Source organism: Nocardia sp. NPDC041819 (assembly GCF_055590505.1).
Genome location: NZ_JBVJAP010000014.1, coordinates 111744 through 168108 on the forward strand (window position 1 = coordinate 111744; position 56365 = coordinate 168108).

The following is a 56365-nucleotide window of genomic DNA, read 5'->3' on the forward strand; positions in this document are numbered from 1 at the left end:
GGCGCCGGCACCGACGCGGACGAGGCGCAGACCCGCGCGGGTTATCGGCCGGACACCTACGCCCGGCTGGCCGCGCTCAAGGTCCGGCACGATCCGCGCAACCTGTTCCGCTTCAACCGCAACATCCGGCCGCACGCCGGGTGATATCCCGCCGCCGCGCCTGGTGTGGCGCGGCGGGCCATGCTATCTTCGTGATATCACTTTGATATTCGGAGGATGTCATGCAGTTTCGACCCGCGTTCCACGTCAACGGTTTCCTGGTGCTGCTGGGGTGGTTCCTGCTCACCCTCTTGTTCGGCGGCGCCGCGGTGCTCGGCTTCGTCGTGGGCGCCCGGCACGACAACGCCGTCGCCGTGGCCGGCGCGGTGGCGGCGATCGTCGTGGTCGTCGTCTTGCTGCTGGCGGCGACCGGCTTGACCGTGGTGAACCCGAACGAGGCCAAAGTGGTGCAATTCTTCGGCCGCTACATCGGCTCGGTGAGCGAGCCGGGTTTCTTCTCGGTGCTCCCGCTGACCGATCGCAAGAGCATCTCGCTGCGCGTGCGGAACTTCGAGACCCAGAAGCTCAAGGTCAACGACGCCGACGGCAACCCGGTGGAGATCGCCGCGGTGGTCGTCTACCGGGTGGTGGACAGCTTCAAGGCCGCCTTCGCCGTCGACGACTACGAGGAGTACGTCGAGACGCAGTCCGAGGCCGCCGTCCGGCACCTCGCCACGACGCACCCCTACGACGCGCACGAAGCGGACCGCACCAGCCTGCGCGACGGCGCCGAAGTGGCCGAGGAGCTGACCGTCGAACTGCGTGACCGCACCGAGATGGCGGGTATCGAAGTCCTGGAGGCGCGGATCACCCACCTCGCCTACGCGCCCGAGATCGCCCAGGCCATGCTGGTCCGCCAGCAGGCCGCCCAGGTGGTCGCCGCGCGGACCCGGATCGTCGAGGGCGCCGTCGGTATGGTCGGCTTGGCGCTGGAGCGGCTCGCCCAGCAGGGCGTGGTGGAACTGGACGAGGAACGCAAGGCGGCGATGGTGTCGAACCTGCTCGTCGTGCTGTGCGGTGATCGCGCCACCCAGCCCGTCGTCAACGCCGGTTCGCTGTACTCGTGAGGCGGGCGGCCCATGGCTGAGCGCAAGAAGCTGCTGCTACGCCTGGACCCGGCCGTCCACGACGCCATCGCGAAGTGGGCGGCCGACGACCTGCGCAGTATCAACGCCCAGATCGAGTACGCGCTGCGTCTGGCGCTGGAACAGGCCGGGCGCAAACCGAAGTCGCAGTGACACGACCTCGATACCGATCAGAGATGGTGCCCCGGCCCCATGGCGCGAAGACTGGCTAGGTGTCAGCGACTGTCCTGCTGTCCGCACCGAAAGGGGCAATCACCGAAAGGGGCGGCAATCACCGAAAGGGGCAATGATGACCACGATTGTGCACATCGACGACACCGTGCGCGACTACGACACGTGGAAGCCTGCGTTCGACGGTCTCGAGCAGTACTTCGCGGAGGCGGGAGCCCGCAACTGCCGCGTGGCGCGATTCACGCACAACCCCAACCGGGTGATCGTCGAACTCGACTTCGACACCGCGGCGGAGGCCGAGGCCTTCCGGGACGGTTTGCGCCAGCTCATCGATCTGCCGCGGACGCAGATGCTGCTGGTCAGCCACGAGGTCTCCATTCTCGAGCTGGTCGACGACCGCCGCCTCACCGTCCGGGCTTCCTCGTGACGAAGATCGCCGTGCCGGGGAACAGCTCGCCGCGCAGCGGGCTCCACTGTCCCCATTCCCGGTCGAGCCATTCCGGCCATTCCGGCTCGACGATGTCCTCCACCACCAGTCCCGCCGCGACGATCTCCCGGACCCGGTCGCCGATCGTCCGGTGGTGCTCGACGTAGGTGGGCACGTCGTCGCCGTCGACCTCCACGTAAGGGGTGCGGTCGAAGTACGGGATGGTGGCGGTCAGACCCGCCGGACCGGGATCGTCCGGGAAGATCCAGCGCATCGGGTGGTTCACCGAGAAGACCCAGCGCCCGCCCGGTCGCAGCACCCGCCCGACCTCCCGCATCACCAGCCCGGAGTCGGCGACGAACGGCACGGCGCCGAACGCCGAGCAGGCCAGATCGAACGACGCGTCCGCGAACGGAAGAGCCTCGGCGTCCGCCTGCACCAGCGGCACCCGAGGGCCGCCGCGCGCCATCACCGCCAGGCCCCGCTCCAGCATGCCGCGCGACAGGTCGAGCCCGACCGGCCGCGCGCCCTGCCCGGCCAGCCAGCGAGCGCACGGGGCCGAGCCGCAGCCGATCTCCAGCACCAGCTTGCCGGTGACGTCGCCGAGGAATCGCATATCGCCCTCGTGCAGGCCCTCCGGGCACCACACGAACTCGCCGCCGGGGGAGTCCACGCCGAGGAACTCCGCGTGCGTCTCGTGGTATTGGGCGGCGTCGGCGTCCCACCACCGCCGGCTGGCCAGCTTGCTGGCCGCCGATCCGATCCGGGTCCGCGCGATGCCCGTCGTTCCGAGCAGTGCGTTTGCTTGCGCATGGCGATCTTCCGACACGCCGATCAGACTATCGGCGTGGCGACCCGACGGTTTGCCCGCCCGGACCGAGGTCGCGTACGCTGAACGCGCGAGTGTCTTCCGTACAACCGTACCGAAGTTCAACCCGTGCTGAGTTTCACGCGCGTCGCGTGCGGTACGTTCCTAAGTGTCCGTCTTCACACCTCGCGGTGAGATCGCAGCGTACCGAAAGTTCCAATGTCCGCAACCGACCACAATCCGTCCGGAGCAAACCGACATATGCCCACCACCGTCACCTCGCCGCAGGTAGCCGTCAACGACATCGGCTCCGCCGAGGATTTCCTCGCCGCCATCGACGCCACGATCAAGTACTTCAACGACGGCGACATCGTCGAAGGAACCATCGTCAAGGTCGATCGCGACGAGGTCCTGCTCGACATCGGTTACAAGACCGAAGGCGTCATCCCCTCTCGCGAACTCTCCATCAAGCACGACGTCGACCCCAATGAGGTCGTTTCCGTGGGTGATGAGGTCGAGGCCCTTGTTCTCACGAAGGAGGACAAGGAAGGCCGCCTGATCCTGTCGAAGAAGCGGGCGCAGTACGAGCGTGCGTGGGGCACCATCGAGGAGCTCAAGGAGAAGGACGAGGCCGTCAAGGGCACCGTCATCGAGGTCGTCAAGGGCGGCCTGATCCTCGACATCGGCCTGCGCGGCTTCCTGCCCGCGTCGCTGGTCGAGATGCGCCGGGTCCGCGATCTCCAGCCGTACGTCGGCAAGGAGATCGAGGCCAAGATCATCGAGCTGGACAAGAACCGCAACAACGTCGTGCTGTCCCGCCGCGCCTGGCTGGAGCAGACCCAGTCCGAGGTTCGCAGCGAGTTCCTGCACCAGCTGCAGAAGGGCCAGGTCCGCAAGGGTGTGGTCTCCTCGATCGTCAACTTCGGCGCCTTCGTCGACTTGGGCGGCGTGGACGGTCTGGTGCACGTCTCCGAGCTGTCCTGGAAGCACATCGACCACCCGTCCGAGGTCGTCGAGGTCGGCAACGAGGTCACCGTCGAGGTGCTCGACGTCGATCTGGACCGCGAGCGCGTCTCGCTGTCGCTCAAGGCGACCCAGGAAGACCCGTGGCGTCAGTTCGCCCGCACCCACGCGATCGGCCAGATCGTGCCGGGCAAGGTCACCAAGCTCGTTCCGTTCGGCGCGTTCGTCCGCGTCGAGGAGGGCATCGAGGGCCTGGTGCACATCTCCGAGCTGGCCGAGCGCCACGTCGAGGTGCCGGACCAGGTCGTGGCCGTCGGCGACGACGCGATGGTCAAGGTCATCGACATCGACCTGGAGCGTCGCCGGATCTCGCTGAGCCTCAAGCAGGCCAACGAGGACTACCACGCCGAATTCGACCCGTCGAAGTACGGCATGGCCGACAGCTACGACGAGCAGGGCAACTACATCTTCCCCGAGGGCTTCGACCCCGACACCAACGAGTGGCTCGAGGGCTTCGACAAGCAGCGCGAAGAGTGGGAAGGCCGCTACGCCGAGGCGGAGCGTCGCCACAAGATGCACACCGCGCAGATGGAGAAGATGGCGGCCGACGCCGCGGCCGAGGCCGCGAACGGCAGCGGCGCGTCGAACTACTCCTCCGAGAGCGGTTCGCAGTCTTCCGCCAACCAGGCCGAGTCCGCCGGCGGTTCGCTGGCGAGCGACGCCCAGCTGGCGGCTCTGCGTGAGAAGCTGTCCGGCAACGCCTGATAGGCAATAGTCCGAACGACTGTGCCCCAACCGGATCCGGTTGGGGCACAGTCGTTTTCTGTGGGGTGTCAATGCCCCGCAGGGCGCTTACGCCGATGCGGCCTGCGAATCCCCCGCGAAGGGTTCGTCGTCCCGCGCTGCACTTCGGGAAGCTTCTCAGGTGGCTCGGCCGCCTCATGTGGTGCGACCATCTGCGCGGTGGTGAGCGCGACGACCTGAATTTGCTCCAGCCGCAGACCGAGCGCGGCCAGCCGGGCGATGATGCCCAGCCGATGCTCCGGCAATCCGGGGCGGATCACCAGCGGATCCCGCTCCGGACGACGCAATACGTAGGCCCGGCGTTCGGCGTCGAATCGCACGGGTACGCCGTCGCGGATGGCTCGGTAGGCATCCAGATCCAGCGTGCTGTGCCGGATCGGGTCGATCATCAGCGACTCGACGAATTGCTCCGCCTGCCGCAGGAACGGCTCTTGGTCCGACGGGTCCAAGTGCTCGATCCGCTGGGCCACGCGCCACCGATAATCCTCCGCGGCGTGGCGCAGCAGAGACCGGTGCCGCTCGACCTCGGCCGCGAAGGCCACGAGTTCCTCGTGGTCCACGGCGCGGGGGTCGGGCGTCGAAGCTTGGACGTCGGGCATGGGGGCCCCTATCTCTCGGGTTGCGGATTACATTGCGTGGCAACCAGATCGACGTCCGACACTGTCTATTGTGCCGTAGGGGTCCGACAGAAACGGGTACGGTCCGTCCGCTCAGTAGCCGACGGTGAAGCGGCGCTGCACGAAACGCGGCAGCTCGGCCTCGTCGAGGATCGCGACGGCCACGTCTTCGGCGGAGATGTCCGGGCCTCCGACCAAGAGCTGATCACCGCCGATCCGGAAGCGGCCGGTGCGCTCGCCGGGATTGATCCGCCCCGAGGAGGGGCTCAGGTAGGTCCATTTGCGGTTGGACAGCCGGTAGATGTTCAAGGCGTCGCGTAGCGCGCGTACCACCTGGGCGTACTCCACGGGCACGTCGAGGACTTCGGTGAGGGTGCGAGTGAATTGCGCACCGGTGTCGAGCAATTGCGTGCCCGGCGTGACTTCCAAGCTGCCCGCGCCGCCCACGGCGATCAACCGGACGCGTGGCTGCCGGTCCAGCGCGGCGACCATCGCCCGCGCGCCCACCACGAAGTTGTCGGCCGAGGCAATGGTGTCGGCGATGCCGCGCCCGGCGTTCACCGCGCTCACAACTACGTCGAGGCCGGCGATGGCGTCCGCGATGCTACCCGCGTCCAGCCAATCGGCCACTGCCCACGTCTCCTCCCCGCGGCGGGCAGGGAAGCGCGCCGCATCGCGCGTGAAGGCGGTGACCCGATGCCCCCGCCGCACTGCTTCGGTGACGACGCGGGAGCCGATGACGCCGGTAGCCCCGAAAACCCCGATATCCACGAGCACTCCTCAACATTGTTCATTTACTACACGCCGTTCAGTTTAGATACGGCAGATAGTAGCCGAACGCTGTAGGGTGTCAACCGTGGCCGAGATCGTGAGAAGTCGCCGGGAGCGCCTGCGCGCCCAGACGCTGGAGGACATCCAGACGATCGCCATGCGGCTGCTCGCCGAGGGCGGACCGGACGCGATCTCGTTGCGCGCCATCGCCCGGGAGATGGGCATGACGGCGGGCGCGATCTACGGCTACTTCGCCACCCGCGACGACCTGATCTCCACGCTCATCTCGGACGTGTACACCGCCCTGGTCGACCGGCTCGAAGCGGCGCGCGATGCCGTGGCGGTGGAGGATCCGGCCGGGCGCATCATGGCTTGGGCCGAGGCTGTGCGCGCGTGGGCGGTGCAGCGGCCCGCCGAATTCCGGCTCATCTACGGGGATCCGGTCGCCGGCTATCGGCCGCCGCCCGGCGGACCCGCCGCCGCGGCGGAATCGCGGGCCTGCACCGGCCTGGTCGGTCTCGCGGCCGCCGCGTGGCCTCGCGCCGCGGTGACACAGGCCGCCGACGACTGCGCGTGGTCGGACTTCGACCCGGATCTGGTCGCGCATGTTCGCTCCGGCTTTCCGGAGTTGCCTCCCGATGCACTCGCCCTCGCGCTGCGTATGTGGGGCCGGATGCACGGACCGATCGCGCTCGAGGTGTACGGCCATCTGCGCCCGCAATCCCAAGACCCGGCAAAGCTTTTCCGCGCCGAAATGCGCGACCTGGTCCGCTCGCTCGGGCTTTGAGTGAGCCCGAGGGTGCAGGCGGGTCGGCGGAGCCTCCGAAGCGGTTCTCCAAGTGGGCCGGTGGCCTAGCGGGCCTGCGGCGTCGTCGCGAGCGACTCCGGCTCGGTGGGGCCATGTGCGATGTCGTGAAAAGCGTTCCGCAGCAAAGCGATGATCCGTTGCGGCGGCGCGTCGCGCAGCCCGTCGAGTTCGAGCAGGTGCCGGCCGATCACCACACCGATGGTCAGGGCTCCGAGCAACCCGGCGCGCAGGTCCGCCTCGTCGTCGGCGAGCTGGCCCGCCGCTTCGCGCTGGCGCGCGGTCATGGCCGCGCGCACCTCGTCGGCGGCCTCCGGGACGGTGAGCATCGAGCGGATCGCCGCCAGGGTGTTGACCGGCCGGTCGGCGAGTTTGATGGCGAGCGCGTCGAGCAGGAGCTCGGCCACCTGCTCCGGCGTACCGGTGATCGGGTGGTCGTCGGCGAAGACCGCGACGCGCGCGAACAGATTCTCCTTGGACCCGAAATAGCGCATCACCAGGCTGGGATCGGTGTCCGCCTCCGTCGCGACGGCGCGGATGGTCGTCCGGTCGTATCCGATCTCCGCGAACAACCGGCCCGCCGCCGCCAGGATCCGGTTCTCGGTGTTCCGGCGTTGCTGAGCGCGCGTGGGGGTCGAATCCATGAATTCAGTCTACGTCTGTTGACTCAATAGTCGCGCGGCGGTAGGTTTCGGTCTACAACTGTTGACTGAATTGGAAAGTGAGGTGGTTCCGATGTGGTCCACCGCGGCGCTGTCGCTGGTCGTCGGGATCCTCGGGGTGAACGCCGTTCCGCACTTCGTGAAAGGCATGATGGGAGAGGAGTTCCCGAACGTGACGGGTAACGCGCCGGTCCGCAACGCCGTGGCCGGATTCCTCGGACTGCTGCTGACGGCGATGATCGCGTCCTGGGCCGATCTGCCGAGGCATCCCTGGGCAGGCGCGGTGGGGATCGGCCTGGGCGGTCTGAGCATGGCGATCTTCCACGGCCTGGGCGGGGCCTACCGGCTCAACACCGCTTTGGGTCTGCCGAATCCTCCTCGTCAGCTGCACTCGACGGTGGCGTGATCCGAGATTCGCACCGGTGGCGCACCTTCGACGAGGCTTCCCGTGGATGCCTCGTCGTCGGTCTTTCCGCCCTCCGGCGATCATTCGGCGCCTCGAGGGCGCGGAGTCACCGAGTCGGCGCCGGGGCGGTACCGGCTCCGGCTGTGATGCCGACTCCGACGAGCAGCGCAGCCAGAGCGAGAATCGCCGAGCCGGCTTCGAACGCGAGCCGGAAACCCTGAGTGAGGGCGGCCTCGACGGGCGTCCCCGACGCCAGCGACGCGGTGCTCCGGTGGATCGCGAGGGTGCTGAGCGACCCCAGTCCGAAAGCGCCGCCGAGTTGTTGGGTGGTGGTCACCAGTCCGGAGGCCAAACCGGTGATGTCCTCGTGGGTTTCGCCGACAGCGGCGATGGTGATCGATACGAACGCCAAGCCCATGCCGAATCCGGCGGCCAGCATGCCCGGCAGTAGCTCCAGGTATCCATCGGTCGGTGACAGGCGCGACAGCGCGAGCATGCCCAGGCCGCAGGCGACCATGGCGGTGGTCAGTACCGTGCGGACGCCCAGGCGTGGGGTCAGGGTCGCCGAGGTCGCGAAGCCCGCGATCACCGACGCGCAGAACGGCAGCCACGCCGCGCCGGTGCGAGCCGGGGTGTAGTGCATGACCTGCTGCAGATGGAGGGTGAGGAAGAACAGCATCGACAGGATCGCCGAGCAGAACATGACATTGGCCGTATTGGCGACGGCGCGATCGCGATCACGGAAGAACGACAGGGGTACCAGCGGTGATTCGTGGCGCCGTTCGCGCACGACGAACGCGATCAACAGCAGCAGGCCGGCACTCAGGCGCAACGCCGTCGTCGGCCAGGCGGCCCGGCCGCTGTCGATCAGCCCGAGGTCGAAGGCCGCGACAGCACCGGTGATCAGGGCAGCGCCGAGCCCGTCGACGCGCGGCCTGCCTCCGGTCATGCGGGCCTCCGAGGTGACCAGCCGGGGGATCGCGATCAGCGCGACCAGCGCGATCGGCACATTGATCAAGAAGCACCAGCGCCAGCTCGCGTACTGGGTGATGACTCCGGAGAGCACCACGCCGAGCGTGGCGGCCAGGCCGCCGAGGCCGGCCCAGATACCCAAGGCGCGACTGCGTGCCCGCGGATCGGTGAACAACCCCGCGACGATGCTGAGCGCCGCCGGACTGGCGAGCGCGCCGCCGATTCCCTGCCCCGCACGGCTCGCGACGAGCATGACCTCGTTCTGGGCGAGACCTGTGGTCAGCGACGAGGCCGCGAAGACGGTGACGCCCACCAGGAAGACGCGTCTGCCGCCGAACAGATCGGCGCACCGGCCGCCGAGGATCAAGAAACCTCCGAACAGCAGGAGGTAGGCGTTGACGACCCAGGTCAGCGCGCTCTCGGACATGCCGAGCGAGCGCTGGATCGTGGGAAGCGCGACGTTCACCACGGTGTCGTCGAGATTCAGCATCATCTGGACCGTGCACAGCAGGGTCAACGCCGAATAGGCCGTCGGCCTCGTGCGCGGCGCGATAGTCGGAGCGGTCATACTGTCCTCTTATTGGTGGTGCACCACTAATGTCTGCGCTATCATGGCATCGGCACATACTGGTGGTCAACCACCAATTGTTTCGGCTCTGGGTAGGCTGGGCGGGTGAGCGAACCCCGGGAGACGCCGAGCACGGCGGAGTTGGTCGACGTGCTGCAGCGTGCGGTCGGCTTGGTGCGCACGCATTTCGCCGCCGCCACAGCACGTTTGGGCGTGACGCCGGCACAGGCGAAAGCCCTGGGGCGATTGGCGACGCCGCTGACACCGAAAGATCTGTCCCTCCAGCTGGGTGCCGACCTGTCGAACACCGCGAGCGTGGTGGATCGCCTGGAGGCACTGGGCTTGGTGCGTAAGGAGATTCACCCGTCCGATCGCCGTGCGCGTCTGTTGACGCTCACCGACCGGGGGGAGGAGCTGCGGAAAACGCTCGACCGGGAGGTGTTCGGCGACGTACCCGCGCTGGCCGTGCTCGACGAGGCGGAGCGCAAGCAGCTGTACGGGCTGCTGCGACGGGTGACGACCGGCTGAGCCCGTCGGTCTGGTCGCCGCTGGGCGGTCACTGCAGGAGCGTCCGGTGTCCGGCCGCCGAGTGGTGCGGAAATGAGCTCGGATCGGTGGCCGTGTCCGGAAATTTGCCGTCATCGGTGTATGCCGGGCTCCCTGACGACCCGGCAGCTCGTGCTCGTACGCGGTATGCGAAACACGGCACATCGAAATGGCGACCAAGGATGCCGCTGTTTCGCGGTCTTTCGCGCGGTGCCGCGATTAGCGAGAAAATCGTCCTGGGGGTGCGGGAACTATCTCGCCCGCGGCGATTGTCGTCCGAAATGGAATCGAGCGCCCGCGTAGTCCGGCCTCCGTGGCGGTGCCCCGCGTGCTCGTCGCTCGGTCATGGGAATTCTTCGGTGAAATTTTGCCGGCCGACGAACGGTGATGTCGGACGGTGCTCTACTTCATTCCCGACCGTGCTCCGGGCACGCAAAACAGTGGCCCAGCCTTGGCGAGAGGCTGGGCCACTTCGAACTCGGGTTCAGCTTGCGGTAGCAGGTACCCACCGGACCGCGGGTGCGGCCGGACGGTTCCGCATGGCAGCGAAACTGTGCCGCGCGGGACTGATGAACGCGGTGAACCAAGAGCGGCGGTGCTCGGCGAGCGCCGCCGCGACAGCAGGGATGTGAATGCAGTGCACTCGCCCCGCCATGCCCAGGCGGTGGCGACCCGTCTGGTTGATTCTGGTGCCCAATGGTGTTCCTTTGCTTCGCTGGTGTCGGCCTGGATCGCCACGGCGAAGATTAGCGGAACGAAACTGCGGGGCAGAGTATTTTGCCCGAGTAATTGCCTCGGCGTGTCGGAAAGTCGCCGCGGTCGAACCGTAAACTTCCGGAATTGTTGCGAATCGGTCTCGGCGCAGTCACGGATCGGGCAAAGGGCGCCACCGGTGGTGGAATGCGCGGGCCCATCGGGTAATCGGCCGGATCCTCCGTTCCCGCGGGTCGGGACCCGATCGGGGCGGCGGATGCCCGCGCGCGGGCCGGATGCGAGACTGGTCGAATGTTACGAATCGGCCTCACCGGAGGCATGGGCGCGGGGAAGTCTACGGTGGCTCGGGCACTCGCCGACCTGGGCGCGGTGGTCATCGACTCCGACCTGATCGCCCGGGAGGTGGTCGAACCGGGCACCGAGGGGCTGGCCGCTCTGGTCGAGGCGTTCGGCGCCGACATTCTCGCCGCGGACGGCAGCCTCGACCGGCCTGCCCTGGCGGCCAAAGCCTTCGGTGACGACGCGGCGCGCGCGAAACTGAATTCGATCACCCACCCGCTCGTGGGAAAGCGCACCGCGGAATTGATCGGGGCCGCGCCCGCGGACGCCATTGTGGTGCAGGATATTCCGCTTCTGGTGGAAAACGGCCTCGCGCCGCTGATGAATCTCGTGCTGATCGTCGACGTCGACGCCGAAACACGTATTCGCCGCCTGGTGGAATTTCGTGGTGTGGCCGAAGCCGATGCGCGGGCGCGTATCTCGGCGCAGGCCACCGATGAACAACGCCGAGCCGTCGCCGATGTGTTGCTGGACAACAGTGGCGCACCCGGTGTCGTCGAGGCCGAGGTGCGCAGGCTGTGGGCCGAGCGTTTGGTGCCGTTCGAGCGCAACCTGCGTGCCGGGACACCCGCCCGCCGCGACGGCATCCGGCTCGTGCCCGCCGATCCGGCCTGGCCCGCGCAGGCGCAGCGGCTGATCGCCCGGCTGTGGGTCGCCTGCGGCAGCGCCGCGTCGCGCATCGACCACGTCGGGTCCACCTCGATACCGGGGTTGCCCGCCAAGGACGTGATCGATCTGCAGATCACGGTCGCCGATCTGGCCGCCGCCGACGGTTTGCGCGCCGCCCTCGGCGCGGCCGGATTCCCGGTGCGGCCGGAGGCCACCCAGGACAATCCCAAGCCGACACCGCAGGACCCGGCGGGCGTCGATACCGCGCTGTGGACCAAGCGTTTCCACCAGAACGCCGACCCGGGCCGGTTGGCCAACGTGCACGTGCGCGCCGAGGGATCACCCGGGCAGCAGTACGCGCTGCTGCTGGGGGATTGGCTGCGCGCGGACGACGAGGCGCGCGCGGAGTACCTCGCCGTCAAGCGCGCGGGCGAAGCCGAGGCGGCGGGGCTGACGGGCGCGGAGGCGACCGCCGCCTACCTCGGCGTCAAGGAACCGTGGTTCGACGCAGCCTATGCCAGGGCTCTCGCTTGGCGGGACACGTCGGCGCCGTAGGCCCCGACGAGCGTCCGAACCGATGCGGGCAGCGTCCCGTAGGGGCTACAGCCAGGTCAAGGTGATGTCCATGGTCTCCAGCCAGCCCTCGAAGGTGTGGCCGTTGGCGGCGATGCCGTCGATGGCGGCGGTCGCGTGCTGCACGGCGGCCTCGGCGTCGGCGAGGGTGATCAGCCCGGCCGCGTGCGCGGCGATCAGCTCGTCGACGTCGAGCAGCTGGGTGTCGCGCGAGGAACGCACGATGATGTCGAGATAGTGATCGACGGCCTTCCACTTCTTCGGGGCGACCGCTGTGAAATCACCGACGTCGAGGTAGTAGTCCTGGTCGCGCCGATGCGCCGAGAGGTAGTGGAAGACCGTCGCGCGCAAATGCAGCTTCGGCAGCAGCCAGGACTCGATGTAGTGGAACTGCGGATGGTCCGACGTGCGCGCCATGTACAGGCCCCACGGCTCGACGCGGTACTTCTCGACCGGGCGCACGAAGCCTTTCGGATCCGTGTTCGTCAGATCCGCGATGTTGAAGTACTCGACCTTCGGGCGGTGCACGTCGACGATAGGTGCCTGCGTCATGCATCAAGAATCTACCGTCGCTCTCGACCCGTCGAGTCGATGGAGTGATCGGCGGGCTACATCCAGGTGAGCGTGATGCCGCGGGTGGCCAGCCACTCCTCCACGCAGTGATCGTGCGTGGCCAGCCCGTCCAGCACCGCCGTGGCCCGCTCGAACGCTCGGTGCGCCTGTGCCGTGTCGACCAGCCCGGCGGCATGCGCGGCCAGCAGCTCGTCGACCCCGAGGAGTTCCGCGGTGTGGCGCGGGCGCACGGCGATGTCGAGGTAGTGGTCGACGGCCTTCCAGCGCTTCGGGCCGACTCGGGTGAACTCCCCGATGTCGAGGCGGTAGACGCGTTCGCGATGGTGTGCCGGGTTGGTCCGCGTCAGCGTCGCGCGCAACGAGAGGCCCGGCAGCAACCAGGATTCGAGGTAGTGCGAATCCGGTCCCGCGACCGGACGCGCCATGTACAGGCCCCACGGCTCGACGTGGAAACGCTCGACCGGGCGGACGAAGCCCTTGGCGTCGGTGTTGGTGAGTTCGGCCAGATTGAAGAATTCCACCCTGGGCCGGTGCGGTGGCGGAGTGGCCGAGGCGAGTGGCCCCGGTGGGGCGGCCGCGGCGGCGCCGCCGACGGAGGGAACCACCGCGCGGATGTCTCTGGCGACGTACCCGGCGAGGCCGGTCACGGCCGGCACGGCGACGAGCAATGGAATCAGACCGCTCATGGCTCTTGTCCTCACGTCCGAACAACCAGATCAGGTTACACCTGGCGCGGGGCCACCGCGCGGTTCGAGATAAGCTGTTCTCGAACACGAAACCTATTGCGGCAACGGACATTTCGGACATGTAACCGAACGCGCCGAGCGGGCTCGGCGCGGCTGTGAGGCCGCCGGCGCGCCGGCGGCCACGCGTCTGCTTCCGGTAACCCTCTGCCACCGCGAGTGATCGGGAGTATCCCCGCAGCGTTTCGTCGAAAATGGTTGATAAGACTCGAAATCGGTGTACCCGCGCCGCGCGGTCGCGTATCGCTTTGTTTCGGGGTGGCGCCGCGGTTTCCAGGTAGGCGCGGACTCATCCCCGGCCCTCGCGCCTGGCGGGCGGTAGATCGCCGTCCACTCCGAGTGTGACCGACTTCACACGATGGGTTCGGTCCCGTGACATCGCCGGAATCGGGCCCGTCCGCGACCCCGGGAAAGCTGTCGGTGGGTGGGCCTACGCTGGTGAGCATGGCATTCGCAACCGAGATTCCGGCGGAGGGCTTCGAGGACAGGGCGGCCGAGCAGCCGCTCGCGCACTCGGAGTTCCGCCCCGTCGGCGAGATCGAGCGCGTCGGCGGCCGGTTCGAGGTGGTCAGCGAGCACCAGCCCGCGGGAGACCAGCCCGCCGCGATCGCCGAATTGGAGCGCAGGATCAAGGCGGGGGAGCGCGACGTGGTGCTGCTCGGCGCCACCGGTACCGGAAAGTCGGCCACCACGGCCTGGCTGATCGAGCGGTTGCAGCGGCCCGCGCTGGTGATGGCGCCGAACAAGACGCTCGCCGCCCAGCTGGCCAACGAACTGCGCGAGATGCTGCCGCACAACGCCGTCGAGTACTTCGTCTCCTACTACGACTACTACCAACCCGAGGCGTACATCGCGCAGACCGACACCTACATCGAGAAGGACAGCTCGATCAACGACGACGTCGAGCGGCTGCGCCATTCGGCGACCTCCAGCCTGCTGTCCCGTCGCGATGTGGTGGTGGTCGCCTCGGTGTCGTGCATCTACGGGCTCGGCACGCCGCAGTCGTATCTCGATCGCTCGGTGCAGCTGCAGGTCGGCACCGAGATCGACCGGGACGCGCTGCTGCGGCTGCTGGTCGACGTGCAGTACACCCGCAACGACATGGCGTTCACCCGCGGCTCGTTCCGGGTGCGCGGCGACACCGTGGAGATCATCCCGTCCTACGAGGAGCTGGCCGTCCGCATCGAGTTCTTCGGTGACGAGATAGAAGCGCTGTACTACTTGCACCCGCTCACCGGTGACGTGGTCCGCCAGGTGGACATGCTGCGGATCTTCCCCGCCACCCACTACGTAGCCGGGCCGGATCGGATGGAGCGCGCGGTGCGCGACATCGAGGCCGAACTCGAGGATCGGCTCGCCGAGCTGGAACGCCAGGGCAAATTGCTCGAGGCGCAGCGGCTGCGCATGCGCACCCAGTACGACCTGGAGATGATCCGTCAGGTCGGGTTCTGCTCCGGCATCGAGAACTATTCGCGTCACATCGACGGCCGCCCGGCCGGCTCGGCGCCCGCGACGCTGCTGGACTACTTCCCGGAGGACTTCCTGCTCGTCATCGACGAGTCGCACAACACCGTTCCGCAGATCGGCGGTATGTACGAAGGCGACATGTCGCGCAAGCGCAATCTGGTGGAATACGGCTTCCGGCTGCCGTCCGCGGTGGACAACCGGCCGCTGACCTGGGAGGAGTTCGCCGATCGGATCGGGCAGACGGTCTACCTGTCGGCCACCCCCGGCCCCTACGAGCTCGGGCAGACCGGCGGTGAGGTGGTCGAGCAGGTCATCCGGCCGACCGGCTTGGTCGACCCCAAGGTCGTGGTGAAGCCGACGAAGGGCCAGATCGACGATCTGATCCACGAGATCAGGCAACGCACCGAGCGCGACGAGCGCGTCCTGGTCACCACGCTCACGAAGAAGATGGCCGAGGATCTCACCGACTACCTGCTCGGTCTGGGGGTCCGGGTGCGCTACCTGCACTCCGAGATCGACACCTTGCGCCGGGTCGAGCTGCTGCGGCAGCTGCGACTCGGCGAATACGACGTGCTCGTGGGCATCAACCTGCTGCGCGAGGGCCTGGACCTGCCCGAGGTGTCGCTGGTGGCGATTCTCGACGCCGACAAGGAAGGATTCCTGCGCAGCACCACCGCGCTGATCCAGACGATCGGCCGCGCGGCGCGCAATGTCTCCGGCGAAGTGCACATGTACGCGGACAAGATCACCGACTCCATGCAGTTCGCCATCGACGAGACCGAGCGCCGCCGCGCGAAGCAGATCGCCTACAACGAGGAGATGGGCATCGATCCGCAGCCGCTGCGCAAGAAGATCGCCGACATCCTCGACCAGGTGTACCGCGAGGCCGACGAGACCGAGGTGGAGGTCGGCGGCTCCGGCCGCAATGCCAGCCGCGGCAGGCGTGCGCAAGGCGAGCCCGGACGAGCGGTGAGCGCGGGCGTGTACGAGGGCCGCGACGTCAAGTCGATGCCGCGCGCCGAACTCGCCGATCTCGTCAAAGAACTGACGGCACAGATGATGAATGCCGCGCGAGAGTTGCAGTTCGAGCTCGCCGGACGTCTGCGCGACGAGATCGCGGATCTGAAGAAGGAACTGCGCGGCATGGACGCCGCCGGATTGAGTTGACCCGGATCGCAGCGGCGCTGCCTCCGCGGGCCGTTCGCCGGACAACCGCGGAGGCAGCCGAGCCGTCAGGACTGGGTGGCCATCCATTCGTTCACCCGGCGCTCGGCCTCTTCGCGCGAGACGTCCTCGACCTTGGTGAGCACCGCCCAGCGGTGGCCGAAGGGATCGATGACCACGGCGAACCGGTCGCCGGTGACAAAGGTCTGCGGCTCCTCGACGCTGCGGGCGCCGTGTTCGACGGCGCGCCGCACGACCGCGTCGACGTCCGGGCAGTAGTGCACGATCGAGGTGTGCACCCACTCGCCGTTCGGTGCCAGGACGCCGTTGTCGGGAATGGGCATCCCCATCTGCAGGGTCGAATCGCCGATCTTCAGTTCCGCGTGCGCCGGCTGACCATCGGGCAGGTCGTTGCGAGTGATCACCTCGGCCTCGAAGACGGCGGTGTAGAAATCGATCGCTTTGTTGCCATCGCCGACCGCGAGAAAACAGGTGATCGAGTGGTAGCCGTCGGGGATGGGATTCACTGTGTTCGTCATGCCCACCACTTTCGCCGGTCGCGGCCGGTGGGTCTTGTAAGAAAGCGACATCGTGGCGCCTAGTCCCGAATTCGCCGCCGAGCCGCCGCAGGCCCGCAACCCCGCCGCGCCCACCGACACCAAGGGAATCCTGCACCCGGACGAGCAGGCGAAGCATCGCTCCCTGCTCCGCTTGCCGCCGAGCCCGGCGGTGGACCGCTTCATCGAGTGGTACTGGGCGGTGCGGTGGGATCTGCGCGGCAGGCCGCCGTACCGAGCCGAGGTGCTGTCCTACCCGAGCGTGAACCTCACCTTCGAGCGATCCGAGGCGCGCACCGGCGGATTCGTCAACGGTGTGGTCACCACGAAATTCATTCGTGAACTCAGCGGGCAGGGGGAGACGTTCGGGATCCGTTTCCGCGCGGGCGGGTTCGGCGCGTTCACCGGCCTCGATGTCGGCTCGTTCCGCGACCGCGCCGTGCCCATCGGCGACGTGCTGCCCGACGCCGCGAGCCTGACCGAGCGGGTGTTCGACGCGCCGACCGCCGAGCGGCGCCGCCTCGTCGTCGAGAACTACCTCGCGGACCATCCCGTCGTGGCGGACCCTACGTATCACTTGGTGCTGCGCATCGTCGACGCCATGGCCACCGACCGGGAGCTGACCAGGGTCGATCAGATCGCCGAGCGATTCGATGTGCCCGCGCGTACATTGCAGCGCATGTTCCGCCGGTACGTCGGTGCGGGTCCGAAATGGGTGCTGCGGCGCTACCGGTTGCAGGACGGCGCCGATCTGCTGGCGAAGGGCCGTATCGAAGATCTCGCGGCGTTGGCCGCGGAACTCGGTTATTTCGACCAGGCGCACTTCTCGCGTGAGTTCACCACGGAAGTGGGTATGGCCCCCCTCGAATACGCCAAGAATTCGCTACGCTTCCGCAACGAGGTCACCGCGAAGGTCGTACGGACGCGGGATTAGTTGCCGGACTGCCGACGAGGAGCCGGACATGGACGTCGTGGTGTTGATCGGACGAGTGTTGTTCGCGGTGCTGTTCCTGACTTCCGCGCTCGGGCACTTCACGCAGACCGAGGCGATGGCCGGGTACGCCCAGAGCAAGGGAGTCCCGATGGCGAAGGCCGCCGTGCTCGGCTCGGGCCTGCTGTTCGCCCTCGGCGGCCTGAGCGTGCTGCTGGGTGTCTGGGCCGACCTCGGCGCGCTGCTGCTCGTTCTCGCGCTGCTGCCCACCGCCGTCGTGATGCACCGGTTCTGGCAGGAGATCGACGAGGAGACCAAGCAGACCGAGCTGATCCAGTTCAGCAAGGACGTGGCTCTGGCGGGCGCCGCCCTGATGTTGTTCGCGTTCTTCGCACACGTCGACGAACTCGGATTGACCATCACCGGCCCCCTTTTCGACCTCTAGTCCCGCCCCTGCGCGCTAATATTGCGCATCGTTTTCAGCGCAGGAAGAGGAAGCCATGGACCGCATAGGAGCGATTCTTGGCATATTCTGGGCAAACTATCCGTAGTGGCCCTGGCGGCACGGTAGTCCGGTTCCCATCGGCCTGTTCCCGGCGCGTGATTCACGTGCCGGACAGCCCGGTCTTCATGTGACGGACCTGGCTCTGTGATGAATATCCCAGGGCCGCAAAACGGTTCGAAGCGGTTGTGGCACCTCACAGGTTTAGTTCCCCTGAATTGAGTCTGCCCTGGTTGCTCAGGCCCTTCCGGCATTCCCTGGCGAATCCGCGGCGGGAATGGCCGAACACCCCGAGTGTGATGTCTTGCGATTTCTGATATTTCCGCCCGGTTTGCCGCTATGGTCGAGCCCAGTCGCCGCGCCGGCGTCCCGGTCGTACCGAGACGAGCCCGTGCGCGGCACCTGACCCACCGCATAGTTGGAGGAGAGAATGACCGCCTACCGGACCATTGTCGTCGGTACCGATGGCTCGGACTCGTCGTATGTCGCCGTCGAGAAGGCAGGGGCCCTGGCCGGTGTGTCCGGCGCGACCCTGGTCATCGCCTGCGCGTACTACCCGACCGACGACCGCGATGTCGCGGCCGCGGCCGACGTGCTGAAGGAAGAGGCCTACCAGGTACGCGGTTCCGCGCCGACCAACGAGATCCTGCGCGTCGCCCGCGACAAGGCGATCGCGGCGGGTGCGGCCGACATCGTCGAGCGCGCGATCGTCGGCGAGCCGGTGGAATCGCTGCTGGCGCTGATGAAGGAGGTCGACGCCGACCTGTTGGTCGTCGGTAACCGGGGCCTGAACACCCTGGCCGGGCGGCTGCTCGGCTCGGTGCCCTCCGACGTGGCGCGCAAGTCCCGCTCCGACGTGCTGATCGTGCACACCGTGCGCTGAGTCTCGCGACGATCGAAAGGCTCCGTGTCCATCGCGAATCGCGATGTGGCGCGGAGCCTTTCTCGTTCCGAGGTCCGGGCGCCGATCAGCGCAGCCGGGCGAGCACGCCGGGCAGGTCCGCACCGTGCACCACGCCGAGCCGCTGAGTGGCGCGCGTCAGCGCGACGTACAGATCGTTGAGCCCGCGGGGCGATTCGTCGAGGATGTCCTGCGGTTCCACCAGGTAGACCGCGTCGAACTCCAAGCCCTTCACCTCGTGCACGGTCAGCACCCGCACCGACTCGCCCGCGAGATCGGCCAACTCCGCCACCAGCGCCTGCGGCGCGATCACCGCCGTGGTGCCCGGCCCCGTCTCGGTGGCGACCAGCCGGGCCACCTCCGCGTGCACCTCGTCGCGCGCGACCCGGTACGCACGCGGCGCGACGCCGGTCTCGCGGACCGAACGCGGCGCGGTCGCGGCCGGATCGATGGCGGCAAGGACGTCGGCCGCGACGTCCATGATCTCCGCGGGTGTGCGGTAGTTGACGGTGAGCTCGGTCAACTTCCACCGGGACGCGACGTAGGGCTCCAGCATCCGCTGCCACGAGGACGCGCCCGCCGGGTCGCCGGTCTGGGCGACGTCCCCGACCACGGTGACCCACCGGTTCGGGATGCGCCGCATCACCATGCGCCACGCCATCTCCGACAGCTCCTGCGCCTCGTCCACGATCACGTGACCGTAGGTCCAGGTGCGATCGCCCGCGGCGCGCTCCGCGGTCGTCTGGCGGGAGCGGGTGTCCTGTCGTTCGGCCAACTGACTCGCGTCGATCAGGTCGTAGGCCATGAGGATCTCGGGATCGAGATCGTCCTCGAGATCCTGCGGGGCGGAGCCGGTGAGGATGTCGAGGGCGTCCTGCGCCTCGGCGATCCGGGCCCGCCAGCGGCGACGGGCGCGCTCGCGCTCCTCGGTGTCGTCCACGCCCAGCAGCTCGGCCAGCTCGTCCAGCAGCGGCGCGTCGGCGGCGCTGAACCGCCCGTCGTCCGGCCGCAACAGCTCGGCGCGGTCGGCCGGGTCCAGCGAACTCGCGGCCCGGTCCAGCCGCTTCGGGTCGGCGAGCAGGTCGGCCAGCACGTCCTGCGGGGACAGGATCGGCCAGAGTCTCGCGATGGCGGCCTGGATCTGCGGATCGGCCCGCATCTCGTCGCGGATCTCGGTGAGGTCGGCCGAGCTGAGCAGGCTGGGGCCGCCGGAGAGATCGGAGCCCATGGTCTCGGCCAGCTGAGCGGTCAGCGCGTCGATCACCGAGGCGGCGAAGATCGGCCGGGCCAGGTTGTGCGGGCGGCGAGAGGACCGGGCGCGGCCGCGGGCCTTGGTGGCGATCTTGCGATCCAGCGTGACCGGATAGCCGTCGAAGCTGAGCCGGACGGGTTCGGCGGGCACTTCCTGGCGGTCGCGGACCGCCTGCTTGAGCACCTCCAGGATCGTCAGCGAGCCCTTGATCTCGCCGGCGCGCAGCGAGTCCTCGCGGGCCGCGCGCACGCCCGGGTACAGATCGCCGATGGTGGACAGCAGCACGCCGGTCTCGCCGAGCGACGGCAGCACCTGGCCGATGTAGTCCAGGAAGGTGGCGTTCGGTCCGATGATCAGCACGCCGCTCTTGGCCAGCTGCTGACGGTAGGTGTAGAGCAGATACGCCGCGCGATGCAGCGCGACGGCGGTCTTGCCGGTGCCCGGCCCGCCCTGCACGACGAGCACGCTCTTGTGCTCGGAGCGGATGATCGCGTCCTGCTCGTGCTGGATGGTCTCGACGATGTCGTTCATGTGACCGGTGCGCGCGGCGTTGAGCGCGGACAGCAGCGCGCTCTCGCTGCCGACACCGCCGTCGGCGTCGGTGACGCCGGCCCGGCGCGCGGCCTCCAGATCGAGGTACTCGTCGTTGATCGCGGTGACCTTGCGATTGCGCGAGCGGATGTGCCTGCGCCGGGTCACACCGTCCGGCGCCGCGGTGGTGGCCAGGTAGAACGGACGCGCCAGCGGAGCGCGCCAGTCCAGTAGCAGGCTCTCGTAGTCGTCCTTCTCGTCGAGGATGCCGAGCCTGCCGATGTAGCGGTACTCCTCCTGCTCTCCGTCGAGGTCGATGCGGCCGAAACACAGGCCGTGCTCGGCGGCATCGTATTTCGCCAGGTCCTCGGTGTAGAGCTGGCTGAAGGACTCTCGTTCGCTGCGCGCCTGCGGGGTGCCCCCGGTCTCCAGCAGCACCGTGCGCAACCGGTTGCGCGCGTAGTCGCGCATCTCGTCCAGCCGCTCGTACAGCACCGACAGGTACGCCTGTTCCCGGTCGGTCTCGCGGGTCCGCTCGGGGGTGCCGTCGTGGGCGGCACGGTCCTGAGTGAGGTCGGGCAAACTGAACTCCTTGTCACCGCGAACAGGCGCGCGCCCGCTACCCCGGCCGGGCAGGTGAACGCGCGGAAAGCAGAGTTGTCGAGTCTACCGGTGCGGCTGCGGGCTCGCCGTAACCGCAGGTGAGTGCCCTGGCCGCGACGCGGGGCCCTGGTCGTCGTCCGGAGTGAGCGGTACCGGCGTGAAGTGCTCGACCACCGGGAACGGGTCGTAGAAGTGGTGTAGCAGGTCCTTCCAGCGCTGATATTCCGGCGAGCCGCGGAATCCGACGACGTGATCATCGAGCCGGTCCCATTCCACCCGGAGCAGGTAGCTGCCCGGCGACTCCACACCGCGCGACAGCGACAGCGACCGGAAGCCGGGCATGCTCGCGATGATCGGCCGCGCTGCGGCGAAAGCGGCCTCGAAATCGGCCGCACGCTCGGGGCGAACCGGCAGCAGGGCGTGTTCGATGATCATGCGTGTCAGGAGGCGTGGGTGCTGTTCGGCCTGCGGCCCTTGGTGACGGTGCCTTCGCGTCGCCCCGGCGGCTTCGCGCGGTACATCGCCAGATCCGCGTCGTGCAGCACGGCTTCCGGGCTGCGCCGATCGCCCACCTCGAGTTCGGTGACGCCGATCGAGGCATTCACCTCGATCCGGTGCCCGCGCGCGATGATCGGCTCGGCCATGGTGGAACGCAATCTGCTCACGAGTGCTTCGATGTCGACGCGGCGGGTGCGGCCGGACAGCAGCACCAGGAACTCGTCACCGCCGAGCCTGCCGACGATGTCGTCGCCGCGCAGCGCGCGCTGCAACCGCTGGGCGACGATCTGCAGCACCGTGTCGCCGATGGCGTGCCCGAGGGTGTCGTTGATCGCCTTGAACCCGTCCAGGTCGATGAACAGCACCGTGGACACCGGCAGCAGTTCGTCGGTGCTGGCCAGCGCGGCGGCCAGCTGGGAAAGGATCAGCGAGCGGTTGGCCAGCCCGGTGAGCGAGTCGTGCGTGGCCTGATACTCCAATTGCCGCCTGCTGGCACGGAATTCGGTGATGTCGGCGAAGGAGGACACGGCCGAGGAGCGCGGGTCGCCGGGGTTGAGCAGGCGGCTGCTGCCCGACAGCCAGCGGCGCTGACCGTCCACCCGGTCGACGCCGAAGACGTAGCCGGTGATGGTCTCGCCAGTGGCGAGCGTGCGCGCCACGGGATGGCGGCTCGGCGGCAGCAGCTGGGCGTTCGCGTCCAGCAGCACCAGCGGCAGCGACTGGATGGTGCGCCCGATCACCTGGCGGTCGGGTCCCTCGGTGCCGAAGATGCGTTTGGCCGCCGGGTTCATCGATTCGATGCGGCCCTCCGGATCGATCACCACGACGCCCTCCTCCAACTGGGAGACGACCGTGGTGAAGTAGTGCTCGGCTCTGCGCTGCGCGGCCTCGGCGTGGCGCTGGGCGGTGAGGTCGTGGATCACCACCTGGTAGGCGAGGCGGTCGTGCCAGGCGGTCAGCACCGACACCGTCTCCACGGGGACGGTGCCGCCGTCCACTCGCATCAGCGTCATCTCGGTGGGGATCGAGGCCGCGCCCGCGGTGGTGAGGGTGCTGATGCGGTCGAGCATCGAGGGGACGGACGCGGGGTGGACGAAGTCGGTCAGCGGGCGGCCGACGATCTCCTCGGCGTTCTCCGCGGCGAGCAGGCGGACGGTCGCAGGGTTGACGTAGACGACCCGGCCGCGCTCGTGCACACAGATTCCGTCCGGGGTGTGTTCGACCAGGGAGCGGTAGCGCGCGGCCAGCTGTTCGGCGGCGTCGACCGCGGCGGCCAGCTTGTCGTCACCCACTCGAACCCCCGATCATCGACCCGATTATGGCCATTGGAACACGGGATCATTCTGGTATCGACGTGTACAAGATCACATCGTCCACGGTATTGCTTCGATCACAGTACTGGCACGTTCTCGGCCGGAGTCCGGCGATCATGGCAGATACCGGTTGCCGAGTCGAGAAGGGGCGAACCGCTCGAGCGTCCCGGGCAGCCGGCGAAGGAGCGAGACATGCCGGGTGCCGACCCGAACACCGCCGCGCGGTTCCGAACTCCGCCGAGGCATCGAGATCCTATGACCATCGCCGGGATCGGCGCGATCACCGGCTACGGGTGGGGCCGTGAACGACTGTGGAACGGGTTGCTCAGCGGCAAGTCGGCCGCCGCCCTGCTGCCCGGCTACGGGCCCGGCCGGGACGAGGACGCCTGGGTATCGCTGGTGCCAGACGGCGGCGATCCCGAGCTGAGCACGAGCCGTTACGGCCGGGCCGTGCACGAGGCGGCGCGGGAGGCCGTCGCCGACGCCCGCGAGCGGGGCTGGCGGCCCGGCCGCACGGTCGGTCTGCTGCACGCCATCGTGCTCGGCGACGTGGCGGACTGGCGCGAGTTCTACCTCGTCGACGGGGGCAACCGCCGGTCGAGGGACTACCTGCGGCTGTTGCCGTCCACCCCGGTCTCGATGCTGATGCAGGAGTTCGGCTTCCACGGTCCGGCCATGAACGTGTCCGCCGCGTGCAGTTCCGCCAACGTCGCGCTGATCACCGCGAAGCTCTGGCTGGACGCGGGCATGGCCGACGACGTGATCTTCGTGGCGACCGACCTGTCCGCCACCCCGGACATGGTGGAGAGCTTCGTCCGGCTCGGCGCCGCGGTCACCGACGCCGAACCGCTGGACGCGTGCCGCCCCTTCCAGCAGGGCAGCCGCGGGTTCAGCATGGGCGAGGCCTCGGTGGCGTTCGTGCTGACCCGTTCGGCGGACCGGCCCTACGCCGCGGTCCTCGGCGGCGCGATGTCCAACGACGCCTATCACGTTGTCTCGGTCGACCCGACACACGAGCAGATCCTCGACTGCGCTCACCGCGCGCTCGCCGATGCGGAGGTCGCGGCCACGGACGTGCGTTATTTCAATGCGCACGGCACCGGAACCAGGCAGTGCGATGTGGCCGAGCATCATCTGATCGAGCACCTGTTCGCAGGCCCTCCGCACATCTACGCGCTGAAGCCGCTGGTGGGCCACTGCCAGAGCGCGGCGGCCGCCGTCGAGGTGGCGGCGGCCGCGCTGGGCTACGAGCGCGGCATCGTGCCCGCGGCCCCGATCGTCGCGCCCGCGCATCCACGGTTGCTGGACGGCCCGGCGCCGTTCGAGGGCGGCGTCACCCTGAAGCTCTCCCTCGGCATGGGCGGCAACAACTCCGTCGTAGTGCTCGGCGCCGCCTGACCGTGGTCGGCGCGTCGCCGACCGCGATCCGCCGCGCGGGCGCTCGCCCCGCCCGGCCCGGCGAGCGTGATTCGGGCGTGTGCCAGCACTTTTCGCCGATGGGGACTTTCGGCCCTGTTCGCGGCACCGCACGCGGTGCTGGCATAGGGGCGGGACGGATCGATCTGGAGAGCGGGGCAATGCAGATGGTCTCATCAGGGCTGCGGTGCGTATCGGAACAGTGGACGACGGCCGCGGGGCCGGAGGTCGCGGTGACGACGCGAGGGGAGGTGGCCGCCTTGGACGTCACGCGGGCGGTGCGAGCCGTCTCCCGGGTGCTGCGCAGACACCATCTCGACGCTCCCGCCCGGGTGCGCCTCGGCGCGCTGCCCGGCCCGGAGGCCATGACGGTGGTGCAAATCGACGTCCGCCACCGGGACGTCGTGACCCGGGTCCAGGTCACCGGGCCGCGCGGGTTCGCGGTGACCTTCGCCGCCGAGCGGCTCGACCGCCGGTTGGCCCGGCTGGCCGCGCGGGAAACGCGGACCTGGCCCGATCCAGCACGGCCGCCGCTGTCCCGCGCCGGGGAGCCGCGTCCGATCGTTCGGCGCAAACGGTGTGCCCTGTCCACCTGCACGCCCGCCGAAGCGGTCGAGGTGCTGGACGCCATGGATTACGAGGCCCACCTGTTCACCGACGCCGAGACCGGCGAGGACGCGGTGGTGCACTGGGCAGCGCCGGGCGTGCGGCTCATCCGCCAGCGGGCGACGTATCCGCCGATCCGGTCGCCGGAGCTGGTCCGGAGCGCCCCGCCGATCGTCGTGGACGCGGAGCCCGCCGCATGCCTGCCGCCGGCCGAGGCTGCGACGGCGTTGTGCCGCAGCGGACTGCCGTTCCTGTTCTGTACCGACCCGGACAGCGGCCGGGGCGGGCTGCTGTACCGGCGCCACGACGGCGATCTGGCACTCGTCGCGCCCGTCTGATCGCTAGACCAGCGGCGCGGACCAGTGCACCCTGGTGCCGCCGCTCTCGGCCCGCCCGACCGTGCAGCGACCGTCGGACATGCTCGCCCGCTGCGCGAGGTTGGCCAGCCCGCTCGGTGTGACCTCCGCCGGCATGCCCGCGCCGTTGTCCTCGACGAGCACGGTCAGCTCGTCGCCGACGGTGATCTCGACGGCGAGCCGGTTGCCGCCGGAATGGCGCACCGCGTTGCTGACCGATTCGCGCACCACGGCTTCCGCGTGGTCGGCCAGTGCGTCGCCCACCACCGACAGCGGCCCGGCGAATCGCACACTGGTCCGGAAGGCGCCGTCGGCGGTCTGCTGGCGGATCGCGTCCTCCAGTCGCCGCCGCAGCGGGTCGCCACCGTGCAGGTCGAAGATCGACGTGCGGATCTCCTGCACAACCTCCTGCAAACCGTCCATCTCGGCCGAAAGCCGTTGCCGGACTTCGGGATCCTGCGTGCGTGCCGCGGTCGCCCGCAACCCGAGCCCGACCGCGAACAATCGTTGGACGACGTGGTCGTGCAGGTCGCGCGCGATGCGGTCGCGGTCGGCGAGCACGTCGAGTTCGCGCATCCTGCGCTGGGTCTCGGCCAGTTGCATGGCCAGGGCCGCCTGGTCGGTGAACGCGGCGGTCAGTTCGATCAATTCGCCGGGGTAGGGGGGAGCCCCGGGCGGCCGCGCGATGATCAGCACGCCGAGCGCGAGATCCGCGGTCTGCAACGGCAGCACCAGCGCGGGCCCCGCCGGGCCCACCGCGGCGCCGAGATCCGCCGCGGCGGCCTCCGGCACCTGTACCGGCGCGCGCTGTGTGAATGCCGTGCCGGTGACGGTGCCCGCGATGCGCACCCGCTCCGGGCCCGGTCCGGGGCCGAACCATTGCACCACCACGAGTTCGGTGGCTTCGTCGGGCGGCGTCGCGGGCGCCACCACGGCCAGCAGCGCCTGCTGCGAACCGGTCAGCGCGCGGGCGCGGGCGACCACCTGCGCGAGCACCAGATCCGGCGCCGTGCCCGCGAGGAATTCGGTCGCGATGTCGCGGGTCGCCTCGATCCACGCCTGCCTGGTCCGCGCGGATTCGTAGAGCCTGGCGTTCTCGATCGCGATGCCCGCCGCGGCGGCCAGCGCAAGCACGACGGCCTCGTCGTCGTCGGTGAAGGGTTGCCCGCCCGCCTTCTCGGTGAGGTACAGATTGCCGAAGATCTCCTCGCCGACCCGCACCGGGACGCCGAGGAAGCTGCCCATCGGCGGATGGCCGGGCGGAAAGCCCACGGAGGCAGAGTGTTCCGACAGGTCGTCCAGCCGGATCGGTCGCGGGTGCGCCAGCAGCAGGCCGAGTACGCCCTGCCCTCGCGGAGCGCGGCCGATGTGGTCCGGCGTCAGGTCGTCGACGCCCTGGAAGATGAACTCGACCAGCCGGTCGCCGTGTCCGCGTACGCCGAGCGCCCCGTAGCGGGCGTCGACCAGACGGGTGGCGGTCCGCACGAGGGCGCGCAAAGTGTCGAGCACCGTTGACGAGAGATGAGGGGTGAGTTCCGTCATGAAGGAGTCGGGGGAGGCCGGTGGGGGGCGCACAGCGCGCTCAGTCTAATCGGCGGTCCGTGCGTGCGCTGCGGAGTTGCGCCGAGCGATGACCCGGACGAGCCGGCGCGGCCGGAGCCATCGGCGCGGTCTCGACCAGCGTGAGTTCCAGGGTCGCGATGTGGGTAGTCACACACACGCGGGGTGACGTCGGGCACCGGGCGGCCGCGCGCCACTCCCGCAGTCGATCACTCGCCTCCCAGGTCCCGGCTGCCCCGGGTGCGGGCGGCGGCAGCGTGACGGCTGCGTCGAGGGGAATGACGAGTGCGGCCGCGCTGTTGACCAGTGGTGCCGGGAGGGCGATGCTACGGAGGCGTCCTGGCCTGTTTCCCCGGCCCGATCCGTACTGTCCGGTCGCCGGGTTCCCGCTATTCGTCGAGGTGACGGGCGGTCCGCGAAACTTGTCGGTGCCCATGCCTAGCATGGCGGCCGGGGGTATGTCTGGACGCCGAACACGAAGGAGAAGGGACGACCTGTGGCGGAACGCCTCACTGTGCGCGGAGCTCGGGAGCACAACCTGAAGGGTGTCGATCTCGACCTGCCCCGCGACAGCCTCATCGTGTTCACCGGTCTGTCCGGCTCCGGCAAGTCCAGCCTGGCCTTCGACACGATCTTCGCCGAAGGGCAGCGCCGCTACGTCGAGTCGCTGTCGGCGTACGCGCGGCAGTTCCTGGGGCAGATGGACAAACCCGACGTCGACTTCATCGAAGGCCTGTCACCCGCGGTGTCCATCGACCAGAAGTCGACCAACCGCAACCCGCGCTCCACCGTGGGCACCATCACCGAGGTCTACGACTATCTGCGGCTGCTCTACGCGCGGGCGGGCACGCCGCACTGCCCCGTGTGCGGCGAGCTGATCGCCAAGCAGACGCCGCAGCAGATCGTCGACCAGGTGCTGGCCATGGAGGAGGGCATCCGCTTCCAGGTGCTCGCCCCGGTGGTGCGCACCCGCAAGGGCGAGTTCGTCGACCTGTTCGACCAGCTGAACTCCCAGGGCTACTCCCGCGTGCGGGTCGACGGCGTGGTGTATCCGCTCACCGACCCGCCGAAGCTGAAGAAGCAGGAGAAGCACGACGTCGAGGTCGTGGTCGACCGGCTGGCGGTGAAGCCGGGTTCCAAGCAGCGCTTGACCGATTCGATCGAGACCGCGCTGCGGCTCGCCGACGGCATCGTGGTGCTCGACTTCGTCGATCGCGACGAGCACGCGCACGACCGGGAGCGCCGCTTCTCCGAGCGTCTCGCCTGCCCGAACGGTCACCCGCTCGACATCGAGGACCTGGAGCCGCGCTCGTTCTCGTTCAACTCGCCCTACGGCGCCTGCCCGGACTGCACCGGTCTCGGCATCCGCAAGGAGGTCGACCCGGAACTGGTGGTGCCCGACCCGGCGCTGAGCCTCAACGACGGCGCCATCGCGCCGTGGTCGCGCGGCCAGACCGCCGAGTACTTCACCAGGCTGCTGTCCGGTCTCGCCGACGCCATCGGCTTCTCCATGGACACCCCGTGGCAGGATCTGCCGCCCAAGGCACGCAAAGCGGTGCTGGAGGGCAGCGCCGACCAGGTGCACGTGTCCTACACCAACCGCTACGGCCGCAAGCGCTCGTACTACGCGGACTTCGAGGGCGTGATGCCGTTCCTGCAGCGGCGCCTGGAGAGTACCGAGTCCGAGCAGATGAAAGAGCACTACGACGGGTACATGCGCGACATCCCGTGCCCGGTGTGCAACGGCGCCCGGCTGCGCCCGGAGATCCTCGCCGTCACCATCGCCGCGAACGGCGACAAGAAGTCCATCGCCGACGTCAGCGACCTGTCCATCGGCGAGTGCTCGGCGTTCCTGAATTCGCTCACCCTGGGGGAGCGCGAGGCGGCCATCGCCGGGCAGGTGCTCAAGGAGGTGCAGGCGCGGCTGGGCTTCCTGCTCGATGTGGGCCTGGAGTACCTCTCGCTGTCCCGCGCGGCCGCCACGCTCTCCGGCGGTGAGGCGCAGCGCATCCGGCTCGCCACCCAGATCGGCTCCGGTCTGGTCGGCGTGCTGTACGTGCTCGACGAGCCGTCCATCGGCCTGCACCAGCGGGACAATCGCAGGCTCATCGAAACCCTCACGCGCCTGCGCAATCTCGGCAACACGCTGATCGTGGTCGAGCACGACGAGGACACCATCCGCGCCTCGGACTGGGTGGTCGACATCGGCCCGTTCGCCGGCGAGCACGGCGGCACGGTGGTGCACAGCGGGCCCTACGAAGAACTGCTCACCGACCCGAACTCGCTGACCGGGGCATATCTGTCGGGCCGGGAGCGGATCGAGGTGCCGCTGGTGCGCCGTCCGGTCGGCAAGAAGCGCCAGCTGACCGTCGTCGGGGCGAGCGAGCACAATCTCCAGGGCATCGACGTCGCCTTCCCGCTCGGTGTGCTCACCTCGGTGACGGGCGTCTCCGGATCGGGCAAGTCGACCTTGGTGAACGACATCCTGGCGACGGTGCTCGCGAACCGGCTCAACGGCGCGCGGCAGGTGCCCGGCAGGCACACCCGGGTCAACGGCCTCGACCACCTCGACAAACTGGTGCAGGTGGACCAGTCGCCGATCGGCCGCACGCCGCGGTCCAATCCGGCCACCTACACCGGCGTCTTCGACAAGATCCGCACGTTGTTCGCGGCCACCACCGAGGCGAAGGTGCGGGGATACCAGCCGGGCCGGTTCTCGTTCAACGTCAAGGGAGGTCGCTGCGAGGCCTGCTCCGGCGACGGCACGCTGAAGATCGAGATGAACTTCCTGCCGGACGTCTACGTTCCCTGCGAGGTCTGCCACGGGGCCCGGTACAACCGGGAAACCCTCGAGGTGCACTACAAGGGCAAGACCATCGCCGAGGTGCTGGACATGTCCATCGAGGAGGCCGCCGAGTTCTTCGAACCGGTGACCTCGATCCACCGCTACCTCAAGACCCTGGTGGACGTCGGGCTCGGCTATGTGCGCCTCGGGCAGAGCGCTCCCACCCTCTCCGGTGGCGAGGCCCAGCGGGTGAAGCTCGCCGCCGAGTTGCAGAAGCGGTCCACCGGCCGCACCGTGTACATCCTCGACGAGCCGACCACGGGCCTGCACTTCGAGGACATCCGCAAGCTGCTCAACGTCATCAACGGCTTGGTGGACAAGGGCAACACGGTGATCGTCATCGAACACAACCTGGACGTCATCAAGACCTCCGACTGGGTGATCGACATGGGCCCCGAGGGCGGCTCCGGCGGCGGCACCGTGGTGGCGCAAGGCACGCCGGAAGAGGTCGCGGCCGTCGCGCACAGCTATACCGGCCAGTTCCTCAAAGAGGTGCTGGACCAGCCGCCCGCGCCGCAGACCGCCGCGAAGAAGGCTCCGGCGAAGAAGGCCGCGGCGAAGGCCACCAAGCGCGCGGTGAAGAAGACCGCGGCGGTCGGCTGACCCCTCGTCCGATGCGGCGCGGCCCGGATGCTCCGGGGCCGCGCCGCTTTTCGCCTCAGCGGTTGGCGATGGTGTGGATCAGTGCGGCGAGTTCCTTCGGCTTCGACCACATGGGCCAGTGTCCGGTGGGCAGGTCGACGTACTCGGCATCGATGCGCGCCAGCTCCGCGAAGAGGGGGGCTTCCCCGTTGTCCCGCAGCTTCTCGACCAGATCGGCGGTCATGCTGCTGCAGATCACGGTGGTCGCCACCGCCAGCCGCGCGGCCGAATCGCTCAATCGCAGCGGCGCGGCAGCGACGGACGTGGGCTCCGGCACGGCGCGTTCGCGGAAGCGCGCCAGGGCGGCTTCGTCCAGGCCCGCCAAGCTGCTGCCTCCCGCCTCCAGTTCGGGCCATTCCGGCAGCGCCCACTCGCGCGCGGCGATGTCCAGTGCGGAGTTGATGACGAAGCCGTTGGGCAGCGGCGCGCTGTCGACGTAGATCGCCCGGCGGAACAGGGCGGGCGCCCGGTCGATGGCGAGATAGGCGGGCGCCGCGCCGCCGGAGTGCGCGACGAGCACGACGGTCTCGTCCGCGGGCACCGCGTCGATGATGGCTTGCGCTTGGGATTCCAGGGTGGCCGACAACCGATCGGGATCAGCCGCGTCCAGGCCGGGGAGCGTGAGCGCCGTTACCTCGTTGCCACGCTGCCGCAGATCGGGTGCGACCTCGTCCCACGCCCATGCACCGAGCCAGAATCCGGGAGCGAGCAGAATCCGAGTAGCCATGGGCTCACTGTGCCCTACCCGTTGGGAAATTTCCTAAACATCATTGTCTCAGTGCGTGATTCGCCCACAATTTCCGCCGCGCTTCGGAATTCCGTCGGGCCGGGGCCCGACGGGTATGTCCTCGCCGTATGCCGCCCGCGGTCGGCGGCTCGGCGCGGCGAGACACCGGGCGTCCTCGCTCAGCGCCGGGATCGAGCCGCTGGGCGCGGCGTCCTCGTGTCCCGTGGCCGAGCCGGTCAGTAGACCGGGCCGGTGTACTTCTCGCCAGGGCCCTTGCCCGGCTCGTCGGGATGCGCGGAGGACTCGCGGAAGGCGCGTTGCAGCGACTGCAACCCTTCGCGAATCGGTCCGGCGTGCGGGCCCAGGTACTCCACCGACGCCGTGACGAGTCCCGCCAGCGCGGTGATCAGGCGGCGCGCCTCGTCCAGGTCGCGGCGCGGGCTGGCGTCCGGGTCCTCGTCGGCCAGCCCGAGCTTCTCCGCCGCCGAGCTCATCAGCATCACCGCGGCGCGGCTGATCACCTCGACCGCGGGGATGTCGGCCAGTTCGCGTACGGAGGCGTCGAGCTCGTCAGTCATGCCTTCAGGCTAGCGACGCCGCGCGCAGCATCCGGAGGTGGCCGATCTCCGTGACGTTCTTCATCAGCTCCGCGTTCACCCAGCCCGCCAGGTGCGCGACGGTCAGCCCGGCCTCGGCGGGCCACGGATAGGCGGAAGGGCGGTCCAGATCGGTCTCGTCGAGCCCGTCGAGCACGCGCGTCCACTCGCTGCGCAGATCGCGCAGGCAGGCGATGGCGGCGGCGCCGTCGCCGGGCCAGTGCACGTCCTCCCGCGCGGGCGGGGTGGCGCCTTCGGCATGATCGATGGCGGCGCCCCACCACCAGCCGATGTGCCAGGTGAGCCAGCCGATCGTGGGGACGGGCACGGGGTCGGGTTCGGTGTCGGCCCAATCCGGCCGCCATACGCCGTCGGCATCGGGGCGGACCGTCCAGCTGAGTTCGGCGGGTTCCCAGAGGAAGTCCTCCGGTGTGAGAGCGTCGAGGTGGATCCCGGCGAGTGACCAGGTCAGGTCGAACTGCCATCGCAGCAGGTCACGGCGTGGTGTGAGCACCGGGGGAGCGTGGCACGCGGGACGCGGCCGGGCAAGTGATTTCGGCCCGATTCGGCGATAGCGGAACGGAATGTTAGACTTTCCGCTGACGACCGCCCCGGGCTTGCCCCGGGGCTGATAAGTGGAGCCCGACTCCCACCGTTGCCGACGAATCATCGCACGGCCAACGGTCCGGTCGCCCGCCCCGCGAGGGCGGGTTTCTCGTGCCGAGGTTCTCGTGGAGAACCGGGACGCGAGGGTCGGCCCGAGTTCACTCGTGGCCGGCGATCGGTCGACATCGGGCCCCGTGGCGGAATACCGCACCGGGGCCTTCGTGTTGAACAGGGGTTGCAGTTATTGCGCGCGGTCGTCCGACGACACCGCTTGACCTAGGAGGCCCCATCAGCACTGAGACCCGCATCAACGATCGCATCCGTGTTCCCGAGGTCCGGCTCATCGGACCGGGCGGCGAGCAGGTTGGGATCGTGCGTGTTGAAGATGCACTACGCGTCGCCCTCGAAGCCGACCTCGATCTGGTCGAGGTGGCACCGGATGCCCGTCCGCCGGTCTGCAAGATCATGGATTACGGCAAGTTCAAGTACGAGACGGCGCAGAAGGCGCGCGAGTCTCGGAAGAACCAGCAGCAGACGGTGATCAAGGAGCAGAAGCTCCGTCCGAAGATCGACGACCACGACTACGAGACCAAGAAGCGCAACGTCGTTCGCTTCCTCGAGGCCGGGTCCAAGGTCAAGGTGACGATCATGTTCCGGGGACGCGAGCAGTCCCGTCCCGAACTCGGCTTCCGGCTGCTGCAGCGCCTGGCGTCCGACGTCGCCGAGCTCGGTTTCGTGGAAACCTCGGCCAAGCAGGACGGTCGCAACATGACCATGGTCCTCGCCCCCCACAAGGGTGCGAAGACCCGGGTGAAGGCGCAGCAGGAGTCGGCCCCGCGCCCGGCGCCCAGCGCTGCCCCGGCCGGTCAGCCCGCTGCGGAGCAGGCCGAGACCGCCGGCCCGCAGTAACACCGATCAGAACACCGGCGGTCCGCCCCGACCGCCGGGACGACAGATAGAGGAATCCATGCCGAAGATGAAGACCCACAGCGGCGCCTCGAAGCGATTCAAGGTGTCCGGTAAAGGCAAGCTGCTGCGCCAGCAGGCGAACCGTCGCCACCTGTTCGAGCACAAGCCCAGCCGCCGGACTCGTCGTCTGGACGGCGTGGAAGTTGTCGCCTCCGCCGACGTCCGTCGCGTGAAGAAGCTGCTCGGTCTCTGATCGCGCCCCGCGCAGACCGATAGGCACACCGCGACCGGACCAGCTCCGTCGCCACCCACCGACCCATTTCCGGGCGCTGCCCCGCGCCCCCAGATCGAACAGGACTGACCAGTGGCACGCGTCAAAAGGGCCGTCAACGCTCAGAAGAAGCGCCGTTCCATCCTCGAGGCCTCCAAGGGTTACCGCGGCCAGCGCTCGCGGCTGTACCGCAAGGCCAAGGAACAGCAGCTGCACTCGCTCACCTACGCCTACCGGGACCGCCGGGCGCGCAAGGGTGACTTCCGCAAGCTGTGGATCGCGCGCATCAACGCCGCCGCGCGGATCAACGACATCACCTACAACCGCTTCATCCAGGGCCTGAAGGCCGCCGGTGTCGAGGTGGACCGCAAGATCCTCGCCGAGCTGGCGGTGTCGGACGCCGAGGCGTTCGCCGGTCTCGTCGCCGTCGCGAAGGCCGCCCTGCCGCAGGACGTCAACGCGCCGGCCGCCTGAGCCGCATCCGTTGGCACACGGACAACTTTCGGAACGACCCGTGGAAGCGCTCAGCGAGCGCAATCCGCGGGTCGTTTCCGCTGTCAAGCTGCAGCGTGGCGCGCAGCGTCGCAAAACGGGACGATTCCTCGCCGAAGGCGCCAATGCCGTCGCCGCGGCGCTGGAGACCGCGCGCGTCCACGAGTTGTTCTTTTCGGCGGCGGCCGCCGAACGAGATCACGCGCTGATCGCGGGGGCGGCCGCGGTGGGGGTCCGCACCACGCTGGTCAGCGATCGAGCGGCACAGCATCTCGGGGAAACCGTGACCGCGCCGGGGCTGGTGGCGGTTTGTGACCTGCTCGACGTGCCCTTGAGCCGGATCTTGGACGCGCGACCGCGCATGCTGGCCGTCCCGGTCGAGATGGCCGAGCCCGGGAACGCCGGCACGCTCGTGCGGGTCGCCGACGCGGTCGGCGCCGATGGCGTGGTGCTGGCGGGTGACACGGTCGACCCGCACAACGGCAAGTGCGTGCGGGCCAGCGCGGGCAGCATCTTCCACGTGCCGATCGCGCGGCACCGCGATGTGGCCGAGACGCTGGACGCGATCGCCGCGGCGGGTATCACGATCCTGGCGACGGCGGCGAACGGCGAAGTCGGCCTCGACGACGCCGACGCACTGTTCACCGAGCCGGTGGCCTGGCTGTTCGGCAACGAGGCGCACGGCTTGGACCCGGCCGTGGCACGCCGGGCCGACCATCGCATCCGCATTCCCATTCGTGGCCGCGCCGAGAGCCTGAACCTGGCGACGGCCGCCGCGATCTGCCTGTACGCGAACTCCCGCGTTCGCTACGGTGCCTGAGCTCTGTGTTGGTTTTCCAGCGCCCGCGGCGCTGGGTGTTCGCGGCCCCTTCATGGCTCGCGTCCGAGCGACCGCCGCTTGCTCCTTCGTCGCGGACGCGGCGGCCACTCGGACGCGAGCCGGGCCGCGAACGGCGGATGCTCGGTCTCGCTTCGCTCGAAACCCGAGGTGGAGGCGGTGTGGTTGCGCGCGTTGTGATCCAACTACCAGGGTTTTGGTGGGGGCGTGAGGTCGCTTCGGTGATGGCGAGGTGTGATTGCATCGCGCCGCGTGTGAAGGCGACTTCAGGTCGTCAATCGCCGTGGGTGCTCAGATTCTCCAGCAGCTCCGTCGCCCACGCCGCGGGAATCGCGTCGGGTCCCGCCACTCGCATCGCGCTCATCACCGTGAGCAGCATTCCGGTGGCGAGGAAGCGCCGAACCTCCGTTTCCGATGCGCCCGTCAGTTCCCGGATCACCTGGTAGATCTCCCCGAATCGGGTCCTGACCTGGTTGCCGATCTCCGGCTCGATGCTGGCCGCGAACCCGTGCAGCAGTAGCTGGAGCAGCTCGCGTTCGGCGAGGAAGACCGAATAGCCGCCGCCGAGTGCCGCCAAAGCCGCTTCGGGGTCCGCGTCGGGCGCCGCCTCCGCGCGCGCGGCGCGGAAGACCTCCTCGATCCGGTCGCACACGCGGTGCAGGGCGGCGCGGAACAGGTTCTGTTTGGTGCCGAACAGCCGGATCACGTACGGCTGTGACACGCCCGCGCGCCGGGCGATCTCGTCGGTCCGGGTGGCGGCGTAACCGGCTTCGGCGAACGCGCGGATCGCCGCGCGCAGCACCTGCTCGCCCCGTTCGCTCGCCGTCATCCTGGTCCTGGTCGCCATCGTGCTCCGTGTTCGCTGGTCTGGGCTCGGTCTTGACATGTTATCAGTCGATGCATAACGTTCTCCACATTAGTTATCAGTCGATTACAACAAGGACTGGACATGACCGAGACCCTTCCACCCGCCGCGGCGCCGGTCGCCGCGCCCCCGGCCGCGATCGGTGGTCGCAGGCTCGCCGCCGTACTGGCCGCGGTCGGCATCCCGATGTTCATGGTCACGCTGGACAACCTGGTCGTGACGAACGCGCTGCCGGTGATCCGCACCGAACTCGGCGCCTCGCTGGCCGACCTGCAATGGTTCGTGAACGCCTACACACTGTCGTTCGCCTCGCTGCTGCTCACCGCGTCCGCCCTCGGTGACCGGCTCGGCAGACGCCGGATCTTCCTGGTCGGCATCGCGGTGTTCACGGCGGCCTCCGCGATCTGCGCGCTGGCGACCGCACCGGGCATGCTCATCGCGGCGCGGGCGGTACAGGGCTTCGGCGCGGCGGCGGTGATGCCGCTGTCGCTGACACTGCTGTCGGCGGCGGTGCCGGAGAAGATGCGCAGCGCCGCCATCGGCATCTGGGGCGGGATCGCGGGCCTCGGCGTGGCACTGGGTCCGCTCATCGGCGGCGCGGTCGTCGAGGGGCTGAGCTGGCAGTGGATCTTCTGGGTGAACGTGCCGATCGGCCTGCTGGTGCTGCCGTTCGCGCTGCGGGTACTGGGGGAGTCGCACGGCGGCAGCAGGCGGGTCGACCTGCTCGGGCTGCTGCTGTCGGCGGGCGGTGTGCTGGCGGTGGTGTCGGGCGTGATCCACGGCGCCGACGATGGCTGGACGTCTTCCGGCGTGCTGTCCGCGCTGGTCGGCGGCGTCGTGCTGCTCGGCTGCCTGATCGCCTGGGAGCTGCGTACGCCGGAGCCGATGCTGCCGCTGCGGTTGTTCCGCTCCCGCGCCTTCCGGGTGAGCAATGCGACCGGCTTCACCTTCTCGATGGGCGTGTTCGGCTCGATCTTCCTGCTGGCCCAGTACTTCCAGGTCGTGCAGGGCTATGGGCCGTTGCAGTCCGGAATCCGCACCATGCCGTGGACGATGGCGCCCATGGTCGTCGCTCCGCTGGCGGGTTTGATCGTCGACCGGGTCGGCGCCAGGGCGCTGCTCAGCACCGGGCAGGCGTTGCTGGCCGTCGCGCTGGCCTGGATGGCGGTGGTCACCTCCGTCGACGCGAGTTACCTGTCGTTCGTCGGTCCGTTCCTGCTCGGCGGCATCGGCATGGGCCTGACCTTCGCGCCCAGCGCCACCGTGGTGATGGCCGCGGCGGCGGAGGAGGACCGCGCGATAGCGTCGGGAACCAACAACACCCTGCGGGAAGTCGGGGTGGCCATGGGCGTCGCGGTGCTGGCGTCGGTCTTCGCCGCGCAGGGCTCCTACGAGGATCCGCAGAGCTACGTCGACGGATTGGTGCCCGCGGTGTGGGTCGGCGCCGCGATCGTCGCGGTCGGCGCGGTGGTGTCGCGGTTGCTGCCCGCCCGCATCGCCGTCGCGCGCTGACCGCCGAACCGTCGCGTCGATCGCTGGACGCCCGGTCACCGGAGTTCTCTCCTCGGCCGGGCGTTCCGCGGCGGCTGCCGGAACCCCCCCTCATCCCCTTCCTGCTCGGCCTGCGTCCGGAGGTGGTGACGGTCCGTGCCGTTCCGGACCGGTTGCCGGGCGGCTCCGGCGCATGCCCGGCCTGCTCGGCGCGTGCGGGTGCAGGCCCGCGTGGCTACCACACGGCTCGCGCGCCGTCGCGGGTAATCCGGGTGAATCCGCCGTAGCGCATCGAATACGATTGCGACCAGCAGCAATGCGGGCAGGCGGCAGCCGTGCCCGTGAACCGATCCCCAGGGGAGAGACGGAGCATCGTGGCCGACGACATCGACGCAGGCGAGCAGAACGCGGCGCTGACCGAGGAGGCACTGGCCGCGGCAGCGGCGGCCGCCGAGAAGGCGTTCGCCGCTGCCGCCGACCTGGATGCGCTCGCGGTCGCGAAAACCGAGCACCTCGGCGGCAAGGCGCCGCTGGCCCTGGCGCAGCGTGCGCTGGGCAGCCTGCCCAAGTCGGAGAAAGCCGACGCGGGCAAGCGGGTCAACGTCGCCAGGTCCCGGGTGTCGGAGGCGTTCGAGGCGCGCCGCGCCACCTTGCTGGCCGAGCGTGACGCCGCCGTGCTGGTCGCCGAGGCGATCGACGTGACGCTGCCCGCGGGCCGCGCGGCCGTGGGCGCCCGGCACCCGATCACCGTTATCTCCGAGCAGATCGCCGATGTGTTCGTCGCGATGGGCTGGGAGGTCGCCGAAGGTCCCGAGGTGGAGACCGAGCACTTCAACTTCGACGCGCTGAACTTCCTGCCCGACCATCCGGCCCGCACCATGCAGGACACCTTCCACATCGCGCCGGAGGGCTCGCGGCAGGTGCTGCGCACGCACACTTCTCCGGTGCAGGTGCGCTCGATGCTGGAACGCGACCTGCCGATCTATGTGGTCTGCCCGGGCCGCACCTTCCGCACCGATGAGCTCGACGCCACGCACACTCCGGTGTTCTCGCAGGTCGAGGGCCTGGCGGTAGACAAGGGCCTGACCATGGCGCATCTGCGCGGCACGCTGGACGCGTTCGCCAGGGCACTGTTCGGCCCGGAGACCCGCACTCGCATGCGCCCGAACTACTTCCCGTTCACCGAGCCCTCGGCCGAGGTCGACGTGTGGTTCCCGGACAAGAAGGGCGGCGCGGGCTGGGTCGAGTGGGGCGGCTGCGGCATGGTGAACCCGAAGGTGCTGATCGCCAGCGGGATCGATCCCGAGGTGTACAGCGGGTTCGCGTTCGGGATGGGCCTGGAACGGACGCTGCAGTTCCGCAACGGCATCCCGGACATGCGCGACATCGTCGAGGGCGACGTGCGTTTCACGCTGCCCTTCGGTATCCGGTCCTGACCTCACCCTTCGATCGAGAGAGCGAAACGTCAAGTGCGAGTAGCGCAGTCCTGGCTGACCGACATCATCCAGCGCACCAACCCGGAGTGGTCGGTGACGCCGGAGGAGCTCGACGCGGGATTCGTCCGGGTCGGACTGGAAGTCGAAGAGGTCGACAAGCTCCATCGGGTCGCGGGCCCGGAGGACGGCGAGCCGCGGCTGGTGGTCGGCCGGGTCGCCGAGATCACCGAACTGACCGAGTTCAAGAAGCCGATCCGCTTCTGCAAGGTGGACATCGGCAAGCCCGAGCTGCAGGAGATCATCTGCGGCGCGCGGAATTTCGAGGTCGGTGACCTGGTCGTCGCGGTGCTGCCCGGTGGCGTGCTGCCCGGTGGGTTCGAGATCACCTCGCGCAAGACCTACGGCCACGTCTCCAACGGAATGATCTGCTCGGTCGCCGAACTCGGTATCGGCAAGGACCATTCCGGCATCCTGGTGCTGGAACCGGGCACCGCCGAGCCGGGCACCGACGCCAACGCGCTGCTCGGTCTGGACGACACCGTCATCGAACTGAACATCACCCCCGACCGCGGCTACTGCTTCTCGGTGCGCGGCCTGGCGCGCGAACTGGCCTGCGGCTTCGATCTCGAATACGCCGACCCGGCGGTGCGTACCCTGCCCGACCACGAGCAGGAAGCCTGGTCGATCCGGGTCGAGCCGGACTCCCGGTGCACCCGCTTCGCGGCCCGCCGGGTCACCGGCATCGACCCGAAGGCGGTAAGCCCCTGGTGGTTGCAGCGCAGGCTGCTGCTGTCGGGCGTGCGCCCGATCTCGCCCGCGGTGGATGTCACCAATTACGTGATGCTCGAGCTGGGGCAGCCGCTGCACGCCTTCGACGCCGCGAAGGTGTCGGGCGGCCTGGTGGTCCGCACCGCGAACCAGGGCGAGACCCTGCGCACCTTGGACGAGGTGGAACGCACGCTCGACGCCGAGGACGTGGTGATCGCCGACGATTCGGGTGTCGTCTCGCTGGCGGGCGTGATGGGCGGCGCGAGCACCGAGGTCGGCGCGCACAGCACCGACATCCTGCTCGAGGCGGCCACCTGGAACCCGTTGCTGGTCTACCGGACCGCGCGCAGGCACAAGCTGGTGTCCGAGGCGGGCAAGCGGTACGAGCGGGTCGTCGATCCGGAGATCAACGTCGCCGCGCTGGACCGCGCGGCCACCCTGCTCGCCGAAATCGCCGGTGGCACCGTCGAACCCGTGCTGACGGATTTCCGGGCACCGATCCCGGCACCCGAGCCCATCCGGATGGACATCGACCTGGCCGACCGCGTCGCGGGCGTCACCTACCCCACTGGAACCTCCGCGCGCCGCTTGGCCCAGATCGGCTGCACCGTGGAGGTCGCCGTCAGCGAGGCCGGGCACGGCCAGCTGGTGGTGACCCCGCCCAGCTGGCGGCCCGACTTGGCCCAGCCCGCCGACCTGGTGGAAGAGGTGCTGCGGCTGGAAGGCCTCGAGCAGATCCCGTCCGTGCTGCCCACCGCACCGGCCGGGCGGGGCCTCACGCCGACCCAGCGCCGCCGTCGCGCCGTCAGCCGCGCACTGGCTTTCGCCGGCGCCGTGGAGGTTCTGCCGCCGGTGTTCCTGCCCGCCGGGGTGTTCGACACCTGGGGCCTGGATGCCGACGACCCGCGCCGCGCCACCACCAGGGTGCTCAATCCACTCGACGTGGAGCGCGCCGAACTGGCCACCACTCTGCTGCCCGGCCTGCTCGAAGTGGCCGTCCGCAACATCTCGCGGGGTGCGCGTGATCTGGCGATCTATGGCATCGCGCAGGTCGTGCGGCCCGGGGCGAACATCAGGGCGGTCGACCCGCTGCCGGTGGACCGGCGCCCCACCGACGCCGAGATCGCCGAGCTGCTCGACTCGCTGCCCGAGCAGCCGGTGCACGTGGCCGCCGTCCTGACCGGCCGCCGCGAGCCGCGCGGGCCGTGGGGTCCGGGGCGTGCCGTCGAGGCCGCCGACGCGTTCGCACTGGCCGACGCCGTCGCCGACGCGGCCGGTGTGACCATCGAGCGCAGGGCGGCGGCCCAGCTGCCCTGGCATCCCGGTCGCTGCGCCGAGTTGGTGGTCGACGGAACGGTCGTCGGCTACGCGGGTGAACTGCACCCCGCCGTGCTGGAACGTTCGGGTCTGCCGCCGCGCACGTGTGCCGTCGAACTCGACCTCGACGCGTTGCCGCTGCGGGAAGCGCGACCGGTTCCCATCGTGTCGCCGTTCCCCGCGGTGCTGCAGGACGTCTCGGTGAGCGTCGAGAAGACGATTCCGGCGGCGACCGTACAGGCCGCGCTGCGCACCGGCGGCGGCGAGCTGCTGGAGGACATCGCGCTGTTCGACGTGTACGAAGGCGCTCAGGCGGGCGAGGGACGCAAGTCGCTCACCTATGCCCTGCGTTTCCGGGCCGCCGACCGGACCCTCACCGAAGACGAGGCCAGTGCGGCGCGCGACGCGGCCGTCGCGGCGGCGGCCGACGCCGTGGGCGCGGTGCTGCGAGGCTGACGCGGTGCGGCACCCGGCCCGTCCGATCCTCAACGCGCTGACCTACCTGCCGGAGCGGACGGTGCTGCAGACCCCGGCGCTGCTCGGCATGGAGTACGCCGAGCTGTCCCTGCCCACCTCGGACGGGGAGATCGTGCACGCGTGGTGGATGCCCGCCCGGAACTCGGTCGGGCACATCCTCTTCGCGCACGGCAACGCGGGCAACCTCGGCGACCGGGTGCCGATCTACGCGTTGCTCACCGAGGCCGGGTTCGACGTGCTGGCCTTCGATTACCGCGGGTACGGGCGCAGCACCGGCAAGCCGACCGAGCACGGCACCTACCTGGACGCGCACGCCGCGCACCGGGCGCTGCTCGCGCAACCGGGTGTCGATCCGAATCGTGTGCTGTACCTGGGCAAGTCCCTCGGCGGCGGCGTCGTGCTCGAGCTGGCGCAGCACCATCCGCCGGCGGGGGTGATGCTGATGTCCACCTTCAGCGGTCTGCGCGACGCGGCTCGTTCGGTGTATCCGTTCCTGCCCGCGCCCCTGGTGCCGAACGCCTATCCGAACGAACGCCGCATCCGCACGCTGCGCGCTCCGGTGCTGATCATGCACGGCGACCAGGACGAGCTACTGCCGCTGCGGCACGCGCACCGGCTCTACGCCGCCGCGCCGGAGCCGAAACGGCTCGTCGTGTTTCCCGGGGCCGGGCACAACGATCTGATCGTCGTCGGCGGCTCGGCCTGGTACGACCTCGTGCGCGACTGGGCGGGCGCACTCGTCCGGTCGTGAACCACGTGCGGCGCGGTCGTGGCTGCGTAGCCTGGCGGTATGAGTGACAACAGCGATATCGCGAGCCGGTTGGGCGGGCTGTCCGACGCGGAACTGGCAGGTGTCCTGCTGGTCGCCACGGCGGGCCGTCCCGGGTTCGCGGCGGTCCATGCCGCGTTGCTGGGGCTGGTGGAGACGGGGGATACCGGTGCCGCCGGGGATGTGACTCCCACCACCCCGGCCGGCGGCACCGCGCTCCCAGGGCAGGGGTCGGAGGTATCCGGCCAGGTAGGCGGCGGTTCCGCGGTACCGGCGGTACCGGTACCGCCGCCGGGTATGCCGGGCACCGCCCTGAGCGGTGGATATTCGGTCTCCGGTGTTCCTACTTTCGAGTCAGTTCGCGATAGGGTCGAGCAGCGCTACGGCACCGCGCAGGGGATGGGCGAACTCGACCGGCAGACTCCAGCGGGCCACAGCGCGGACGAACAATGGCAGGCACGCGAGAAGGCCGTGCGTGAGCGACTGGACCGGATCCGGGAATCGTTGCACGGCAACGACGCCGAGCCGCACCAGACGTGAACCGGGCCGGGCGCGCCGGATGAAGATGGGTGGAATTCGATGAGCGAGCCGCGTGAGATCGCCGAACGGCTACTGGACGCCCAGGTGGAATTCCTGCTCGCCGAGGTCACCGGCGAGCGCTTCGCGGAGGTGATCGCGCGCGACACCGAGGCCGTCCTCGGGGTCGCCGACACGATCGTCTTCCGGGACGTCGTCGAGGTCGAGCAGGCCAAGCAGACCGTCCGCACCATCGTCGAGCTGATCGGCGGCAGTCCGGTGTTCGCCGACATGGTCGGTGTGTTCGCCGACTCCATCTACGACCACACCGCGACCAACAACGACTACACCCTCGGCGAGGTGGTCGAGCGCGAGCCGGTCGAGGCGCTGCTGGAGAAGATCTTCGGCATGCACCAGGCGCAGGAGCGCATCCTGGACCGGCTCACCGAGAGCCCGCTGGTGGCCACCGTCGCGTCGAAATTCGTGGACAAGCTGATCAACGACTTCATGCAGGCCAACCGCGAGCGCGCGGAGAAGATCCCGGGCGTCTCCTCGCTGATGTCGCTGGGCCAGTCGGCGGCCAATCGCGCCAAGAAGGCCGCCGACGGCACGTTCGTCGGCGACCTGGCGGGCAAGGGCGCGCTGTTCGCGCTCAAACGCACCAACAACGCCATCCGCGAGATGCTGCGCGACGCGCCGGTGCACGCCGCCGCGATGGAGTTCTGGGATCTGCACGCCGACGAACCGGTCAGCGGTCTGCGCGAATACCTCAGCCGCAAGGACCTCAACGAACTGGTGCTGCTGTGCTACGAAATCGCCGTCACCACGCGCGAGAAGGAGTACTTCGGCCTGCTGCTGGACGAGTGCGTGGAGGTGTTCTTCACCAAGTACGGCGATTACACCCTGGCGGCCATGCTGCCCGAACTCGGTCTCACCGGTGACGACATCGCCGCGGAGATCCTGCGGTACGGACCTGCGGTCATCGAGAACGCGAAGCGGGAAGGCGTTCTGGCCGGATTGATCCGTGAACGCCTCGCGCCCTTCTACGCCTCCGACGAGGTACTTCGCATCCTCGCGGGGTGAGGCTGGGGGCGCTGCGCTAAGCGCCGGGGACGCCGGTGCGGGGATCGAACAGCTGGGTGGCCGTGCTCGCGGCTTGCGTGGTGGTCGTCGCCGGTGACCCGCTGGACTCGTCGCCGCAGGCGGCCGCTCCGAGCACTACTGCTATTGCCAAGGGATCAACGTAATTCGGTGCGCCATCGAGCCCTCCGGGTATATCGCGCCGGACTGGATCGGAGTCGGGCCGCGAGGTTTCGGGGCGGGCGAGGGTGGGTAACTGGCAGCGTGACCCGGCGTCTACCCCTCCGAGCGGAGGCCGGATTCGTCGCGCCCGGTGACCCCCTCGTTGCCAGTGTGTTTAGAAGTCCGCACAGTGTCCGGTTTGACCGAATTTCGCGTTGACACCGGGAAGGCCCTGTGAAAGTTTGCCACTGATTCCGTGTCCTCGCCGTGCAGCGGTCACGGCGGCCGATCGGAGGAGCAGAGGGTGGTGCGGTCACGTCGACGACCGGAATTATCCGGCGGCACACGGTTATCCACGCCCCGTCAACGGCAGCGATCGGGCAGCGGAATCGTGCGCCCCCGCACCATTCGCGGACAGTTGGCTCGAATCCTCGTCGTCCCCTTGGTATTGGTGCTCGCGCTGCTGGGCGCGATGGTCGCGCGGGAGGTCGACGCGTACCGCGGGAGCCGGGACACGGCGGCCGCGGTACCGCTGGCGCTGGCGGTGCAGGACTTGGTGCACGAGACGCAGCGCGAGCGCGGCCTGACCAACGGCCTGCTCGGCGGCGACGGGCGATTGCTCCAGCCAGTCGCCGACCAGCGCGGCGCGGTCGACCATGCGCTGGGCGAGCTGCGGCGTGCGATGGCGGACAACCCGCCCGGCGCGGACCGGGTGCGCGCGGCCGCCCGGCCGCTGACCGACCTGGATGCGACCCGCGCCCGGATCGATGAGCGGCGAACGGCCCGGCAGGCGGCCTTCCAGTACTACACCGACGCCATCGACGCGCTGAACCACTTGTCCCTCGGTCTGGACCAGGCCGCCGATCCGGCGGTCCGGCACGGTCTGCAAGCGTTGTACGCCCTGGGTGAAGCCAAGGAGCAGACCGCGCGGGAACGCGGCTTCCTGAACGGCGTCTTCGCCGCCGGTGCTTTCGGGCCGGGCGAGTACGTGCAGTTCCTCGATATCCGGGCGGCCAAGCTGGCCGCTCTGACCGCGTTCGCCAACGACGCCACCACGTCCCAACAGGCGCGGTTGGACGCCGTGCTGGACAGCGACAGCGCGGTCCGGACTGCGGAGTCGGAGAACATCGCGATCGCCTCGAGCGCCGGACCTCTGGTGCGTCCGGTCGACCCGATCACCTGGTGGGCGAGGATGACCGGGGTCATCGACGAGCAGCGCACCGTGCAGCAGGCGGTCGGCGCCGACATCGGCTCGCGCGCGGAGGTGTTGCGCCGCAACGCCGCCTTGATCCTGGGCGCGTTCGTGCTCGCCGCGCTGGCGGCGATCGCGGTGGAAGTGGCGCTGGTCGTCTCCGCGGTGCGCGCCATCGTCCGGCCTTTGGCCATGCTGGCCGCGGACGCCGACGACGTATCGAGCCGGCGGCTGCCCGACGTGATCGCGGCTTGGCGCAACGGCGACGACACCCGACCGCCAGACCCGCCCGCACCGGTGCGGACACCGGCGGGCGCGAGCGTCGAGATCGACGCCGTGGCGCGAGCTTTGGATCGGGTGCAGTCCACCGCCTTCGACCTCGCGTCGGAGCAGGCGCTGGTGCGCCGCAACACCACAGAGTCGATGGTCAGCCTGGCCCGCCGCAGCCAGAATCTCGTGCGCCGCCAGCTCGGCCTGATCAGCGAATTCGAGCGGGAGGAACTCGATCCCAAGGCGCTGTCGAACCTGTTCGAACTCGACCATCTCGCCACCCGAATGCGCCGCAACGCCGAGAGCCTGCTCGTGCTGGTCGGCGAGGCCAGTCCGCGCCGCTGGGCCGAACCCATCCCGCTGAGCGACGTGATCCGCGCGGGCCTGTCCGAGGTGGACGACTACCGCAGGGTGGTGCTGCGCCGGATGGACGAGGTGCTCGTCACGGGCGCGGCGGCCAGCGAGCTGGCCCACATGCTCGCGGAGCTGATCGAGAACGGACTCGCTTTTTCCCCACCGGATCTCGAGGTCGAGATCTACGGGCGCGCCGGGCCGAACGGATATCTGCTCGCGGTGGTCGACCACGGAGTCGGCATGCCCGCCGACCATTTGGCCCAGGCCAACGCACGACTGCGCGGCGAACAGGATTTCGTCGTCGCGCCGACCCGCCATCTCGGCCACTACGTCGTCGGCAGGCTCGCCGAGCGGCTCGGCATCGGCGTCGAGCTGAGCGTCTCGCCAGTGAGCGGGATCGTCGCGCGCCTGACGCTGCCGTCGGGCATGCTCGACGCCGGACAGCTACAGCGCGACGACCCGAGTGAGCCCGCGCCACGCGCCGCCGCGCTCCCGATCGGTTCGAGTTCGCCGAAGCCACGTCCGCCTGCCGTCGAATCGACCGTGGCTCGCGCACCGGCTCGATCCTGGGCGAACGCCGGGTCGTCGGCCTACACCCCGGTCGTCGCCACGCTGACGGAACCGGCGGCCGCGCCGAGCATCGCCGCCCTCGAGTCGCGCAGCCCGGCAGCGGACTCCGAACCCGTGCCGCGGCACACCAAGAACGGCTTGGTCAAACGCAACAAGAAAGCTCGCGCGGCCGCTACGGGTGCACGGCCCAGCGCGGTGCCCCGATCGGAGGCCGCACCCGCGGTCGAGCGCTCACCCGAGGAGATCCGCGGCATGCTGTCCGCCTTCCGCTCGGGCTATCAGCGTGGAGCGCCCGGAAGGCACGCCGCCGCCCCGCGGGACGACCTCGTCCGCGCCGCCGATACGGCGCACGCATTCCAGCCCGCCGCGACCATGGCAGAGGAGATCCGGTGACCACCCACATATCGAGCGCCGACCCGCACACCTTCAATTGGATGCTGGCCAACTTCGTCCGCGAGACCGACGGTGTCCGCGAGACGGTCGCGGTCTCCTCGGACGGCCTGCTCATCGCCATGTCCGACGGCCTGGACCGCATCTCCGCCGACCGGCTCGCCGCCATGGTGTCCGGGCTGGTCGGGCTCGCCCGAAGCGCCTCGCGCAGCTACGCCTTCGACGGTCTGAAGCTGATCATGATCGAGATGAAGCGCGGCTTCCTGCTCGTCTCCGCCCTGGGCGACGGCAGCTGCCTGGGCGTGATCGCCGACAGCGGCTGCGACGTCGGCCTGGTCGGGTACGAGATGGCGGTGCTCGCCGAGCGTGCGGGCGCGCTGCTGGATCCCGCGCTCATCGCCGAACTGCGCGAGACGCTGCGGCGATGAGACGCGAATCCGCCGCCGACGATCGATTCGTGCGACCCTTCGTGGTCACCGCCGGACGCACCACGCCACTGCTGGACGGGTTGCGCATCGAGACGTTGGTGCGGGCCGAGCCCGCCGCGCTGTCCGCACCGCTGCGCTTCGAGCAGCTCACCCTGGTCCGGCTGTGCCAGCAGCCGCACTCCATCGCCGAAATCGGCACCGCGCTGCGGGTTCCGATCGGGGTGGCCAAGGTCGTCGTCAGCGACCTGGCCGCGACCGGACACGTGACCGTGCGCGCCGCCGACCAGCTCACCGCCGCTGCCATCGAGAGGATCAGGGACCTTGTCCGGGCACTCTGACATGCGAACGCCGACCATGCCGTCCTCGGTGAAAATCGTGATCAGCGGCGGTTTCGGCGTCGGGAAGACGACGTTCATCGGAGCCATCTCCGAAATCGAGCCGCTGGTGACCGAGGCGGCGATGACCGAGATGGCCGTCGGCGTGGACGACCTCGCACACCGTGCGGACAAGACACAGACCACCGTCGCCCTCGACTTCGGCCGCATCACCCTGGACAGTTCGCTGATCCTGTACCTGTTCGGCACGCCGGGCCAGGACCGCTTCGTCTTCCTGTGGGACGACCTGGTCGACGGTGCGCTCGGTGCGGTGATCGTGGTGGACACCAGCCGCGTCGACGACTGTTACCCGGTGCTGGACTATTTCGAGGAGCGCGGCACTCCCTTCGTCGTGGCGGTCAACCGCTTCGACGGCAGCGCCCACTTCGACCTCGGCGAGGTTCGCGAAGCGCTGGAGCTGGAGAACTGGATTCCGGTTCTGGAGTGCGATGCCAGGTCTCGCGATTCGGTCAAAGAGGTGTTGGTTTCGCTGCTGGAACAGGTATTGCTGCACCGCCCGGATCAGCTCACCGCGTGAGACATGGGCTGATCGCCACACACGGGGCTCGTCGGCGGTACGAAGTCTCCGGCCGGTGCCACACGGGTCGCCCGAGACCCCCGAGATGGTGCCGGACGAGGCGGCCGGCGCGGCGGCGCGCAGGGCAGGTTGATCTTCACCACCGATGCCGTGGACTCCACCTTCGCCCGGCTGCGCGACGCAGGCGCCGAGGTGACGCAAGAGCCGATCTCACCGCACACCCGACCGAAACGCGCCGCCGCGTCACCGCCGAGGTCGTGCGCCAGGCCGCCTACCGCGCCGCGGGCGCGGCTTTCGAGCGCGCTGGGCCGGTCCGCGGCCAATCGCGCCGAGAAGGCCGCCGACGCATCCTCGCGGGGTGAGGCTGGGGCGCTGCGCTATTTCGGCAGCGCCGGGACGATCGATTCGCCGACGGTCGCCAGGCGATCGCAGGGGTTCTGGTCCGCGGTCCGGTTGACCAGCGTCAGTTGCAGCAACCCCTGCCGAGCCGGGAAGAGCACGTCGCACATCTGGTCCTTGGCGGCGTCGTCGACGCGGAACCGGCGGCCGGGCCGTCCGGCGATGGTGACGTCCTGGAAGTCGACATTGCCGGGCTTGCGTTCGAACTCGGCCACGGACGCGCCGTTGGAGAACACGCCGAGGGTGAAGTCGGCGCCCTTCCATCCGCAGATCTCCCAGCCCGGCTGCTCGACCCCGCCCACACCGACCTGCTTGCTCGCGGGATCGAGCCCGGCGCTCGTCAGCGCGGCGTCGGGGATGCCGGTGCAGGGATCGAACAGCTGGGTGGCCGTGCTCGCGGCCTGCGTTGTGGTCGTCGCCGGTGACCCGCTGGACTCGTCGCCGCAGGCGGCCGCTCCGAGCACTACTGCTATTGCCAAGGGAATCAACGTAATTCGGTGCGCCATCCAGCCCTCTTGCCCTCCGGGTACATCGCGCCGGACTGTATCAGAGTCGCGCGGCGAGGTTTCGCGGCGGCCGAGGACGGGTACATGGTTGCTCGTGCGTCGGTGCCGGCGGCCGCATTCCATCGCCGGACATCGGTAGCGTGCCGGAAGCCTCGATCGGGGCGCCGAGTCGTCGTCAGCGACCCGGCCGACCGATTCGCGACCGTGCGCGCCGCCGACCGGCGCACCGCCGCTGCTATCGAGAGGAGCAGGGAGCTTGTCCGGGTATTCCGACACGCGAACGCCGACCATGCCGTCTTCGGTGAAAATCGTGGTCGGCGGTGGTCACGGCGTCGGGAAGACGACGTTCATCGGGGCCGTCTCCGAAATCGAGCCGCTGGTAGCCGCGGCGGCGACCGAGATCGCCCTCGGCGCGGACGATCCGGAGAGCTGGGCAGACGACCCGCGGCCCGGTGTCACCCTCGACGTCGGGCGCATCACCCTGGACAGCTCACTGCTGCTGTATCTGTTCGGCACGCCTGCCGAGGACGGTCTCGTCTTCCTGTGGGACGAACTGGTCGACGGGGCGCTGGGTGCCGTGATCGTGGTGGACACCGGCCGGGTCGAGGATTGTCAACCCGTGCTGGACCACTGCGCCGAACGCGGTACGCCCTTCGTCGTCGCGGTCAACCGCGTCGACGGCGGTGCCCACCGCGATGTCCGTGCGGTCCGCGCGGCGCTCGGGCTCGCACACTGGATCCCGGTTCTGGACTGCGATGCCAGGCAACGTGATTCGGTCAAGAGGGTGCTGGTCACCCTGGCCGAACAGGTCGTGTCGCACCGCACGGATCACCTCACCGCCCGTACCGCGGGCTGAGCGCGGCGCGGGTGCTCGCCCCGAGCGCGGCGCCCGCCGAGAATGTGACCGCGCCGCCGATGAATTCTCCGCGTGCTCGTCGTCTGTACTGTTGCCAGCCCTGACGACGACAAGGAGCACCATCATGAGCAACGGCGCCGACCTCGCCCTCACCCACATCGGCGTACTGGTCGGTGACCAGGACAAGGCCCTGGAGTTCTACCGCGACGTGATCGGCCTCGAGGTACGGGCCGACATGCCGTTCGCCGGTGGGCGCTGGGTGACCGTCGGCCCGGCGAAGCAACCGGGCATCGAGTTCATTCTGGAAACCCCCGAGATGGTGCCCGACGAGGCGGCCGGCGCGGCGGCGCGGGCGCGGCTGGCCAGCGGCGCGCAGGGCACGTTGATCTTCACCACCGATGCCGTGGACGCTACCTTCGCCCGGCTGCGCGACGCAGGCGTCGAGGTGACGCAAGAGCCGATCTCGCAGCCGTACGGGGTACGCGACTGCGGCTTCCGCGACCCGTGGGGCAACTACCTGCGCTTCTCCGAACTCCTCGGCTGAGCCGCGGGCGGCCGGTGTGGGCCGCGTCGCATACCCGCGCGGCCCGGAGGGCAATACTGTCTGATCATGGGCGAATCGATGAGCGAGATCGAACAGGACGCCATCCGGCCGCTGCGCGACGACATCCGTTTCCTCGGCGGCGTACTGGGCGACACCATTCGCGACCACGAGGGTCCGGAGGTCTTCGACCTCATCGAGCGGGTGCGCATCGAGGCGTTCCGGGTACGCCGCGAGGAGGTCGAGCGCAGCGCCGTCGCGGAGATGCTCGACGGTGTGGACATCGCGGTCGCTCTCCCGCTCATCCGCGCGTTCAGCTACTTCGTGCTGCTGGCCAATCTGGCCGAGGACATCCAACGCGACCGCCGCCGCGCCGCGCACGAGGCAGCGGGCGAACCGCCACAGGACTCGTCGCTGGCAGCCACCTACCGCAAACTGGACGCGGCGGCGCTCGACGGGTCTCGGGTCGCGGAGCTGCTGGCCGACGCGCTGGTCTCGCCGGTAATCACCGCGCACCCGACCGAAACGCGCCGCCGCACCGTGTTCGACGCGCAGGCCCGGATCACCGAGTTGATGCGCCTGCGCTTGCGCTACGCCGAGAACGAGCGTGAGCGGGCCGACCTGGAACTGCGGATCCGCCGCCAGGTGCTGAGCCTGTGGCGGACCGCGCTGATCCGCCTGGCCCGCTTGCGCATCCAGGACGAGATCTCGGTGGGTCTGCGCTACTACGACCTCACCCTGTTCGACGTGATCCCGGCGATCAACGCCGAAGTGCGCGCCGCGCTGCGCTCGCGCTGGCCGGGCGTCGAGCTGCTGCCACGCCCGATGCTGCGTCCCGGCTCGTGGATCGGCGGCGACCGGGACGGGAACCCGTACGTCACCGCCGATGTGGTGCGTCAGGCCGCTTTCCGCGCCGCGGGCGTCGCGTTCGAGCGATACCTGCGCGAGCTGGTGGAACTGGAGAAGACGCTGTCGCTGTCGGCCCGGCTGGTCACCGTGACGCCCGAGGTCGCCGCACTGGCCGAGACGGGATACCCCGATCCTGCCGCGCATGCCGACGAGCCGTATCGCCGGGCGCTGCACCACGTCCGGGCCCGGCTGACCGCCACCGCGCGGGCGGCGCTCGGCGAGGTTCCGCCGAACGGACTGGATGCCGGTGCGCGGCCCTATCCGACTCCGCAGGCGGTGCTGGACGACCTGGACGCGATAGACGCCTCGCTGCGGGGCAGCGGCGACGGCTTGCTCGCCGACGATCGCCTCGCCGCGTTACGTCACGCCATCGAGACCTTCGGCTTCCACCTACAGAGTCTGGACCTGCGGCAGAACTCCGAAGTGCACGAGCAGGTCGTCGCCGAACTGCTGTCCTGGGCGGGAGTCCACTCCGACTACGCGAGCCTGCCGGAGGAGCGCCGGGTGGAACTGCTGGCCGCCGAGCTGCGCACCCGCCGCCCGCTGCTCGGCCCGCACGCACGGCTGAGCGAGTCGGCCGCCAAGGAACTCGGCATCGTGCGCGCCGCGCGGGATGTGGTGGACACGCTCGGCGCGGCCGCGGTGCCGAACTACATCATCAGCATGTGCACCTCGGTCAGCGATCTGCTCGAGGCCGCCCTGCTGCTCAAGGAAGGCGGGCTGCTCGACCCGGGGGAGCCGGACGGGCCGCCGAACTGCCCGGTGGGCATCGTCCCGCTGTTCGAGACCATCGAGGACCTGGGCGCGGGGGCGGCGACACTGTCCGCGGCGCTGGAGGTGGGGGTCTATCGCGATCTGGTCGCCGCGCAAGGCATGCGCCAAGAGGTGATGCTCGGCTATTCCGACTCCAACAAGGATGGCGGATACCTCGCGGCGAACTGGGCGCTGTACCGGGCCGAGCTGGACCTGATCGAGGTCGCCCGCAAAACCGGCATCCGGCTGCGGCTGTTCCACGGCCGCGGCGGCACGGTAGGCCGCGGCGGCGGCCGCAGCTACGACGCGATCCTCGCCCAGCCCGCGGGGGCGGTGCGCGGCTCGCTGCGGCTCACCGAGCAGGGCGAGGTGATCGCCGCGAAATACGCCGAACCCGGTAGCGCGCACCGCAATCTGGAGTCGCTGATCGCGGGCACCCTGGAATCGACCCTGCTGGATGTGGAGGGACTCGGCGCCGACGCCGAGCCGTCCTACGGGATCATGGACGACCTCGCGGCCCGCGCCCGCGCCGCCTACGCGCGGCTGGTGCACGAAACCCCCGGATTCGTCGAATATTTCCGGCAGTCCACGCCGGTCGCCGAGGTGGGGGACCTGAACATCGGCAGCAGGCCCGCTTCGCGCAAGCCGACGAATTCGGTCGCGGACCTGCGGGCCATCCCGTGGGTGATGTCCTGGAGTCAGGCGCGGGTGATGCTGCCGGGCTGGTACGGCACCGGCGCCGCCCTGGAGGAGTGGATCGGCGGTGACCCGCAACGCCTGGCCACCTTGGCGGACCTGTACCGGCGCTGGCCGTTCTTCCGCACGGTGCTGTCCAACCTGGCCCAGGTGATGGCCAAGAGCGATCTCGATATCGCCGCGCGCTACGCCGAACTCGTGGACGACGTGGCGTTGCGCGAGCAGATCTTCGGCATGATCCGCGACGAGCACGCCCGCACCGTCCGCATGCACGCCGCGATCACCGGCAACGATCATCTGCTGGCCGACAACCCGTCGCTGGCCGAGTCCATCCACAACCGCTTCCCCTACCTGGAACCGCTCAACCAGATGCAGGTGGAGCTGCTGCGCCGCCTGCGCGCCGGGGACGATTCCGAACTGGTGAAACGCGGCATCCTGCTGACCATGAACGGCCTGGCCACCGCGCTGCGCAACTCGGGCTGAGCCGCCTAGGGCCCCGTGCCGGGAAGGAATGTCGTGACGATCGATGAAGCCGCCGTCGCGGCGCTCGCGGATCGCCGGATCGGTCCCGAGCACAAGGGCATGCCGCCCGAATCCTGGGGGCTGACCGTGCGGGAATTCCGCACCGGCGCTGTGCCGCTCGACTCGCTGGAGACGCCGGTGCTCACCGTCGACCGCGCGGCCTTGCGGACGAACATCGCGGTCATGGCCGACTGGGTGCGCGCGGCCGGTGTGCGGTTGGCGCCGCACGGCAAGACCACGATGGCGCCACAGGTGTGGGCCGACCAGTTGGCGGCGGGCTCGTGGGGCATCACACTGGCCACCATCTGGCAGACCCAGGTGGCCCGATCGTTCGGTGTCGTCCGGGTGCTGCTGGCCAACGCGCTGGTCGATCCGGTCGGATTGCGCTGGGTCGCGGCGGAATCGGCGCGCGACCCGTCCTTCGAGTTCGTCTGCTGGGCCGACAGCGTCGAGACGGTCGCGCTGATGGACGCGCACCTGCGCACCGCCCCGGGGTCGGCGCGGATCCGGGTGCTGGTGGAACTCGGCGGTCCGCACGGCCGAACCGGTGCGCGCACGGTGGAACAGGCGCACGCCGTGGCGCGGGCGATCGGCGCGGCATCCCGGCTGACGCTCGCCGGCGTCGGTGGTTACGAGGGCGCGCTCGCCCACGACCGCACCGCGAGCGGCGTTCGCGCGGTGCGTGACTACCTCGGCGAACTCGCCCGCCTGCACCGGGAACTCCTCGCGGCGGGGCGATACCGCGGTCCGGCCGTCGTCACCGCCGGTGGCAGTGCCTATCCGGAGCTGGCGCTCGAATACCTCGCCCCGCTGTCCGACGAGCAGGGCGAACAGGGTGCCGCGACGACGGTCGTCCTGCGCTCGGGTGCGTACGTCATCCACGACGACGGCTTCTACGCGAGCATGTCGCCGCTGGCGGCTCCCGGATACGCGCGGCCGCTGCGCTCGGCGATGCACGGCTGGGCGCGCACCCTCTCGCGCCCTGAGCCGGGGCTCGCCCTGCTGGACGCGGGCAAACGCGATCTGCCTTTCGACGAGGGGCTGCCGATTCCGCAACGCGTCGCGGGGCCCGCGGGCGGTGCGCTGGACGCGGGCGCGACGGTCTCCGCGCTCAACGACCAGCACGCCTTCCTCCGGCTTCCGGTCGGCGCCGCGGAGTTGCCCATCGGGTCGGTCGTGCGGCTCGGGCTGTCGCATCCGTGCACCGCCTTCGACAAATGGCGCCTGATCCCGGTGATCGACGACGCCGACGCCCAGACGCCCCGGGTGGTCGATCTGCTGCACACGTTCTTCTAGGCGACGCGGTTTCCCGGTATACGAGAAGCTTCGGCCACAGCGATGCCGGGCGCTCGCGACGGCTCGGCCCCGCGTTCCTCGATCATCCGATGCGAGCGGCGCGCGCTCCGAATGGTTCGGCGGGAAGGCGCGAAGTCCGGCACCGGAGCCACCCGTATTCGTCTCGCCAGGGCAGCGGCAGTGATACCGGTTACGCTCCCGATTCTTGACACTACATCTGTAGTATCGTTTGCGATAGCTGCTCGTCGAGCGGTTCGGAGAAAGGGGAAGCGATGGCCGAGGCGCTCATCGTGGGCGGTGGCATCGGTGGCCTGGCGACCGCGGTGGCCTTCTTGCGGCGAGGCCACCGCGTCGAAGTGCTCGAGCGGGCCGCCGAGATCACCGAAGTCGGCGCCGGGCTGTCGCTGTGGCCCAACGCGATTCGCGCCCTCGACGCCCTCGGCTTGGGCGACGAGGTGCGGGCACGGGCCGTCGAGCAGGGGGCGGCGGGCATCCGTGATCGCGTCGGACGGTGGCTGACCAGGATGGACGCCGAGGCGATCCGGGCTCGGTACGGCAGCCCGGTCATGCTGCACCGCGCCGACCTGGTGCACATCCTGCGCTCCGCGATACCGGCGGCGGCGCTGCGCACCGGCGTCACCGTGGCCGAGGCCCGAGCCGACGGCACGGTGGTGCACTCGGCCGGAATCTCCAGCGCGGACATCGTCGTCGGCGCGGACGGCATTCGCAGCGTCGTGCGTCGCACCGTCTGCGGTGAGATCCGCCCCCGCTACGGCGGCTACACCGCGTGGCGGGTGGTCGTCACACCACGTGAGCCGGTCCCGGAGATGGGTGAAAGCTGGGGGCGCGGTGAGCGTTTCGGGTACGTGCCGCTCGCGGACGGCCGCGTCTACTGCTTCGCCACCGCGAACATGCCCGCCGGGAAGGCGGGCGGCGGGGTGGACGAGTTGCGCGCCCGGTTCGGCGGATGGCACGACCCGATCCCCGCCCTGCTGGCCGCGGCCGGGGACGCGGAGGTGCTGAAGCACGACCTCTACGACCTGCCGACGCCGAAGAGCTTCGTGGCAGGCCGGATCGCGCTCGTGGGAGACGCGGCGCACGCCATGATGCCCACCCTCGGGCAAGGCGCCTGCCAGGCGCTGGAGGACGCCGTGGTGCTGGCCAGGGTGGTCGACAGCGGCGGTGACCTCGCCGATTACGACCGGGAACGCAGGCCGCGCACCCGGATGATCGCCGCACGCTCGCGCCGGCTCGGCGCGGTGGCGCAACTGTCGTCGGCGCCCGTCGTCGCGATCCGCGACGCCTTGGTGCGGGCGGTCCCCGACTCGGTGCAACTCGGATCGCTCGCCGCCGTCCTGGATTGGCGCGGCTAGCCGGTGCGCTCGCCGCGGTAGTCGCGCACGGCGCGCACGCAGCGGGCGGCCTGCGCGCGCAGCGCCTCGACGAGTTCCGGTGGGCCGTCGAGCAGGGTGAAGTCGAGATCGACCGAGGTGATCATCCACACCAGCTGCTCCGGCGACTCGCTGCCGACGTGCAGGCGGCAGCTGTGCTCGTCGACGGCTTCCAGGACGCCGGTGCCCGGCCACACGCGGTCGGCGGCGTCATCGGCCGAGCGGTGCAGGAGCACCGTCGCCTGATGCGGCCACGCACGGGTCGACAGCCGCATCGAAAGATACGCCGCGACATCGCCTTCCGGCGGCTCGCGTGGTGCGTAGCGTGGGCCGGTCGGAATCCGCGGGGTGATCCGGTCCGCCCGGAAGGTGCGCCAGTCGGTGCGTTCCACGTCCCAGGCGACCAGGTACCAGTGCCTGCTGAAGTGCACGAGGGTGTGCGGCTCGACGGTGCGCAGGCCCAGTGTTCCGTTGTGCGCGCGATAGTCGAACCGCAGCCGTTCGTGGCGCTGACACGCTTCGGCGATGGCCATGAGCGTGTCCGGATGGACTTCGGGCACCGGCGCCGCGACGCGCAGAGTGGCGCCGCGCAGCGTGCGGACCCGGTGGCGCAACCGGGGCGGCAGTACCTGCTCCAGCTTGCTCAGCGCGCGCAGCGCCGCCTCCTCGAGTCCGGTCACGCTGCCACCGGCGGCGCTGCGCAGCCCGACCGCCACCGCGA

Annotated in this window: 53 protein-coding genes and 1 pseudogene (2 of these 54 only partly in view); 35 read left to right on the top strand and 19 right to left on the bottom strand. The window is 69.5% G+C overall.

Annotated elements, in window-relative coordinates:
- From ACZ6DL_RS30385 to ACZ6DL_RS30400, 4 genes are all read left to right on the top strand, one after another.
- On the top strand, nt 1-144 hold the 3' portion of the coding sequence (locus tag ACZ6DL_RS30385; RefSeq protein WP_466056231.1) for an FAD-binding oxidoreductase. Its footprint begins 1218 nt before the window's first position; only the last 144 of its 1362 coding nucleotides appear in the window; its start codon lies off the left edge, out of view; it ends in the stop codon at nt 142-144.
- 77 nt (nt 145-221) lie between these two features.
- Nucleotides 222-1106, top strand: a complete 885-nt coding sequence (locus ACZ6DL_RS30390; protein WP_466056233.1) for an SPFH domain-containing protein — start codon at nt 222-224, stop codon at nt 1104-1106.
- 12 nt (nt 1107-1118) lie between these two features.
- Nucleotides 1119-1277 carry a type II toxin-antitoxin system antitoxin gene (locus ACZ6DL_RS30395; protein WP_168434213.1) on the top strand — a complete coding sequence of 53 codons (159 nt, stop codon included), beginning with the start codon at nt 1119-1121 and terminating at the stop codon, nt 1275-1277.
- A 136-nt stretch (nt 1278-1413) separates the two neighbouring features.
- Nucleotides 1414-1722 (top strand): hypothetical protein, encoded by a 309-nt coding sequence (locus ACZ6DL_RS30400; RefSeq protein WP_396987044.1) that lies wholly within the window; start codon nt 1414-1416, stop codon nt 1720-1722.
- Here the strand turns inward: ACZ6DL_RS30400 and ACZ6DL_RS30405 are convergent.
- Entirely contained in the window at nt 1700-2551 is an 852-nt protein-coding gene (locus ACZ6DL_RS30405; RefSeq protein WP_466056235.1) for a class I SAM-dependent methyltransferase, read from the bottom strand. The two genes, ACZ6DL_RS30400 and ACZ6DL_RS30405, sit on opposite strands and share 23 nt — an antisense overlap.
- A gap of 240 nt (nt 2552-2791) precedes the next feature.
- Here ACZ6DL_RS30405 and rpsA point away from each other — a divergent pair, with 240 nt between their 5' ends.
- Nucleotides 2792-4258, top strand: coding sequence for a 30S ribosomal protein S1 (gene rpsA, locus ACZ6DL_RS30410; protein WP_393238141.1), 1467 nt, complete (start codon nt 2792-2794; stop codon nt 4256-4258).
- Nucleotides 4259-4326: 68 nt separating this feature from the next.
- Here rpsA and ACZ6DL_RS30415 read toward each other — a convergent pair whose 3' ends face one another.
- Together ACZ6DL_RS30415 and ACZ6DL_RS30420 are read right to left on the bottom strand one after the other, a co-directional pair.
- A complete protein-coding gene (locus tag ACZ6DL_RS30415) occupies nt 4327-4896 on the bottom strand; it encodes a hypothetical protein (RefSeq protein ID WP_466056237.1) in 570 nt (189 codons plus the stop codon).
- A gap of 111 nt (nt 4897-5007) precedes the next feature.
- Nucleotides 5008-5685: an NAD(P)-dependent oxidoreductase gene (locus ACZ6DL_RS30420; RefSeq protein WP_466056238.1), complete on the bottom strand. Its 678-nt coding sequence runs from the start codon at nt 5683-5685 to the stop codon at nt 5008-5010.
- An 85-nt stretch (nt 5686-5770) separates the two neighbouring features.
- Between ACZ6DL_RS30420 and ACZ6DL_RS30425 the strand changes: the two genes are divergently transcribed.
- The gene (locus ACZ6DL_RS30425; RefSeq protein WP_466056240.1) at nt 5771-6472 is read left to right on the top strand and encodes a TetR/AcrR family transcriptional regulator; all 702 of its coding nucleotides are present in this window, start codon (nt 5771-5773) and stop codon (nt 6470-6472) included.
- A gap of 65 nt (nt 6473-6537) precedes the next feature.
- Here ACZ6DL_RS30425 and ACZ6DL_RS30430 read toward each other — a convergent pair whose 3' ends face one another.
- A complete protein-coding gene (locus ACZ6DL_RS30430) occupies nt 6538-7134 on the bottom strand; it encodes a TetR/AcrR family transcriptional regulator (RefSeq protein WP_466056241.1) in 597 nt (198 codons plus the stop codon).
- Between the two features lie 91 nt (nt 7135-7225).
- On the opposite strand from ACZ6DL_RS30430, the gene ACZ6DL_RS30435 reads away from it, so the two are divergent.
- Entirely contained in the window at nt 7226-7558 is a 333-nt protein-coding gene (locus tag ACZ6DL_RS30435; RefSeq protein ID WP_466056243.1) for a hypothetical protein, read from the top strand.
- A 106-nt stretch (nt 7559-7664) separates the two neighbouring features.
- Here ACZ6DL_RS30435 and ACZ6DL_RS30440 read toward each other — a convergent pair whose 3' ends face one another.
- Entirely contained in the window at nt 7665-9098 is a 1434-nt protein-coding gene (locus ACZ6DL_RS30440; protein ID WP_466056244.1) for an MFS transporter, read from the bottom strand.
- Nucleotides 9099-9203: 105 nt separating this feature from the next.
- On the opposite strand from ACZ6DL_RS30440, the gene ACZ6DL_RS30445 reads away from it, so the two are divergent.
- Both ACZ6DL_RS30445 and coaE read left to right on the top strand, forming a co-directional pair.
- Nucleotides 9204-9626, top strand: a complete 423-nt coding sequence (locus ACZ6DL_RS30445; RefSeq protein WP_040866060.1) for a MarR family winged helix-turn-helix transcriptional regulator — start codon at nt 9204-9206, stop codon at nt 9624-9626.
- A gap of 1023 nt (nt 9627-10649) precedes the next feature.
- A complete protein-coding gene (gene coaE / locus ACZ6DL_RS30450; protein ID WP_466056246.1) occupies nt 10650-11861 on the top strand; it encodes a dephospho-CoA kinase in 1212 nt (403 codons plus the stop codon).
- A 45-nt stretch (nt 11862-11906) separates the two neighbouring features.
- Here coaE and ACZ6DL_RS30455 read toward each other — a convergent pair whose 3' ends face one another.
- Both ACZ6DL_RS30455 and ACZ6DL_RS30460 read right to left on the bottom strand, forming a co-directional pair.
- Nucleotides 11907-12431 carry a ribonuclease FAU-1 family protein gene (locus ACZ6DL_RS30455; RefSeq protein ID WP_466056248.1) on the bottom strand — a complete coding sequence of 175 codons (525 nt, stop codon included), beginning with the start codon at nt 12429-12431 and terminating at the stop codon, nt 11907-11909.
- A gap of 56 nt (nt 12432-12487) precedes the next feature.
- Nucleotides 12488-13138: a ribonuclease FAU-1 family protein gene (locus ACZ6DL_RS30460; RefSeq protein WP_466056249.1), complete on the bottom strand. Its 651-nt coding sequence runs from the start codon at nt 13136-13138 to the stop codon at nt 12488-12490.
- A 501-nt stretch (nt 13139-13639) separates the two neighbouring features.
- Between ACZ6DL_RS30460 and uvrB the strand changes: the two genes are divergently transcribed.
- Nucleotides 13640-15829, top strand: a complete 2190-nt coding sequence (gene uvrB / locus ACZ6DL_RS30465; protein ID WP_393238112.1) for an excinuclease ABC subunit UvrB — start codon at nt 13640-13642, stop codon at nt 15827-15829.
- Between the two features lie 65 nt (nt 15830-15894).
- Here uvrB and ACZ6DL_RS30470 read toward each other — a convergent pair whose 3' ends face one another.
- The gene (locus tag ACZ6DL_RS30470; RefSeq protein WP_466056251.1) at nt 15895-16365 is read right to left on the bottom strand and encodes a VOC family protein; all 471 of its coding nucleotides are present in this window, start codon (nt 16363-16365) and stop codon (nt 15895-15897) included.
- Nucleotides 16366-16417: 52 nt separating this feature from the next.
- On the opposite strand from ACZ6DL_RS30470, the gene ACZ6DL_RS30475 reads away from it, so the two are divergent.
- The 3 genes from ACZ6DL_RS30475 (at nt 16418) to ACZ6DL_RS30485 (ending at nt 18699) form a co-directional block, all read left to right on the top strand.
- Nucleotides 16418-17317: a DUF6597 domain-containing transcriptional factor gene (locus ACZ6DL_RS30475; protein ID WP_466056253.1), complete on the top strand. Its 900-nt coding sequence runs from the start codon at nt 16418-16420 to the stop codon at nt 17315-17317.
- Nucleotides 17318-17345: 28 nt separating this feature from the next.
- On the top strand, nt 17346-17759 hold the full coding sequence (locus ACZ6DL_RS30480; RefSeq protein WP_466056255.1) for a DoxX family protein: 414 nt from the start codon (nt 17346-17348) through the stop codon (nt 17757-17759).
- A gap of 487 nt (nt 17760-18246) precedes the next feature.
- The gene (locus ACZ6DL_RS30485; protein ID WP_391471447.1) at nt 18247-18699 is read left to right on the top strand and encodes a universal stress protein; all 453 of its coding nucleotides are present in this window, start codon (nt 18247-18249) and stop codon (nt 18697-18699) included.
- 85 nt (nt 18700-18784) lie between these two features.
- On the opposite strand, the gene ACZ6DL_RS30490 is transcribed toward ACZ6DL_RS30485, so the two are convergent.
- The 3 genes and pseudogenes from ACZ6DL_RS30490 to ACZ6DL_RS30500 all read right to left on the bottom strand — a co-directional run bounded on the left by ACZ6DL_RS30490 (nt 18785) and on the right by ACZ6DL_RS30500 (nt 22893).
- On the bottom strand, nt 18785-21082 hold the full coding sequence (locus ACZ6DL_RS30490; protein ID WP_466056257.1) for a HelD family protein: 2298 nt from the start codon (nt 21080-21082) through the stop codon (nt 18785-18787).
- Between the two features lie 171 nt (nt 21083-21253).
- Nucleotides 21254-21538, bottom strand: a pseudogene (locus ACZ6DL_RS30495) (antibiotic biosynthesis monooxygenase family protein); the annotation flags it as partial.
- A gap of 5 nt (nt 21539-21543) precedes the next feature.
- Nucleotides 21544-22893 (bottom strand): diguanylate cyclase domain-containing protein, encoded by a 1350-nt coding sequence (locus ACZ6DL_RS30500; protein WP_062970797.1) that lies wholly within the window; start codon nt 22891-22893, stop codon nt 21544-21546.
- A gap of 276 nt (nt 22894-23169) precedes the next feature.
- Here ACZ6DL_RS30500 and ACZ6DL_RS30505 point away from each other — a divergent pair, with 276 nt between their 5' ends.
- Nucleotides 23170-24312 carry a beta-ketoacyl synthase N-terminal-like domain-containing protein gene (locus ACZ6DL_RS30505; protein WP_466056259.1) on the top strand — a complete coding sequence of 381 codons (1143 nt, stop codon included), beginning with the start codon at nt 23170-23172 and terminating at the stop codon, nt 24310-24312.
- 251 nt (nt 24313-24563) lie between these two features.
- Nucleotides 24564-25274 (top strand): sigma 54 modulation/S30EA ribosomal C-terminal domain-containing protein, encoded by a 711-nt coding sequence (locus tag ACZ6DL_RS30510; RefSeq protein WP_466056261.1) that lies wholly within the window; start codon nt 24564-24566, stop codon nt 25272-25274.
- A gap of 3 nt (nt 25275-25277) precedes the next feature.
- Here ACZ6DL_RS30510 and ACZ6DL_RS30515 read toward each other — a convergent pair whose 3' ends face one another.
- Entirely contained in the window at nt 25278-26867 is a 1590-nt protein-coding gene (locus ACZ6DL_RS30515) for a sensor histidine kinase (RefSeq protein WP_466056263.1), read from the bottom strand.
- A gap of 481 nt (nt 26868-27348) precedes the next feature.
- On the opposite strand from ACZ6DL_RS30515, the gene uvrA reads away from it, so the two are divergent.
- On the top strand, nt 27349-30300 hold the full coding sequence (gene uvrA, locus ACZ6DL_RS30520; RefSeq protein ID WP_466056265.1) for an excinuclease ABC subunit UvrA: 2952 nt from the start codon (nt 27349-27351) through the stop codon (nt 30298-30300).
- A 55-nt stretch (nt 30301-30355) separates the two neighbouring features.
- Here the strand turns inward: uvrA and ACZ6DL_RS30525 are convergent, their stop codons facing one another.
- The 3 genes from ACZ6DL_RS30525 to ACZ6DL_RS30535 all read right to left on the bottom strand — a co-directional run bounded on the left by ACZ6DL_RS30525 (nt 30356) and on the right by ACZ6DL_RS30535 (nt 32176).
- The gene (locus tag ACZ6DL_RS30525) at nt 30356-31066 is read right to left on the bottom strand and encodes an alpha/beta fold hydrolase (RefSeq protein WP_393238091.1); all 711 of its coding nucleotides are present in this window, start codon (nt 31064-31066) and stop codon (nt 30356-30358) included.
- A 236-nt stretch (nt 31067-31302) separates the two neighbouring features.
- Complete coding sequence (locus tag ACZ6DL_RS30530) at nt 31303-31644, bottom strand: DUF1844 domain-containing protein (protein ID WP_040866072.1); 342 nt, start codon at nt 31642-31644, stop codon at nt 31303-31305.
- 4 nt (nt 31645-31648) lie between these two features.
- Nucleotides 31649-32176: a DinB family protein gene (locus ACZ6DL_RS30535; RefSeq protein WP_466056267.1), complete on the bottom strand. Its 528-nt coding sequence runs from the start codon at nt 32174-32176 to the stop codon at nt 31649-31651.
- A 335-nt stretch (nt 32177-32511) separates the two neighbouring features.
- On the opposite strand from ACZ6DL_RS30535, the gene infC reads away from it, so the two are divergent.
- The 4 genes from infC to ACZ6DL_RS30555 all read left to right on the top strand — a co-directional run bounded on the left by infC (nt 32512) and on the right by ACZ6DL_RS30555 (nt 34760).
- A complete protein-coding gene (infC, locus tag ACZ6DL_RS30540) occupies nt 32512-33177 on the top strand; it encodes a translation initiation factor IF-3 (protein ID WP_083863358.1) in 666 nt (221 codons plus the stop codon).
- Between the two features lie 58 nt (nt 33178-33235).
- Nucleotides 33236-33430, top strand: a complete 195-nt coding sequence (rpmI, locus tag ACZ6DL_RS30545; protein ID WP_039797322.1) for a 50S ribosomal protein L35 — start codon at nt 33236-33238, stop codon at nt 33428-33430.
- 111 nt (nt 33431-33541) lie between these two features.
- Nucleotides 33542-33922 (top strand): 50S ribosomal protein L20, encoded by a 381-nt coding sequence (gene rplT, locus ACZ6DL_RS30550; RefSeq protein ID WP_039797323.1) that lies wholly within the window; start codon nt 33542-33544, stop codon nt 33920-33922.
- Nucleotides 33923-33962: 40 nt separating this feature from the next.
- The gene (locus tag ACZ6DL_RS30555; protein WP_466056269.1) at nt 33963-34760 is read left to right on the top strand and encodes a TrmH family RNA methyltransferase; all 798 of its coding nucleotides are present in this window, start codon (nt 33963-33965) and stop codon (nt 34758-34760) included.
- Between the two features lie 292 nt (nt 34761-35052).
- On the opposite strand, the gene ACZ6DL_RS30560 is transcribed toward ACZ6DL_RS30555, so the two are convergent.
- Nucleotides 35053-35625 carry a TetR/AcrR family transcriptional regulator gene (locus ACZ6DL_RS30560; RefSeq protein WP_466056271.1) on the bottom strand — a complete coding sequence of 191 codons (573 nt, stop codon included), beginning with the start codon at nt 35623-35625 and terminating at the stop codon, nt 35053-35055.
- Between the two features lie 102 nt (nt 35626-35727).
- Between ACZ6DL_RS30560 and ACZ6DL_RS30565 the strand changes: the two genes are divergently transcribed.
- From ACZ6DL_RS30565 to ACZ6DL_RS30590, 6 genes are all read left to right on the top strand, one after another.
- Nucleotides 35728-37155 carry an MFS transporter gene (locus ACZ6DL_RS30565; RefSeq protein WP_466056273.1) on the top strand — a complete coding sequence of 476 codons (1428 nt, stop codon included), beginning with the start codon at nt 35728-35730 and terminating at the stop codon, nt 37153-37155.
- Between the two features lie 353 nt (nt 37156-37508).
- A complete protein-coding gene (gene pheS, locus ACZ6DL_RS30570; protein WP_062970781.1) occupies nt 37509-38570 on the top strand; it encodes a phenylalanine--tRNA ligase subunit alpha in 1062 nt (353 codons plus the stop codon).
- A 33-nt stretch (nt 38571-38603) separates the two neighbouring features.
- Nucleotides 38604-41111 (top strand): phenylalanine--tRNA ligase subunit beta, encoded by a 2508-nt coding sequence (gene pheT / locus ACZ6DL_RS30575; protein WP_466056275.1) that lies wholly within the window; start codon nt 38604-38606, stop codon nt 41109-41111.
- 4 nt (nt 41112-41115) lie between these two features.
- A complete protein-coding gene (locus ACZ6DL_RS30580) occupies nt 41116-41883 on the top strand; it encodes an alpha/beta hydrolase (protein ID WP_062970961.1) in 768 nt (255 codons plus the stop codon).
- A 39-nt stretch (nt 41884-41922) separates the two neighbouring features.
- Nucleotides 41923-42441 carry a PspA/IM30 family protein gene (locus ACZ6DL_RS30585; RefSeq protein WP_466056277.1) on the top strand — a complete coding sequence of 173 codons (519 nt, stop codon included), beginning with the start codon at nt 41923-41925 and terminating at the stop codon, nt 42439-42441.
- Between the two features lie 39 nt (nt 42442-42480).
- Nucleotides 42481-43500, top strand: a complete 1020-nt coding sequence (locus ACZ6DL_RS30590) for a hypothetical protein (RefSeq protein WP_466056279.1) — start codon at nt 42481-42483, stop codon at nt 43498-43500.
- A gap of 16 nt (nt 43501-43516) precedes the next feature.
- Here the strand turns inward: ACZ6DL_RS30590 and ACZ6DL_RS30595 are convergent, their stop codons facing one another.
- Complete coding sequence (locus ACZ6DL_RS30595) at nt 43517-43651, bottom strand: hypothetical protein (protein ID WP_466056281.1); 135 nt, start codon at nt 43649-43651, stop codon at nt 43517-43519.
- A gap of 426 nt (nt 43652-44077) precedes the next feature.
- On the opposite strand from ACZ6DL_RS30595, the gene ACZ6DL_RS30600 reads away from it, so the two are divergent.
- The 4 genes from ACZ6DL_RS30600 to ACZ6DL_RS30615 are packed head-to-tail and all read left to right on the top strand — an operon-like array spanning nt 44078 to nt 47775.
- Nucleotides 44078-46438, top strand: a complete 2361-nt coding sequence (locus tag ACZ6DL_RS30600) for a sensor histidine kinase (protein WP_466056283.1) — start codon at nt 44078-44080, stop codon at nt 46436-46438.
- Entirely contained in the window at nt 46435-46863 is a 429-nt protein-coding gene (locus ACZ6DL_RS30605; protein ID WP_466056285.1) for a roadblock/LC7 domain-containing protein, read from the top strand. Before ACZ6DL_RS30600 ends, ACZ6DL_RS30605 begins: the two co-directional genes overlap by 4 nt.
- Nucleotides 46860-47201 carry a DUF742 domain-containing protein gene (locus tag ACZ6DL_RS30610; protein ID WP_181720049.1) on the top strand — a complete coding sequence of 114 codons (342 nt, stop codon included), beginning with the start codon at nt 46860-46862 and terminating at the stop codon, nt 47199-47201. Before ACZ6DL_RS30605 ends, ACZ6DL_RS30610 begins: the two co-directional genes overlap by 4 nt.
- Nucleotides 47202-47217: 16 nt before the next feature.
- Nucleotides 47218-47775, top strand: coding sequence for a GTP-binding protein (locus tag ACZ6DL_RS30615; protein WP_195068654.1), 558 nt, complete (start codon nt 47218-47220; stop codon nt 47773-47775).
- A 377-nt stretch (nt 47776-48152) separates the two neighbouring features.
- Here ACZ6DL_RS30615 and ACZ6DL_RS30620 read toward each other — a convergent pair whose 3' ends face one another.
- Nucleotides 48153-48653: a DUF3558 domain-containing protein gene (locus tag ACZ6DL_RS30620; RefSeq protein WP_466056287.1), complete on the bottom strand. Its 501-nt coding sequence runs from the start codon at nt 48651-48653 to the stop codon at nt 48153-48155.
- A 283-nt stretch (nt 48654-48936) separates the two neighbouring features.
- Here ACZ6DL_RS30620 and ACZ6DL_RS30625 point away from each other — a divergent pair, with 283 nt between their 5' ends.
- The 5 genes from ACZ6DL_RS30625 (at nt 48937) to ACZ6DL_RS30645 (ending at nt 55626) form a co-directional block, all read left to right on the top strand.
- Complete coding sequence (locus ACZ6DL_RS30625; protein WP_466056289.1) at nt 48937-49536, top strand: GTP-binding protein; 600 nt, start codon at nt 48937-48939, stop codon at nt 49534-49536.
- Nucleotides 49537-49660: 124 nt separating this feature from the next.
- The gene (locus ACZ6DL_RS30630; RefSeq protein WP_466056291.1) at nt 49661-50080 is read left to right on the top strand and encodes a VOC family protein; all 420 of its coding nucleotides are present in this window, start codon (nt 49661-49663) and stop codon (nt 50078-50080) included.
- A gap of 66 nt (nt 50081-50146) precedes the next feature.
- The gene (gene ppc, locus ACZ6DL_RS30635) at nt 50147-52918 is read left to right on the top strand and encodes a phosphoenolpyruvate carboxylase (protein ID WP_466056293.1); all 2772 of its coding nucleotides are present in this window, start codon (nt 50147-50149) and stop codon (nt 52916-52918) included.
- Nucleotides 52919-53017: 99 nt separating this feature from the next.
- A complete protein-coding gene (locus tag ACZ6DL_RS30640; protein ID WP_466056354.1) occupies nt 53018-54253 on the top strand; it encodes a type III PLP-dependent enzyme domain-containing protein in 1236 nt (411 codons plus the stop codon).
- A gap of 272 nt (nt 54254-54525) precedes the next feature.
- On the top strand, nt 54526-55626 hold the full coding sequence (locus ACZ6DL_RS30645) for an FAD-dependent monooxygenase (RefSeq protein ID WP_466056295.1): 1101 nt from the start codon (nt 54526-54528) through the stop codon (nt 55624-55626).
- On the opposite strand, the gene ACZ6DL_RS30650 is transcribed toward ACZ6DL_RS30645, so the two are convergent.
- Nucleotides 55623-56365 carry the 3' portion of a helix-turn-helix transcriptional regulator gene (locus ACZ6DL_RS30650; protein ID WP_466056297.1) on the bottom strand. It continues 235 nt past the right edge of the window, so only the last 743 of its 978 coding nucleotides appear in the window; its start codon lies off the right edge, out of view — the gene reads right to left on this strand; the stop codon is at nt 55623-55625. The two genes, ACZ6DL_RS30645 and ACZ6DL_RS30650, sit on opposite strands and share 4 nt — an antisense overlap.

Coding starts and splice junctions, on each gene's coding strand:
- ACZ6DL_RS30395 (WP_168434213.1), top strand. CDS start 1,119: ATGGCTGAGCGCAAGAAGCTGCTGCTACGCCTGGACCCGGCCGTCCAC.
- ACZ6DL_RS30460 (WP_466056249.1), bottom strand. CDS start 13,138: ATGAGCGGTCTGATTCCATTGCTCGTCGCCGTGCCGGCCGTGACCGGC.
- ACZ6DL_RS30530 (WP_040866072.1), bottom strand. CDS start 31,644: ATGACTGACGAGCTCGACGCCTCCGTACGCGAACTGGCCGACATCCCC.
- rpsA (WP_393238141.1), top strand. CDS start 2,792: ATGCCCACCACCGTCACCTCGCCGCAGGTAGCCGTCAACGACATCGGC.
- ACZ6DL_RS30480 (WP_466056255.1), top strand. CDS start 17,346: ATGGACGTCGTGGTGTTGATCGGACGAGTGTTGTTCGCGGTGCTGTTC.
- rpmI (WP_039797322.1), top strand. CDS start 33,236: ATGCCGAAGATGAAGACCCACAGCGGCGCCTCGAAGCGATTCAAGGTG.
- ACZ6DL_RS30585 (WP_466056277.1), top strand. CDS start 41,923: ATGAGTGACAACAGCGATATCGCGAGCCGGTTGGGCGGGCTGTCCGAC.
- ACZ6DL_RS30560 (WP_466056271.1), bottom strand. CDS start 35,625: ATGGCGACCAGGACCAGGATGACGGCGAGCGAACGGGGCGAGCAGGTG.
- coaE (WP_466056246.1), top strand. CDS start 10,650: ATGTTACGAATCGGCCTCACCGGAGGCATGGGCGCGGGGAAGTCTACG.
- ACZ6DL_RS30640 (WP_466056354.1), top strand. CDS start 53,018: ATGCCGCCCGAATCCTGGGGGCTGACCGTGCGGGAATTCCGCACCGGC.
- ACZ6DL_RS30470 (WP_466056251.1), bottom strand. CDS start 16,365: ATGACGAACACAGTGAATCCCATCCCCGACGGCTACCACTCGATCACC.
- ACZ6DL_RS30415 (WP_466056237.1), bottom strand. CDS start 4,896: ATGCCCGACGTCCAAGCTTCGACGCCCGACCCCCGCGCCGTGGACCAC.
- ACZ6DL_RS30400 (WP_396987044.1), top strand. CDS start 1,414: ATGACCACGATTGTGCACATCGACGACACCGTGCGCGACTACGACACG.
- uvrB (WP_393238112.1), top strand. CDS start 13,640: ATGGCATTCGCAACCGAGATTCCGGCGGAGGGCTTCGAGGACAGGGCG.
- ACZ6DL_RS30590 (WP_466056279.1), top strand. CDS start 42,481: ATGAGCGAGCCGCGTGAGATCGCCGAACGGCTACTGGACGCCCAGGTG.
- ACZ6DL_RS30610 (WP_181720049.1), top strand. CDS start 46,860: ATGAGACGCGAATCCGCCGCCGACGATCGATTCGTGCGACCCTTCGTG.
- ACZ6DL_RS30455 (WP_466056248.1), bottom strand. CDS start 12,431: ATGACGCAGGCACCTATCGTCGACGTGCACCGCCCGAAGGTCGAGTAC.
- ACZ6DL_RS30430 (WP_466056241.1), bottom strand. CDS start 7,134: ATGGATTCGACCCCCACGCGCGCTCAGCAACGCCGGAACACCGAGAAC.
- ACZ6DL_RS30525 (WP_393238091.1), bottom strand. CDS start 31,066: ATGGCTACTCGGATTCTGCTCGCTCCCGGATTCTGGCTCGGTGCATGG.
- ppc (WP_466056293.1), top strand. CDS start 50,147: ATGGGCGAATCGATGAGCGAGATCGAACAGGACGCCATCCGGCCGCTG.
- ACZ6DL_RS30615 (WP_195068654.1), top strand. CDS start 47,218: ATGCCGTCCTCGGTGAAAATCGTGATCAGCGGCGGTTTCGGCGTCGGG.
- ACZ6DL_RS30485 (WP_391471447.1), top strand. CDS start 18,247: ATGACCGCCTACCGGACCATTGTCGTCGGTACCGATGGCTCGGACTCG.
- ACZ6DL_RS30435 (WP_466056243.1), top strand. CDS start 7,226: ATGTGGTCCACCGCGGCGCTGTCGCTGGTCGTCGGGATCCTCGGGGTG.
- ACZ6DL_RS30390 (WP_466056233.1), top strand. CDS start 222: ATGCAGTTTCGACCCGCGTTCCACGTCAACGGTTTCCTGGTGCTGCTG.
- ACZ6DL_RS30630 (WP_466056291.1), top strand. CDS start 49,661: ATGAGCAACGGCGCCGACCTCGCCCTCACCCACATCGGCGTACTGGTC.
- ACZ6DL_RS30565 (WP_466056273.1), top strand. CDS start 35,728: ATGACCGAGACCCTTCCACCCGCCGCGGCGCCGGTCGCCGCGCCCCCG.
- ACZ6DL_RS30505 (WP_466056259.1), top strand. CDS start 23,170: ATGACCATCGCCGGGATCGGCGCGATCACCGGCTACGGGTGGGGCCGT.
- ACZ6DL_RS30645 (WP_466056295.1), top strand. CDS start 54,526: ATGGCCGAGGCGCTCATCGTGGGCGGTGGCATCGGTGGCCTGGCGACC.
- ACZ6DL_RS30440 (WP_466056244.1), bottom strand. CDS start 9,098: ATGACCGCTCCGACTATCGCGCCGCGCACGAGGCCGACGGCCTATTCG.